This window comes from Brevibacillus sp. GCM10020057, assembly GCF_042683565.1.
Taxonomy (GTDB): domain Bacteria; phylum Bacillota; class Bacilli; order Brevibacillales; family Brevibacillaceae; genus Brevibacillus.
Genome location: NZ_JBHUJW010000028.1, coordinates 1 through 56,460, shown reverse-complemented (window position 1 = coordinate 56,460; position 56,460 = coordinate 1). Strand labels below are relative to the sequence as shown.

Below are 56,460 nucleotides of genomic sequence, written 5' to 3'. Positions count from 1 at the left end.
TGCCCTTGCGAGGCATTCTGTTGGCGTAGTCGATTTTATTCATTTGTCGTTCGCGGGCAATCGCCAGCGCATTGTCAGGAACATCCTGAGTGATCGTCGAACCCGCAGCCACGTAGGCATTCTGTCCAACGGTGACCGGAGCGACCAGATTGGTGTTGCAGCCGATGAACGCGCCGTCCTGCACCACCGTTTTGTGTTTCACAGCACCGTCGTAGTTGACGGTAATCGTTCCACAGCCGATATTGACGCCGTCGCCAATTTCGGCGTCCCCTACGTAGCTGAGGTGCGGAACTTTCGAGCCTTCGCCGATCTTCGTATTTTTCAGCTCCACGAAGTCGCCGATTTTTGCCCTTGGACCGATCACGCTGCCCGGACGCACATATGCAAACGGTCCCACCGTGCTCTCCTGCTCCACGCGCGCATCGGTCATGACGGTGTAGGTCAGGGTAACGCCGTCCCCTACCGTCACATCGGTCAGGTCAGCATGCGGTCCAATGACGCAATCCGCGCCAATGGTTGTCCGCCCGCGCAGGAAGGTGCCGGGATGGATCACCGTATCGGCTGCGATCTTCACGTCCGCCTCGATGTACGTGGAGGACGGGTCCACGATCGTCACGCCACTACGCATATGAGCCGTGGCAATGCGCCGTCTCATGTACGCTTCCGCTTCGGACAGCTGCACACGGTCATTGACGCCCATCGTTTCATCCGGATCGGCCGCTTCAAAAGCCGCCACTTTTTCACCTGCATCCCGCAGAATGCCGACGACATCTGTTACGTAGTATTCGCCTTGTGCATTGTCATTTTTCACTTGCGCCAATGCTTTCCAAAGTTTTTGGTTGTCATAGCAGTATATGCCCGTATTGATTTCCCGGATCGCCCGTTCCTCGGCAGCAGCGTCCTTGTGTTCCACGATTCGCAATACTTCGCCTGCCTCATCGCGCACGATGCGCCCGTAGCCAGTCGGGTCGGACAGCACGGCAGTCAACACGGTCGCAGCCGCTTGCTGCTCTTCGTGATAGGTCAACAATGCGGACAACGTCTCTGCAGACAAAAGAGGGACGTCTCCGTACAAAAGCAACGTAGTACCTTCTTTATCATGTAAAAATGGCGCTGCCTGCTGGACGGCATGCGCCGTTCCCAACTGTTCTTCTTGCAGTGCATATGCAACGCCCTCGCCCAGTGTGGCGCGGACTGCGTCTGCACCATGACCTACGACGACAACGATATCCTCCACCTGCATGGACGCCATCGTGTCCACGACATGTTGGACCATCGGCTTCCCGCATACAGGGTGCAGGACCTTGTACAGCTTCGATTTCATCCGTGTGCCCTGACCGGCAGCCAGAACCACGGCATGGATCTTAGACATGTTAACCCTCCATCGTAGAAGTTCCACAATGACTATATCTTAATCATATGTGGATTTCAAGACACATGGCGCAGGATTATCGCCGTTTTCCGGACATTGCCTGAAAGTCGGACAAACATCCGACAACATTTAATTTTCTGATTATCGTATGGTATATTGATGGACAATAGGGGGTTATCGCAAAGGAGGTCGAAACAAATGAGCTCACAGGTGTTCTTGCTGACCGGTTACCTCGGCAGCGGAAAAACCACTCTGTTGCAGAAACTGCTCACTCATCTGCGGACGCAGGAAGGGAAAGTCGTCGTCGTCATGAACGAAATGGGCGAGGAAGATATTGATGGGGAAATGCTGCAAGGGTTTGGCTTTCCGGTGAAAAAGCTGCTGGACGGATGCATCTGCTGCACCATTCAGGGCGAGATGACGGAGAGTCTGAAGGAAGTAATTTCCTCCCTCCATCCCGATAAAATCCTCATCGAAACGACAGGTGTCGCCGATCCCATCGACGTAGTCGACGGACTGACGCATCCGGAACTGTACGAGAAAATCGAATTGCGGGGAATCATCACGGTCGTGGACGCCTCCCGCTTTCTGGAGCTGAACTCGCGCTTCCAGTCTACAGGCCCTCTCGTGAAAACGATCCGCAACCAGGTCAAATATGCGGACATGCTGCTGGTGAACAAGGTAGACACGACACCTGCCGAAACGCTGGAAAAGGTCAAGCGAAAGCTGTCCGAGCTAAACCCGGCGGCTCCCGTCCACCTCACCGTCCAGAGCGACGTAGACCTGCACACCCTGCTGTCCGTCTCCCGCCTGCACGATATTGCCGCTGCAGCCCGGGAAGCCGGCCGCTCCGTACCCGTCCAAAAAACGATCGGCCGCATGTCCGCGATGGATCGGCTGAAGCAGTCCATCGGCTTGCGCACAAGCCAGCCGTCCTTGTACAACAGCATCGAGACGTTCTCCTACCCCTTTGCCGGACCAGTGGATGCCGAAAAGTTTGAAGACTTCCTGTACAGCCTGCCGAAAAACGTCTATCGGGCAAAAGGCTACGTCCTGTTTCACGGAAAAGACGAGCTGATTTCGTTTCAGCACACCGACAATCAGGTCCACCTGTTTCCGTTTGAGAATCACGGACCGAAAATGGTGGCCGTCTTTATCGGGGAAGGCATGGACCGGGACAAAATCATTGCCGATCTGGAAACATGCTATCGGTAATCAGACGTCAAAGCACCCTGCCAGAGGAGACAGGGTGCTTGTTTGTTTCGGCTACGCACCTGCTTCGATGGTGCTTTCTTCTTCTTGACCTACACGGTCGTATTCGGTCAAGACAGCCGCTTGAATTTTTTCGCGGGTAGTAGAGGAAATCGGATGCGCGATATCGCGGAATTCACCATCCGGTGTACGCTTGCTCGGCATGGCAACGAACATGCCATTGTTTCCGTCAATGACACGGATATCATGAACCACGAATTCATGGTCAATTGTAATGGACGCAATGGCTTTCATCCTACCATCCGTATTCACTCGGCGAAGTCTAACGTCTGTTACTTCCATCTAGTTCACTCCCTTTATCTATGAAAAGCGTTTAGGATTATTTCCACCCTCTGGGTAAATATTCCTGCTATCCGCATGCAAATTTTTTAAAAAATATATATATTTGCTCATATCGACAATATTCGTGCATTTTGCCAGGGGAAAAATGGCGAAAAAAAAACAGCCCCGCGCGAATTTTGCACGAGACTGTCTGCAAGCAGCTGATCTTACGCTTCCAGGTATGCTACGATCTCAATTTCCACTTTCACATCGCGCGGCAGGCGAGCTACTTCCACTGTAGAGCGAGCCGGCTTGTGATCGCCGAAATATTGTCCGTAAACTTCATTGAGCCGGGCGAAATCGTTCATGTCCTTGATGAAGACGGTCGCTTTCACGACGTTGGACAAGCTGCCGCCCGCTTCTGCCAGTACCGCCTGAATGTTGGCAAAAACCTGATGGGCCTGCTCGACGATGTCACCCTCCACGAGAGTGCCGTCCGGGCGCAGCGGAATTTGACCGGAAGCAAACAGGAACGGCCCCACCTTGGCAGCCTGACTGTAGGGTCCAATCGCTGCCGGAGCTTTGTCTGTGGATACAAAAGAGATTGCCATGCGAATCTACTCCTCTCTTTTTGAAAACCGGCTTTCGTCTGACTGTTTGGCGAAGCCGTCGCTCACATCCGAGAGACAAGAATGTCGCCCATTCTTATCGCTCAAAAAAACTGCCTAGCGCAATTTCAATTTGCTTGCCCTTGACGTCCACGTCTTGCAGCTTGGCGAGGGATACGTACTCGTCCACCAGACGCTCGGATACGTCCGCTGTCGTCTCGACCAATACACCGCAGCCGACGACCGTCGCGCGGAATTCCTGCAGCAGGTCGATCATCCCGCGGAGCGTTCCCCCCGCTTTCATGAAGTCGTCCACGATGAGGACGCGGGATTGCTCCGCCAAAGCGCGGCGGGCGAGGGACATCGTCTGGATGCGCTTGCTGGAGCCGGACACGTAGTTGATGCTCACGACAGAACCTTCCGTCACCTTGTTGTCACGACGCACGATCACCACAGGCACATTCAAAAACATCGCCGTGGCATACGCGAGCGGAATTCCTTTCGTCTCCACCGTCATGACCACGTCCACATTTTTATCCGCATACGCGGTAGCGAAAAGCTTGCCGATCTGCGCCATGGTGGCCGGATCTCCGAGCACGTCCGACATGTACAAATATCCGCCTGGCAAGAGCCGATCCGGATTTGCCAATTGACCGATCAGTTGTTGAATAAAGTCCAGTGCTTCATCCGTTTTGACCTGGGGAATGTACTTCACTCCGCCGGCAGCGCCTGCCACCGTTTTCAACAAGCCGACACCCTGGACCTCAAACGCTTCCTTGATGATGGACAAGTCTTCGCTAATGGACGATTTCGCCGCCCCGTATTGTTCGGCAAACAGAGTGAGCGGAATCAGCGTATGGGGATGGGCGAGCAAGTGCTGGGTCATATCGACCAATCGAGCACTTCTACGCAATTTCTTCATAGCTCTTCCTCCAAAACCGAATATTATGGTGCTAATGTATCATTTTTATACGGGTTCATGCAAGCATTTCCCCTTCTTGCGCACCTAACATTCGGGCAACAAATACATCTTTCACAAATCCGCGCAAGGCGTTGTAGATCCGATGCACCTTGGCTTCCTTTTGCACGAGGGCAAACACCGTAGGACCGCTTCCTGACATCAGCACGCCGTCTGCCCCGGATGCGATCATCAGCTCCTTGATCTGCCTCACCTGCGGATGAAGCGACAAGGTGACACTTTCGAGCACGTTGCCCAGCGCCTGGCACATCAGGGAGAAGTCCTGCTCCTGGATGGCCCGCAGCATTTGCCCCGTCAATGGATGAGCCGGGATCTCCTGCACGCGCAGGTTTCCATACACATCCGCCGTCGACACGCCGATCGGCGGCTTGGCGAGGATGACCCAGCACGGTGACGGTGCATTCAGACGCGTAATTTGCTCTCCGCGCCCTTTGGCAAGCGCTGTCCCCCCGTACACGCAAAAAGGAACGTCCGAACCGATCTCCGAGCCGACCTGTGCCAGCTCATCCAAAGTAAGCCCCAAATTCCACAGCTGATTCAACCCGCGCAGCGTGGCCGCAGCATCGCTGCTTCCTCCTGCGAGGCCCGCAGCTACAGGAATCTGCTTGTCGATATACAAATGTACGCCTTCGCGCACCCGATAGCGTTCTTTTAACAGAACTGCCGCTTTGTACGCGTGATTGCGAATATCATCGGGCACAAAGCTGGCAGAGCAATCCAGCGTAATCTCTCCATCTCCGCGCAGAGTCAGATCTACACGATCCGCCAGGTCCACGGTGGTCATCACCATTTCCACTTCGTGATAACCGTCCGGCCGCTTGGCGAGAACATCCAGAGTTAAATTGATTTTGGCCGGAGCTTTGACCGAGATACGCACGTTTTTCACCTCTAACTACGTTCTGTTTTTCCTAGTCTTCTATTGTAGCACAGGAATTCTCCCCCATGCCACTTGATCCGACAAAACGATTTGATGGAGAAGATTGTGACAGTTTGGAAAAAAACAGAAAAGACCGGGTCGCCCCGGCCCCGCCAACGAGTCATGTCGTATGCTGTTTGGCCAATGCTTCCTCGGCAATCTGAATGGCGCGCTTGACCAGGTTTCCCGCGTCACGCGTCGTGATGGCTCCCCAGCCCTCGGCTTTCACCTTATCGTAAAATCCAAGCTCCTTGGCGATCTCCATCTTGAACTGTTCAGACATAATGCCTCGTCTGCGGCTCATGACATCCTCCCTTTCTCGTTGGCATACATAGTGTGCGCAATCAGCAGGATTTCACTCGGCAAGAGATGGTCCGTGCAGCCACTGAATATTTGGCAAAAATAAAAACAGCAGAACCCAAAGGCTCTACTGTTGTACAAATGTGATGCGTATGTGCTGATTTTCACGGCACACAGTCAACTCTACTGTTTCCGTCAAGATGTCCGCATAGCTGTAAGAAACCCGCTCGAAAAGTTGATCGTCGTCAAGCTTTACTACAAATACTGATGGGTAAGTTTCTTCGAGGATGCCACTTCGTTCGACGGTTTTGCGGCGGCCTCCGTTTGCTTTCAGCAGGATGCGCTCACCGATGTGGCCGTCTAAACTGCGTTTAATGTCAAGTAATGCGTTTCTTGCCATTGTTCCATCCACCTCGCTTACAACTATTATAACAGCACACACTTATTTTGTCAAAGAAATAAAAAATTATAGCAACCAAGTCAAGTTTTTGTCAACGGGCTATTTTGCATGAATTACGTAGATATTTGTCAAGATGATATCGAAATAGAGCCGAACACACAAAAAACCCTCACTTTTGGCAAGATTAGCCCAAAAATGAGGGTTTCCCGCGGCTATTGCCCAATCAATCCGCGCCGCAAGCTTTCGTTGGCCAGGCGGGCAAACTCCGCGATGGTCAGCGTTTCGCCGCGGCGGGTCGGGTCGATCTGAATATCAGCAAGCATCTGTATTACTGCCTCTTTCTGCTCTTTGCGAAACAGACTGTTCATCAGGTTGTTCAAAAGGGTTTTCCGGCGCTGGGCGAACGAACCTCGCACGACGCGGAAGAACACATCCCGATCATCGACCTCCACCGGCGGACGGTCCCGCACCTTCAGGCGGATGACAGCGGAGTCCACGTTCGGACGCGGAATAAAGACGCTGGCAGGGACGATCATCGCTACTTCCGTCTCGGCATAGAACTGGGCCGCGACAGAGAGAGAGCCGTAGTCTTTCGTTCCCGGTTTGGCCGCGATTCGATCCGCTACCTCCTTCTGGATCATCACGACGATGTTCTCCAGCGGCAGGCGCTCCTCCAGCAGCTTCATCAGAATCGGCGTCGTCACATAATAGGGCAGATTCGCCACGACGCTGATCTTGTCCACGCCGGCCATTTTCTCCGCCAACAGCGCTTTCAAGTCCAGCTCCAGCACATCGCCATGCACGATCTCGATATTTTCATAGGGCGACAGTGTATCTGCCAAAATCGGCAGCAGACGTTGGTCAATTTCGATCGCCATCACTTTTTTGGCCGCACGCCCCAGTTGCTCGGTCAAGGCTCCGATGCCCGGGCCGATCTCGATGGCCCCCTTTTCCTTCGTCAGGTCGGCTTCGGCCACGATATTGTGCAGGATGTTGGTGTCGATGAGGAAGTTTTGCCCCAGGCTCTTTTTGAAGGAGAATCCGTACTTCTCCAGGACTTCCTTGGTACGTGTCGGTGTGGCAATGTCTTTGCCGGTCGTTTGCGTCATCGCTTACTCCCTCTCTTCGTCGATGGCTTTCATGGCTGCCTCGAATTCGTCCCGTTTGATCTGAAAGGCGTTGAGCCGCTGGAGCATCTGCTTGGCGTTGGCATACCCGATCCCGAGCTTCTCGCCGAGCGCGATCCGCCGCGACTTGGAGGCTCCGCCTGACGTGAGGCCGTGGGCCAGCAAATCTTCTGGCGTAATCTCGCCCCGGGAGTCGGCCATCTCCGTGCGCACTTCTGCCAGCGCCCGAATAATGACCTCGGGTGCGGCATTTTCCACTCCGATGTCGCCTTTTTTCGTCCCGTCCTCCTGGGTGATAAACGCATGTTTGCAGCCTGGCACCGCTTTGCTGATGATTTTGCGGATGCGCTCTCCCTGGTAGTCCGGGTCGGTAAAAATGATGACGCCGCGCTTTTGCTGCGCGAGGCGGATTTTTTCAATCGTCCAGGGATGGATGGCAGAACCGCCCGTCTCGATCGTGTCGGCGTTGACTGCCCGCTTGATCGCAGCGGTATCATCCCTGCCCTCAACCACGATAACTTCCTTGATTTTCATCTCGATGCTCCCACTTTCGTTCGTTGTCCGTATGGTACAAGTATGCCAAAAAAGAGCGCCCAAAAGCCTCCGACAGCCGAAACGGTGCAAGACCCCGGCGCGTCTAACATACAACCAGCTTATCACGGCATACAACCAAACAGAAGACAGGAGCATTTCGCTCCTGTCCTACGGCTTCTGCGGTCCTATTATATAGACAGTTTTGTTACGCTTGCGGCCAAAGCGGACCGCTTCCGATTCCGTGCTGACAAATACGTCAATCTTGCCGCCTGTCATCGCCCCGCCTGTATCTTCTGCACGGCGATAACCCACACCATCGATGTAGACCCACCATCCGTACGGTATCACGCGAGGGTCCACGGCAATCGTGTGCCCTGGCTGTGCTTTGACCCCTGTAGCCGTTCGCCCATAGCCAGGCGAGCTGGGGTGCTTCCCTCCGCCTGCCGGAGAATACGCGGTCAAAGTCACTCCGGTCAGTACCTTTTTCGGCCTGAATACTTTTCCACCGCGGGAGATCATCCCCGCTGACGCGACCAGAACCGGCTGCGAATGGCTATCCGTACGCATCGCCACTGCCGTTCCTACCGCTACGACCAAGTCTTTTTTCGGCGTGATGACATCTCTGCCAACGAGCTCGCGGGAGATTTCCTTGCCATCCTCCGTAATCACCTTGTAATGTGCAATTGCCTTACCTTCTTGTCCGGTTTGCAATACTTTTGTCTTTCCTTTTTCGAGAAGCGGATCGTTTTTGCGTATTTCCTGATAGGTGACCCGCTCTTCTTCCTGTACCATCTTTTCGACGATGCGCTTGACGGTGATGGAAGTATCTTTGCTGAGCGGTGCGGTCAATGCCGGTTCCACCCGGTCCATTTCGCCCAGCGCGATGCCGCCGTCCTTCAACGCGCCGGCTACATCGCGGCTTAAAGTCTGGATTACTTTGGTCTGCCCGTCAATCTGGACTGGAATGGACCAGACTTTATGTAAAGTTATAACCGTTCCATTTTTGAGCTTTGTCTGTGGTGTTGGTTGAAGGGAATCTTTTTCCGTCAGGGCGATGTGCCGCTCCGTCAAAAACTGCTCGACGGTCTCTGCTTCCGTAGCCACAATGTGACTTTCGCCATCCAACGAAAAAGTGACCTGTTTTGGCTGGGTAGCCTGGGCAGAGAAATACCCAATCATGGGAACGAGCACAAGCGCGAGACCCCCGAAAACAAAGAGTCCCCGTTTCTTGTACTTTTCCCATATCGTGCGTAACTCCATTTCCCACACTCCTTTTCCTAGAAAAGCACGAGGCTTTTTCGGTCTAGCCAGGTAAGGGGCGCTGTAATTGCACTAATATTCTGGAAGTGGCCGGTTCCAAACAAGATCGCATTTGATTGTATGTCACTTTTCCTCCTTTGTCAAACTTTCCCCTACCTTGGGCCGATGAGAAGATGGTACAAGCCTAGCAAAAAACGTCTGACGAATCATAGACGCTTGGTGTCGACCGCCCTTGTCGATGGGACAATAATCGTTCGACACATTGACCATGGTATGCGTCGTCAGTTGGACGTAGAACACGGAATCCTCGCATGAAAAAAGCGGAAAACCATCAGCAATGCCGTGGTTTTCCGCTTTTACCTTGCATGTTGGGCCTGTTACAGCCGAAACAGTCTGCGCGCATTTTCCGTTGTGATCCGCGCCATTTCTTCGTAAGACAATCCGCGAATGTTCGCCATTTCCTCGCAGACGTAACGGACGTAGCCGCTCTCGTTGCGCTTGCCGCGGAAAGGATGCGGCGTCAAGTACGGGCTGTCCGTCTCGATCAGGAGCCGGTCGAGCGGCACCTGGGCGGCCACTTCCTTGGGCTGTTTCGCGTTTTTGAATGTCAGCGGCCCCCCGAAGGAAATGTAGAAGTTCATGTCCAACGCCATTTTCGCCGTCTCCCAGCTGCCGGAGAAGCAGTGCATGATCCCGCCGACCTCTGCCGCCTTCTCCTCGCGCAGGATAGAAATGACGTCGTGGTGAGCGTCGCGGTTGTGAATGATGATCGGCATTCCGAGTTTACGGGCGAGCCGAATCTGCTTGCGGAACACCTCTGCCTGGACATCCTTGGGCGACGTGTCCCAGTAGTAGTCGAGACCCATTTCTCCCAATCCTACCACTTTCGGATGCTGTGCGAGCTCCTCGATCCACGCCAGATGCTCGTCCGTCATGTCTTTCGCATCCTGCGGGTGCCAGCCGACGACCGCGTAGATGAAGTCGTACTTCTCCGCCAGCTCGATGCAGGACGGGATCGTCTCGGCATTGAAGCCGATGTTGACGATCGTACTTACGCCGTTTTCCCGGGCGCGGGCGATGACTTCTTCGCGGTCCTCGTCAAATTCCTTGGCGTTCAGATGCGTATGTGTTTCAAATAGCACGGCTGTGTCCTTCCTTTCCTGCTGGATGCGCTCGTCCTACTTCACGATCGCGCCGTTCGGCATGCTCGGATCTACCGTCGCCAGTGTCAGCTGGTCTCCTGCAGAAGCAGCCAGAATCATCCCTTGGGACAGTTCGCCGCGCAGCTTCACCGGTTTCAGGTTGGCTACGAGGATGACCTTCTTCCCTACCATTTCTTCCGGCGTATAGTATTTCGCAATGCCAGACACGACCTGGCGTTTTTCATAGCCGAGATCCAGCTGGAGAATGAGCAGCTTGTCGGCATTCGGATGCTTCGCGCACTCGACGACCTGTGCCACGCGCAGTTCTACTTTGCCGAAGTCGTCGATGCCGATCTCCTCTTTGGCATCTGCCGGTTTTTCAGCGACAGTCTCGGTTGGATTCGTTGTCGTTTCGCTCACGGTTGTTTCTCCTTTCAGAGCATCTTGCTTTTTCTTGTTTTCTTCTGCCTGACGGCGCGCCTCTGCTGTCGACTCGTCGATGAAGGCCAGCTCTGCCTGCACATCGAGGCGAGGGAACAAAAGCTCCTTCCGGCTCACGCGGCTGCCTGCAGGCAATCCGCCCCATACGCCTGCCGACTCCCAGCTGGTCGCTTCTGCATTGCCGTCAATCCCGAGCTGATCCCAAATTTTTGCAGGTGCCTTGGTCAAGAACGGCTGGATCAGGACGGAGCAGATGCGAATGCTCTCTGCCAGGTTGTACATGACGGTCGCCAGGCGTCCCTTGGTTTCTTCGGACTTGGCCAGGTTCCACGGCATGGTCTCGTCAATGTACTTGTTGGTTCTGCCCACCAGCTCCCAGATGTGTGCGAGCGCGTTGCTGAAGCGCATGGCATCCATGTGCTCCTCGACCAGCCCTTTCGTTTTCACAGCGAGGCTGATCAGGCTGTCGTCCGGTTCGCCTGCGTCTTGCGGGGCAGGGACGACGCCGTCGAAATATTTCTCGATCATCGTGGCGGTGCGGCTCAGCAGGTTGCCGATGTCGTTGGCCAGATCGAAGTTCAGGCGTTGGATAAACGATTCCGGTGTGAAGATGCCGTCCTGTCCGAAGTTGATCTCGCGCAGCAGGAAGTAGCGCACGCCGTCAGAGCCGTAGCGGTCGATCAGCAGCTTCGGATCGATCACGTTGCCTTTGGACTTGGACATTTTGCCGTCTGGCATGAGCAGCCAGCCGTGTCCAAAGACTTGCTTCGGCAGCGGCACATCCAGGGCCATCAACAGAATCGGCCAGTAAATGGTGTGGAAGCGCAGGATGTCTTTGCCCACCATGTGCACATCGGCAGGCCAGTAGCGGCGGTATTTGCTGTCGTCGTCGCTCAAGTAGCCCAGTGCAGAAATGTAGTTGGTCAACGCATCGATCCAGACGTAGATGACGTGCTCCGGATCGCTCGGCACTTTAATGCCCCAGTCGAAGGTGCTCCGGGACACAGACAAATCCTGCAGGCCCGGCTTCAGGAAGTTGTTGATCATTTCGTTTTTGCGGCTCTCCGGCTGGATAAAGTCCGGGTTGGCCTCGATGTGCGCAAGCAGTCTGTCCTGGTATTTGGACATGCGGAAGAAGTAGTTTTTCTCCTTCACCTTTTTCACTTCGCGTCCGCAATCGGGACAAATGTAGCCTTTGTCTGTCTTGCACTGGGTCTCGGTCCAGAACGCCTCATCCGGCACACAGTAGTAGCCTTCGTACTCGCCCAGATATATGTCTCCCTGGTCGAGCAGGCGCTGGAATACTTTTTGCACGACTTCCTTGTGGCGCGGCTGGGTCGTACGGATGAAGTCATCGTAGGAGATGTCCAGTTTGTCCCACAGGTCGCGAATCCAGTCTACGATGGGATCGATAAACTCCAGCGGCTGTTTGCCATCCTCGGCCGCGCGCTCCTGCAGCTTTTGTCCATGCTCGTCCGTACCTGTCAGGTAAAAGACGTCGTAGCCGCGCAGCCGCTTGTAGCGAGCCAGCGCATCACAAGCAATCGTCGTGTAGGCGTTCCCGATGTGCAGCTTGTTGCTCGGATAGTAAATCGGCGTGGTGATGTAGTATGTCGGTTTCATGGCAACATAACCCCTCCAGCTTACGTTTGGAAATATGAAAAGCTCGCCCCAATTTTCGGGGCGAGCTTCTTGCTCGCGGTACCACCCAAAACATTCTGTCCCCTCACGGATGACAGACTTGGTGAGTCAAAAACTGACTCTGCCCGTAACGCGGGCCTGCGTCGCAGACTACTGAAGGCGGCATCATGCCGTCTCATGTTCATCGGCGAAACTCCGGGTCCATGTTCAGCGTGCTCGCTTATACCGGTTTTCAGCTGCCCCGGCTCTCTGGAATAAGGAGTGTCCGCTTACTCTTCCCATCATGGTCGTTTTGCTATGTTTTGCCTCTTTACACCATCTATTGTACACGACCAACCTGTTTTGTAAACCTCCTCATCCTCCATATTTATCCGTAGTCGATCCCGGCAAAAAAACAAGAAGGGCAGTGAAATTACGACGATTATGTCGAACCAGCCAACAAATAATTCGACATGAACCGACTTTGTTGAAGCAGATAAATCCCAGTAAATTTCATCCATATATTTTTCAAAATATTTCTACGCTATCAAAAAACACTTTAATTTCAATGTTTCCCTTTCAAAAAAACTTTTGTTTTCAAAGAATTGTAAATCCCATGTTGACACCTTTGGGAATCACTGGTATGATGTGATCAACAGAAAATGTCGAATATTGACGATTAATGAATTCGGTTGCACAATAGCATCGACATGTCTATAACTGGGAGGAGAATTCACAATGATGAAATCAACAGGAATAGTTCGTAAAGTGGACGAGTTGGGTCGCGTAGTCATTCCAATCGAATTGCGCCGCACGTTGGGAATCGCAGAAAAAGACGCTCTGGAAATTTACGTGGACGGCGAGCGCATCATTCTGAAAAAATACGAGCCTGCTTGCATTTTCTGTGGAAACGCAGACAAAGTATCTCACTTTAAGGGGAAAATTGTTTGCCAGGATTGCCTGTCTGAAATGCCGGTTGTCAAGCGCTAAACCTTTTGAACATACAAATGCAGCGAGCCTTTGCCGGGGACAAGCACCGGGGAGGCTCTTTTTGCCTTTCCAAATGAAAAAAGCTGACCTGTTACAGCCAGCTTCCATTCTTGTTCCCGCACCGCATTGGGCATGTCCGGCCAGCGCGGCACAGCTTACTCGCGGTGGTATTCGTTGTACACGTCGCGTCTGGACACGCCGCGGTCATCGGCTGCTTGCCTGATCGCTTCCTTTTTGCCCATGCCCTGCCCGCAGTATCGGTCGACGTGCTCGGCGACGCTAAGTTCCTGCCACCACGGCGCAGCTTCCTCCTCATCCAGAGGACCCGTATAGCCTTCGACGATCAGACAAAACTCGCCTCGGACTTCTCCCTCTCGCAGCCACTCGATCAGCTCGTCCAGTGTGCCGCGCACAAACTCCTCATATCGCTTGGTCAACTCTCTCGCCAGAACGGCACGGCGATTGCCCCACGCTTCCCGGATGGCTGCCAGCGTCTTGTCGATCCGATGGGGAGCCTCGTAAAAAATCAGCGTTTCGGGGTACTTTTTGAGCCGCTCCAACTCTTCCCGCCGCTCCTTGTTCTCCCGGTCGAGAAAGCCGCAAAACACGAACCTGTCCGTAGGCAGACCCGATGCGATCAACGCCGTCAGCGCCGCATTCGCTCCGGGAACGGGAATCACCGGAAAGCCTGCCGCCGCCGCATCCCGCGCCAGCTCCGCTCCCGGGTCGGAAATCGCCGGCAGTCCCGCATCGCTGACCAGTGCGATTCGCTTGCCTTCTGCCAGCCATTGCAAAAGTCCGTTTCCGCTCGCTTCCTTATTATGCTCGTGGTAGCTGACTGTCCGCTTGTCGATCTGAAAATGGTTGAGCAGCTTGCGCGTCTGCCGCGTATCCTCGCAGGCGATGACGTCGACGGAGCGCAGCGTCTCCAGACAGCGTACTGTCATGTCGTCCAGATTGCCGATCGGCGTCGCCACCAGATAGAGGGCGCCTGTCTGCTCGGACGAAAAACTACGTTGGACATTCACCATGGGGTCCCTCTCCAATCAGTTCTTCTTTTTTCAGGCGGGAAAGCCGCTTGATCCCTTCCTCCCGCCTCAGTCCCCAGGAGCGGTCCGTCCCTTCCTCCCAATACAGCAGCTCGACGGGACCGCGCCCACGGGTGTACTTCGCTCCTTTGCCTTCGTTGTGTGCGCGAAGACGCCGGAGCAGTTCGGTCGTATATCCGGTGTACAGGCTCCCGTCCGCACAGGCCAAAATGTACACGAAGTGGCTTTTATGCGAGGGAATCGCGTCTTCCGAAATAGATTTCCTGCAGTTCTTCACAGTATTCCTCTCCGTTTTCATAGACAATCAGCGGCGGCGCGATGCGCAGCTCCGGCTTGCCTCCCCGCATCCCTTCGATGAGCACCATGTTCGGCTCGGCATCGCGGCGCGGGTACACGAGACGCATCCGCTTTGGCTCGATTCCGTACTGCCGCATCAGGGAAATGATCTCGATCAGCCGTGTCGAACGATGGACCATCGCCAGCTTTCCGCCGTTTTTCAGCAGCTGGCTGGCGGTGCGGATCACATCTTCCAGCGAGAGCATGATTTCATGGCGCGCGATGGCAAAATGCTCGCTGATGTTCTTCTCCCCGCTGGTGGCAGGCATGTAGGGCGGATTGCACGTAATCACGTCAAACTTGGCGTGGCCGAAAAGTTCCACCGCTTCCTTCACGTCACCGTGATACATGGTAATGCGCCCTTCCAGCCCGTTCAGCGCTACGTTGCGGCTCGCCATGCTGTACAGCCGCTCCTGAATCTCGATGCCTTCAAAGGTAGCCTCCGGTGTCCTTGTCGTCATGATGAGCGGAATGGCGCCGTTGCCTGTACAAAAGTCGAGGATGCGTCCCCTTTTGGGCGCAGAGGCAAAGCGGGCCAGCAGAACGGCATCCATCGAGAAGCAAAAAACTTCATGGCTTTGAATGATTTTCATTTCGTGTGTCAGCAAATCGTCGATGCGCTCCGAATCGTAGAGCGGCACATTGTAGCCAGATTCCATCCGTCGCTTCCTACTCCTTTTCCTGTCGTCACATCGCCCGTGACTCTTCTATGCTTAAAAAGCGACCTGACACATGGCCCAGGTCGCTTTTTCATCCGGCTTTTGGTTCGCCATTTATTTTTGAGGTCCTCCGCTTAAAAACGACAAGCAGAAAAGACAATCCCCTTCTTTACGCAGGCTGCCGAAGTGCACATTGCAAATGTGAAACCCTTCAGCATAGAGCCGGGCCAGATTGTCGTAGCCTTCCCCGACGACAGTCTTCTTGGCCTTTTCCTGCGCGACAGGGCGCGTTCCCTTTTGCTTGGCCGCAGCGGTTGTCTTTTTTCTGTCCAGTCGGTTGCGAAGGTGCTGGTTTTCAACGAGTAATTGGGCATTTTCCTCCATCAAAACGACGATGACGTCCTTCAACTCACCAATCTCTTTGTAGAGGTCCCCAATTCGTTCTTCAATGCTCGCCATTTTGACGAAGATTTCCCGTTTGTCCACTCGCTCACCTCTCCCCTATTCCCGCCTTTACTCAAAGGTAGGAAGCCCTATCGCAATCTCATCTAGCCCAAACTCGGTGATCTTTTTATCGACGGAAAGCTCTACCTGCACCGATTGGTCAAGTACGTTGACGGAAACGACACGCCCGTTCCCCATAGGGGTAGTGACGATCTTCCCGATGTCAGGCAATTCATCGCGGGAGCTTTCATAGTTGTCGTTCTCGTATTTCAAACAGCACATCAATCTGCCGCAAAGTCCGGAGATTTTGGCTGGATTCAACGAAAGGTTCTGGTCCTTGGCCATTTTGATCGAGACCGGCTCAAAATCGCCGAGGAACGTGGAGCAGCAAAGCAACCGGCCGCAGGGGCCGATACCGCCCAGCATCTTGGCTTCATCGCGCACGCCAATCTGGCGCAGTTCGATGCGCGTACGGAATACAGAGGCCAGATCTTTGACGAGTTCACGGAAATCCACTCGTCCGTCTGCAGTGAAGTAAAAGATGATCTTGTTGCGGTCAAACGTGTATTCCACATCGACCAGCTTCATGTCCAGCTTGTGCTCGCGGATCTTGGTCTGACAAATGGCAAAGGCATTCTTGGCGGCCTGCTTGTTCTCCTCCACTTGCCTCGCGTCCTTGTCGTCCGCAATCCGGATCACTTTTTTCAGCGGCAACACGACATCGGAATCGGCTACCTGCTTCTTGCCGATGACAACCTTGCCATATTCGACCCCTCGTGCCGTCTCTACGATGACGGTACTGTCTTTTTCGATCGGCAGTCGGTCGGGATCGAAGTAATATATTTTGCCCGCCTTTTTAAAGCGGACACCAACAACCTCATACAAGGTTATCCCTCCTGGATTTGAAGAACCAACCGCTCAAGAGCCAACTGTGCGTTGGCATTTCGCTCTATCCGATTTTTCGTCTCCATGACCAAATCGATCCCGTGCAAGAGCTCAGCTTTTGTCCATACCAGTGCTTGTCCTTGCAGCACATCCTGTTGGTCGCTGTTGATGAGATGGGCATGCCTGCCTACTTGCACATACAGGATATCGCGCAGCCAAAGGATGAGCAAATCTAAAAAGAGGGGTAGTTCCTCTTTGATTTTGTCGCTCTTTTGCAACATATCATGGATCGTAAAAAGCGCAGACGAATTGCGTTGTTTGCACTCCTGAGTCAATTGTATCACTAGATTTCTCAGCAGTGCAAACGATTCTGATTGGCTAAGCGCCTTGGCCTCTTCCACATTTGTCGTAATGTGGGAAGCGACTTGTGCCACTCCGGGCAAAATGCCTTCTCTGCGCAGTTCTCCCGCGATCGCATCCGCAGAAAGCGGGGAAAACTGGACGATCTGGCAGCGCGACAAAATGGTGGGAAGAATGGCATGGCTGTGTTCAGTCAAAAGCAAAGCGAGGACGCCTTCGGGAGGCTCCTCCAGAAACTTGAGCAGGCTGTTGGCCGCCTGTGTCGTCATTTTATCGACGTGCTCGATGATATACACCTTGCGCGCAGACTCGACTGCCCGCATCGCCATTTCCTTTTGCAGGGCGCGAATCTGGTCGATTTTGATCGAAGCGCCGTCTGGGGTAATGAACAGCACATCGGGGTGGTTGCCGCCCTCGATGCGCCTGCACGAAAGACAGGCCCCGCAGGCGTCAGCCTCCCTCTCCGGGCAAAACAGGGATTTCGCCAGATGCAGGGCCATCTGCTTTTTGCCCGCGCCCTTGGGACCGGTCAGCAAATAGGCGTGTGCCAGCCGTCCGTTGCGCAGGCTATGGGACAGCAGCTCGGAGGCTCGCGGCTGCTGGGAAAATTGAGTCCATGTCATGGTTTGCTCCACACCTAACTAAAAGTACAGGTTGATCAGCATGCCGCGGATTTCGCCGATGCGGGCCAGCAGGTCGATCATCGGGGCCTGATCGCTGAGCAGCTCGTCTGTCAGCTTGAGCAATTCGGCATCGACCTCTTTGACGATCTTGTACAGCCGGCTGCGGCCGCGCCGGTTTATTCCCCGCCGGTCGTCCAGGGCGATGCCGTATTTCACGGCTTCCTCCATGAACTGCTTGACGAGGTTTTTATAAGAATAAAAGTCGCGCACGGAGCGGGAACGGGCCAAAATCTGCCCTTGCCTGTCGATATCGGCCAGCAGGCGGTTCAACCGCTCCTGGGACATGCGTTCATCTTCGCCTTGCATCATCGTGCCAAAATTCAGCTTTTCCAGCTGTGGACCTCTGCGCGTATCTGTCGTTTTCACCATGTCCAGTTTTGGCCGAAGACCATCGCTGATTTTCATTTCGCCACCTCCGCATCCGATCCGTATGGTTTTGTCCCCATGAAAATCAGTATATACGATGGAAGCGAAAAAAGAGAGCAGGAACTGTCGGAGTGTCAGCTAGAAAGAGTGGAATTCTCCTACGTCGAGTACGAATACGGCAGCCCCGCCTACCTGTACTTCCAGGGGATAGGGCATAAAGGAATCTACCGCATTGCTGAGTGGGGAGACAGGGGTGACCATCTGTTTGCGGGATTTGCAGTTATGCGCAATGATGTCGATTACTTCCGGCACGCTTTCGTCAGACGTACCAATCAGGAATGTTGTGTTGCCGGCGCGCAGAAAACTGCCAGTACTGGCAAGCTTGGTAGCGCGAAAGCCTTTTTTCACCAGCTGTTGAGACAGACGGCCACTATCTTTGTCCTGGACGACCGCAATGACCATTTTCATCGGCTATCACCCTTTCCGCAAAGGTATTTGGTGCTACATTGTATGAGCAACAGGTGGGCGTGGTACGATATTCTTCTTGTACATATTATACCGCATGTCTGTTACGAAACGGTACTGCCACCTTGCAGTCTGGCCGTCAAAGCTGCCAGCGCATCTTCGTAAACTTTCTCAAGCGGCTGGCCGGCGTCGATCACGACGAACCGCTCGGGGTCCCGCGCCATTGCCAATTGATAGCCTTCCCTCACCAGCTCGTGAAAACGCATGCCTTCGAGGTCGAGGCGATTGACCTCGCGCCCCCGCGCCGCATTGATCCGCGCCAGTCCCACCTCGGGCAAGATGTCAAATAACAGCGTCAGCTCCGGCATGCAATCCCCCACCGCGAATTTGTTGATGGCGTAGACCTCGTCGATCCCCAACCCCCGGGCATGTCCCTGGTAGGCGAGGCTGCTGTCGATGAAGCGGTCGCACAGCACTACCTTGCCGGCCTCGAGGGCAGGCAGCACCTTTTCCGCCATGTGCTGTCTCCGGGCCGCAGCGTAAAGCAGCGCCTCCGTCCGCTCGTCCATCTGCGTATGGGCCGGATTCAAAATGATTTCGCGAATCTGTTCGGCGATGTCGATGCCGCCCGGCTCTCTCGTCAGGAGCACGTCCATTCCGCGCGCCTGCAATTCCTCGCAGAGCCGCGCGATAATCGTGGATTTTCCCGCTCCCTCCCCGCCTTCTACGGTAATGAATCGACCTTTTCGTCCTGATGTCACAGCCTTGTTCCTCCTACACCTGTTGTATGGCCCCTGCTTGTTGATTGAAGTACCTGTATCGTCTGCAAACGGTCGTCCTGCACGCCGTGAAAACGGGTCTGCCCCCGGCGCAGTTCCAGCAGCATGGACAAGCCTTGCGCATCCATGCGCTCGCCTGGCACCAGCACGGGAATCCCTGGCGGATACGGAATGACCATCTCTGCCACGATCCTCCCCAGCGATTGCTCCAGGGCTATCGTCTCTCGCGGGGCGTCCACTGCCACGTCCATCGGCACCGCCTGCTCGCGCAAATAGTGCGAGGAAACGACGCCTGCTTCCAGGACGCGCTCTTCATCTGGCTCGACCTCGACAGCCAGCGACTCCAGCAGGCGGGCCAGCGACTCGAGATCGCGCGAGGACGTGCCTGCAGAGGCTGCCAGCAGCACATGCGAGGAGTCGGACAGCTCCGGATAGATGCCGTGCTTTTCCATGAGGTGCTGCAGGGAAAATCCGCTGATTGTCCCGGCGCGCAGGTGCAAAAACAGCTTGAGCGGGTCGAAGGTCGCGTACACGCTGCTCGCCCCCGCTTCCGGCCACTCCAGCCACGCCAGTTTGCCGGTACGCTCGCGCAGCTTGTCCAGCTGCGGCAACAGCCGATCCCATTCCTCGGCCGCTTCCGTCACCAGATGACGCCGCGCCAAATCGAGCGAAGCCATGAGCACATAGGAAGGGCTGGACGATTGCAGCATCGCCAAATACCGCCGCAGCCGCTCCCGGTCGATCCGCTTCCCCTGCACATGCAGCATGGAGGACATCGTCATCGCCGACACCATTTTGTGCGTCGACTGTACGGCTGCGTCCGCACCGGACTGCATGGCCGACAACGGGAATGCGGGGTGGAACCCGAAGTGCGCCCCGTGCGCCTCGTCAATCAGCAGGGGAATGCCGTGACGATGGACGACCGCCGCCATTTTCTCCAGATCGATCCCCATCCCGTAATAGGTAGGATTGGTCAAAAACACAGCTTTGGCATCCGGATGGGCTTGCAGGGCGCGCTCTACGTCCTCCCGCCGGACTCCAGCGGCGACACCGGTAGCCAAATCGACCGCCGGGACCAAAAAGACAGGCTGGGCCTTCGCCATGATGATTCCGTGATAGACCGACTTATGGCAGTTACGCTGGACGATGATTTTGTCGCCAGGGCGGCATACGGTCAGGATCAGCGCGAGATTGCCGACCGTGCTCCCGCCGATGAGAAACCGCGTCTCCTCTGCCCCGAACGCTTCCGCCGCCAGTTCCTGCGCCTCGGCGATCACGCCCTGCGGCTGGTGCAGATCGTCCGTGCCGCTGATCTCGGTGAGATCCAGCTCCAGGATGGCCTGAAACCGGTGCTTCCCTTCACGGTCAAAACTGTGTCCCATTTTATGTCCCGGAACATGAAAGGGGTGCGGACGGCGCTTGACGTGCCTCTCCAGCTGCTCATACAGGGGAGCACGCAACTGCCGCTCCCGAAAATCCGCGTTTTTTCCCAACACGTACCGCTCACGTCCTTGTCATCAAATGAATTACCCACTATTTTAGCATGATTTGGCACAAAAAAAGGCATCGGGTTTCATCCGTTGCCTTCTTTCGTTCATGCGTCCTTCAACCATATTCGCCTCATCCGGTGAATAAAGAACGGGTACTTTTCATCATGTACGTCGGTATTGACCATTTCCTGCTCGCACCTTTGACAAATAAACTGCTCACAGATGGCGATTCCGTCGCTGCGTTCCATTTCACAGACGATACATCGCTGAGCAACTTTTTCCATAGTCCGAACGCCTTCCCTTTTCCTCAATCTACCAATCATTATAACCCATTATAATCAGCATCATTCCCAAACGTTCGTCTTTTCGCCGACAGCTCGGTAGCCCTGCAGCAGGCTGCGCGCTTCCTGCACGGGAAAACAGGCGCAGGCATCGACGACGACCGTCTGCCTCATGCAGCGAACCAGCTCCTGCAGCGGCAGTTCGCAGATTCCCCCCTCCGCCTTGCCAATCACCAGCAAATCTGCGCCCTGCAAGGCTTTTTGCCAGCTGCTGCACGTTGTCCAGCCGGAAAAGATTGCGTTCGGAACAGGCTCCTCCTCCCCGGTCACCAGCCAGACCTCCTTGCCCTGCAGCCAGCTCGTCCCCATTTCTTGCCACAGGGAGGGCGGCCCCCACAAGGCGACGCGATGCCCGTTCGTTTTTTCCAGTGCAAGCCCTGCTTCCCGCTCGATCCAATCGCACAGGGGCTTGTGGTCTGTCCGCTCCGGAAAAAGCCAGGCCTGTCCGACCCTCACGTCCATCCCCATTGCACGCGCTACCGTCTGCAGAGAGACTCCTTCGCGATCGCACACCTCTCCCAGCTCCAGGTAAAAGCGCTCCTTCCACGCCAGAAAACGAGGCAGCTGGCGGACGGCCTCATCCACCTCGCGCATCCGGCAGACCAGCGATACCCGTCCTCTATCCGCAAGCAGGCGGCAAAGCGTGCGCACCCACCGCCCGTTTGGCTCGCCGCCGATCAGCGCCTTTTCCCCAGCCGATAATAGCGCCAGCCGGACGACTTCCCATTGCGCCTGCCCGACGCTTTGACTTGCGACCGTTGCCGACCAGCCGTAGGGAACGCCAGCGCCGTACAGCAGCAGCACGCCTGGGGAAGCAGCCAGCATGGGGACGGCCCGCTCCCACTCGTGTGGATCGGTCTGCTCCGTCAGCAGCAGACCGTCTACCCGTGCAATCCCCGCTCCTGCACGCTCCCCCGCCGAAAGCAGCCGGATACCGCACGCCGCAAGCTCGGTCCGGACCGCACAAGCCGGTTCCTCTGACAGCGCCAGCAAAGTCAAATGCCGATGGTCCAAAACAAGCACCCTCCTCTAACGCGCCAAAATCTGACTTTTTTATCCTGCCCATTCCCTGCCCAACCATAACGGGAGTGAGACGCCGGGCGGGAAAGCTGGACAAAGACACGGCTGCACGCCCTCCTTTTTTGAACGGCAAAAAAAGCCGCTGGACAAAGGGCCACCGGCTGCACGCTTTACGCTATAATAAAACCTGACAAGAGGCTTGTTTTGCATCTGCACTGGAAAAGGAAGTGACGTATGAAGGCACCGACCTCTCAAACCATCTACAGTTACAAGCTGCTCTACCGCTTTCGCTGGGGGCTGGCCGGCGCCCTGCTGCAGTGGCTGCTGATGGGCTTGTCCCTTCTTCTCAGCTCCCGGCTCCTGCACGTGCCGACAGCTCGCCTGATCGTGACGCTGGCGATCGTCCCGGCTATCGCAGTGTGCCATCTGATCGTCTTTCGCCTGTATGCACGCCTGCGCCAGCAGAAGCCCCAGACGACGGCAGACATGCTTGTCTCGCCGTGGTGGGGAAGCGGCTATCGGCTCCCCGTGACGCTCACGGTCTATCGCCGGGGAGAGTGCACCGTCCTGCTCGGCTGCCTCTTGCTCGCTGCCGCCGCCTACGTCTGGCTGCCTGTCGAGTACGGCCTGACTTTGCTCGGGGGGACGCTGGTTCTGTCCTTGCCCCGCTTGCTCGCCCTGCTCGTCTCTTTTCGCCAGCCAAAGAGCAGCCGCGTCAAATACGAAAACCGCAGCATCGCCTTCCTGCTCACGGACGGGTAACTTGCCGCCCTACATCACCCACAGCTTGATGATGACCAGCGCGGCCAGGCCCGGCAACCGCAAAAATCCGGCGAGCAGCGCCGTCACCGGATTGATCGGGATGTGAAAACTGGCCAATTCCCCGACCAGATTGGCAAAAAAGAGCAGGATCGCGCCGATGACCAGCTGCATAATCCCGAAACCGATCCAACGCACGGGCAGCGCCACCGATTTGCTGGCGGCAATGACAAGCAAAATTCCCGCGATAATCAGAGCAATAACCCATCCCGTTTCCATGAGCATCCTCCTTAGGCTTGCTTGCGATGATGCTCCCGCTTTGCCTGCGAGAGAAGATACATGTAGCGTTTCTCCGTCAGCTGCAAGTAGTAAATCGCATCATCCAGGCCGCCATCCGGCTCGCTGACCTCTACCAAATGGCGGGCGTGCTGCCAATCCTGTCGCGCCCGGTTGACCGCAGCGTCCAGCCCTACCGCCTCGATGTCGATTAACACCCTCGCCTTTTTCCCCCACCTGCTCACCTGTGTACCCCCTCATTGAAAGTAGTACAAAACGCCCGTCAGATTGTTGATAGCATGGAGCAATACCGCCCCCCAAATGGAGTCGTAGCGATGCCGGACAAAGCCCAGCCCCAGACCGATGGCGAAGAGCGGAACAAACAAGGCCAGATCGATGTGCAAGAGCGCAAACCAGAGACTGCTCACCACGATCCCGATGAAAGCTCCCATCCGCCGCACCAAATACGTCTGCACGACACCGCGAAACAGGATTTCCTCCGCAATCGGGACCAGTACCCCGATCACCAGGAAAGATGCAGCTGCCGCGACCATGTCCGTCTGCTTCGCCTGTACGATCTCGTTTTCAATCTGCTGTTCCCGCTCGGACGCAAGCGACAGGCCCATCCAGTCTGCGAGCGGATGCGTAATCACCGTATCGAGCACCCGGGCGATGAAGAAAAACAGGATCGCCAGCGTGACGAGCATCCACCCGAGACGTGCAGGACGGCGGACGCCGATCTCCGCCATGCGGCCGCGGAACCAGAAGGGAATCAGAATCAGGAGAAACATCTGAAACGCCGCCGATTCAAAAGCACCGCCGATCGTTCCCTCGGGAAAAAGAGTCCCGTCGAGGAGCAGTCCATACATAAGCAGCGTGCACGTCTGAAAGACATGCATCCATGCCACGATATGCAGCACGTCATGGCCGGTCAGATCGTCATTCCCCCACCAAAGCCACCGTGTCCGCCGCCGGTCCGCTCCCAGGGCGAAAAGAAAGCCGACTGCTATGACGACGCTCAGGATCGTTACGGCGAGCACTGTCAGCGAAAGCCACATCTGCGGCTGCTCCGCCGTGGAAGCCACCCACCGGCCGTCCTCTCCCCTGTGGAAACGAATGACGGAAAATTCTGCAGCAAACATCAGCCAATACCCGATAAACAGCATGATCGCCCACGGCGTAGACCGATGTCCCCTTGGCTCGATCCGCAGCGACATCGACGGTCCTGTCAGCATCTCTTCACGCTCCTGTTTTCACTGTATGTCTCGTCCAAGCAAAAAAGTCCGGATTTTCAGCGCCAGCCAATCCGTGCGCCTCTTGCCGTACGCTTGAAAGAAAAAAAGACAGGTTTCCCCGTCTTTCCTTCGCCGCTTCTATAGTTCACGCCGACCTTCCAACGCCTTGGTCAGCGTGACTTCATCCGCGTATTCGAGGTCTCCGCCCACCGGCAGTCCATGGGCGATGCGCGTCACGCGAATCCCGAACGGCTTGATCAGGCGGGAAATGTACATCGCCGTCGCCTCCCCTTCGATGTTCGGGTTGGTCGCCAGGATGACTTCTTTTACCTGCTCGTCCCCAAGCCGTTTCAACAAATCGGGAATGCGAATGTCTTCCGGTCCGATCCCGTCCATCGGCGAGATAGCACCGTGCAGCACGTGATAGTACCCCTCAAACTCCCTTGTTTTTTCCATGGCCACGACGTCCTTTGGCTCCTGCACCACGCAGATGACCGAGCCGTCACGCCGCTTGTCCCGGCAGATGTGGCACGGGTCGAGGTCCGTGATGTTGTTGCAGACGGAGCAGTAGTGCAGCTGGCGTTTGGCATTGACCAGCGCCTTGGCCAGATCCAGTACGTCGTCTTCTTTCATGTTGAGGACAAAAAAGGCAAGCCGCCCGGCCGTCTTCGGTCCGATGCCGGGCAGCTTCATGAAGCCTTCAATCAGTTTGGATACCGGTTCTGGATAGAACATCGCGTTTGCTCCTTCGACTTACGATTCTTAGAACAGACCCGGGATGTTCATGCCTCCGGTGAATTTGCCCATGTCCTTGGCCACCAGCTCATCCACCTTGCGCAGTGCGTCGTTGACTGCTGTCAGCACGAGGTCTTGCAGCATTTCCACGTCGTCCGGATCAATCACTTCCGGCTTGATGACGATTTCCCTTACTTGCTTGTGGCCGTCTGCCTTGACCAAAACGGCGCCGCCGCCAGCAGAGCCCTCCACGATTTTTTCCTTCAGAGCTTCCTGCGTTTTTTGCATTTCTTCCTGCATTTTTTTCACTTGCTTCATCATTTGTTGCATTTGCTGCATGTTTTTCATGTGAGGGTTCCTCCCTTAAATGTGGTTCCTTCAGTCTTTGACTTCGACAAGTCCTTCGCCTACGAGCTTGATCGCTTCGGTCAGGAACGGGTCCTGCTCTTCTTCGGCAGGGCCGTCTTTTTGCCCCACCTGCTGCTGCACCGCCTGCCACTCCTCCTCCATAATGGAGAGCAGCTGCAGCGGTCTGCCCAGCACGTTTTGCATGACCCGCTCTACCACACCCTTCAGCTCAGGTTCCATGGTTTTATCGCAGTGGATGGGGCTGGTAAAAGTGACGACCACCGCATCACTGCCTACAGCGACAGGCTGACCGTTGACCAGCCAGGCCTGGTACTGGATTTTCACTTTTTTCAGATCAGTCAAGATTTGGCTCCATTGGCCGCGCACCTGACGCGTCAGGGTTTCGTCCACGGTCCTCGCAGCTTCGCGCACCTTGTTCATCGGGGTACGGGAACTGCCGCCTGCAGCAGCTGCCCGCTTCGGTTCAGCCTTGCGCGGCTCCTCGACTCTCTTTGTCGGCAAGCTCACCTGACCTTGCATGACCTGCGCGAGGCGCTCTTCCAATGCACGAATGCGATTGGCCAAGCCCGCCAGCTCCTCGCTGCCCGCTTGCGGCGCTGACGTTGCCGCTGCGACCGTCTCCGGCTGCTGCGCCACTGGCTGGCACATCTTGACCAGCGTCAGTTCGACCAGCACTCTGGCGTACGTCGACCATTTCAACTGGGCCAGGGCCTGATTGCACGTCTCGATCACCGCGTACAATTCGGGGAAGTCGTACAGCTTCGCCACCTCGGCGAACTGGTCATCGACCATCGTCCGCTCCACGATTTCCTCCAGCCGGGGAGCCGTCTTCAGAAGCAGCATGTCCCGGTAGTAGTACAGAAAATCATGCAGGAACTGCTCGGGGTCCTTGCCCTGCACCATGATCTGATCGAACTGCTCCATCACCCGCGCCACATCGCGTTCGGCGATCGAGCGTGCGAGGACGGAAAAGTACGCCTGGGAGACAGTACCTGTAATCTGCATGATGTCGCTTGCCCGCACTTCATCCCGGCTGTAGCTGATCGCCTGGTCCAGCAGGCTCAAGGCGTCCCGCGCCCCGCCCTCGGCCATCTTCGCCACGAGCGTAAGCGCTTGTTCCTCGACGCGTACGCCCTGCGACTGGCAAATGCGCTGCAGCAGATCGACCATCACCTTCAGCGGAATCCGGTGAAAATCGAACCGCTGGCAGCGCGAGATGATCGTCGCCGGCAGCTTGTGCGGCTCTGTCGTCGCCAAAATGAAAATGACGTGCGAAGGCGGTTCCTCCAGCGTCTTCAAGAGCGCGTTAAACGCCTCCGTCGTCAGCATATGCACCTCGTCAATGATGTACACCTTGTACTTGACGTCACTGGGAGCAAATTTGACTTTGTCGCGAATGTCGCGAATCTCCTCGACCCCGCGGTTGGAAGCGGCGTCAATCTCCAGCACATCGGTGACCGAGCCGCTGGAAATGGCCCGGCACGATCCGCACTCGTTGCACGGTTCGCCGTCGATGGGCTGTTCACAGTTCACGGCTTTGGACATGATCTTCGCCGCGCTGGTCTTGCCCGTACCTCGGGGACCATTGAACAAATATGCATGGGAAAGCCTGCCTTCGCGCAATGCATTACGCAAGGTAATCGTCACATGTTCCTGCCCGACGACATCCCGAAACGTCTGTGGTCGGTATACGCGATACAACGCGGTATAAGCCATGCTCGAGCGACACTCCCCATCTGCACAATCCTCTTTTATATCCCGTTCATTATACACTATCAGCCTGCTTCCTTCAAAGAAAACGCCCCGGTCACATGGCTGTGCGGGACGCTTTGCTCCGCTGGCCGCATCTCCTGGAGACGGCCTCGGCAGCGTGTATTACAGATACGGCAGCATAATGTGAAAGGTCGTGCCGTAGCCTTTGGACGAAACGCGGATTTGTCCGCCAATGTCGTGAATGATCTTTTGGCAGACGGACAAGCCGAGCCCCGTCCCTTCTTCTTTGGTCGTGAAAAATGGGTCAAAAATTTTGTCGATAATGTACAGCGGAATGCCTGGTCCCGTATCGCGAATGTCAATGCTCACCTTGTCTTCATTCTGGTCGATGTGGTGGGAAATGTGCAGCGTCCCTTGCTCGCCCATGGCTTCAATGCCGTTTTTGCAAATGTTGATGAACACCTGCTTCAACAGCTCGGTATCCCCGACCACCATCGGCAGCTTGCCGTTGGACGTGAACTTTACTTCAATCCCGTACAGGAGCGCCTGCGATTCGACAATCGGCAAAATCTCCGCAAACACCGTGTTGAGATCGACCATCGAATACTGGACGTTGCGCGGTTTGCTGAGGAGGAGAAATTCGCTCACCAGGGAATTGATTCGATTGATCTCGGTGAGCATGATTTCCGTGTACGATTTTTCCCGGTCCATCCCGGTTTCCGTAAACGATTTCAGAAACATCTGCAAAAATCCTTTGATGGAAGTAAGCGGGTTGCGTATTTCGTGCGCCGTGCCTGCCGCGATCTGACCGATCATGGCGAGCCGTTCGTTTCGCTCCAGCTTTTGTTCATAGGAGCGCAGGTTGGTAATATCTTTGAAAAGGACGAAAGCGCCTACAGTCTTGCCCGAATCGTCCTGCAGCGTATTGGCATCCACGATCAGCTCGTAGCGCTGGTTGTCGTTCGTCCACGAGGTGGCGGTGTTGTGCAGCTTCACTCCCTCCAGCAGCTCTTTCTTGATGAGCCGATGCTGCTCGGGAATGCCTGCGAAAACGTGGTCAATATGCGTATTGATGACTTGCAGCCGGTCCTTGCCGAGCAGCTTGCAGGCCGCCTGGCTCGCTTCCACGATGCGTGCCTGATCATCCAAGACAAACAATCCGAGACTGGTATCGTGCGTCAGCTTTGCCAACAAACGTTGGGACAAGGCGTAATCCATTTCCTTCGACAACTGGAACAGATGAATCAAATACAAAGGTTGTTCCGCTTGCTGTACCCATATCATCGCCGGGGTTCTGCCGCATTTCCCCTGACGATCCCGCCATTCTACCTCTGCATGGACATCCAGCTGTTCTTCCTTTTGCAAATGCTCCTCGTACATCTGGACCACAGAGCCGTCAAAGGGAAGAATGGTCTGAAACGGCTGATTGACAAGTTGATCGCGTGAATATCCGGTGACGCGAAGCAGTTGTTCGTTGACCTCCACAATTCTGCCTTCCTGGTTGACCAGGAAAACAGCAGTAGGCAGCTGATTCATGTACTGCTGCAATCGTCTGGACGAGCCGACGAGGTGTAACGAAAATGATGCACTCACAGCTTGTCCCTCCTGACATATGGCGTACTTCGATGAGCAGGAAAGCGTATTGTTCTCCCTCTCTGAAAATTCGTGACAATTCGCTTAAACCCTCCCCTGTACGGCCGGATCACTTCTGGAAATATTTCGCTTTTTATCGTCAAAAAACAACAAAAAACGTTTTATGAGCCAGTTTCAGCTCACAAGCGTGCATGAACATGTGCCTTTCTTTTCGCCAAAAAAGACTCGCCTGCGGTAAAGGCGAGCCTTGCGGGGCCTGATTGCCGGTTGCTCCCGATCTATCTTGCAACTTGTCGCGTATAAATTTGTTTTCCTGTGTGCGTAAAGACACTGATCCATGTCTTATTGGCCTGCGTGTACTCTATAGCAACGGTTTCATTGGTGATGCTAAGCAGGCGATGCGGAAATGTAAATAATCCGCGATTATTGTCAACGCCAAGTATCTTTGTATCGTTGTAGAAGACTCTTCCCATATACGAAATCTTGCTAAAATCTTCTTTGCTATCTAACTTGATTGAAAATGGCAAGGTTTGCTTTCCCAATGCGTTTATTTTTGTCAGATAGTAACCATCGGGTTTTTGACTAACCGCCAAAAACTGGTTGTCATACGTAGGCTTTAGATACACATATTTGGCGGAAATCACTTTTCCCTTTTTGTTCATAAGCGCATAAAACTTCTTATTATTCGATAGCCCTGATACGACAAAGCTGCCGTTTTTTACCCGGTGTATTCCTTCCGAATAACCTAAATATTCGTCGAAGAAAGGCGGACATGTTGTTTTCCCGGTTAACTCTTTTAACCCCTTTTTGTTCGTTTTTCCATCAAGGAAAGGAATATGATGCGGATCAACCGTTACGTTCATCCATGCTAAATTATTTATTGTATCAGGGAAGCCGGGTTCAAAGCCTGGTATAACGGATTTTTTTGTCACCGCATTGTAAAAGCGAATCTTGCCATCATTGGGATCTGGATAATAAGCAAACCATTCCTTATCCAAGTGATAAAAATAAGTATCGTTAACTGGAATTTTCTGCATGTTTGCGTATCGGTCAAAAATCGCATACTCGGAATGGCCGTATGCACCATACGTGTTGATATATCCGTATCCGTTCTTAAAATTGGTGGTGATCGCTCCCCCAGAGAAGATATCGATTCCGCTGATGATTTTACCGGCTGGAGAAACCATGACAAATTTCAGATAAGGGGTAGGGTCTCCTTCAACTTTCGCGAGGTATGGAACAAGGAAAGGTTCGGTCAGTTCTTTTGGCGCATGCACTTCCGTTTCTTTCGGTTGCATACTCGATGCCGCATGACTCGGACTGTTTGCGGCAGATGCGAAAGGTGCTTTTATCAATCCGGTAAAAACAAGAAAAGAAGCCAGCAAACAAACGATCCAGCGATTTTTACGCAATACAATCCCCCACAGATCTCAATAATTTACCACTTCAAATTTTAGCTAAAAATGCCAATTTGTCTATTGAAAGAGTTTAATAGTATGGGGGAGTGAAGCGGATGGCAACTACAAGCCTCTGCAATACCTGGTTACTCGTCGTGCGCGACACAACAAAAACAGCATGCCTCCCGTGGCGGGAAACATGCTGTTTGACTGTCGATATGGGGTACCGTGCACCTATCTTCGATAATCCTCATCCGAGCGTTACTCATGGCAACAGCTCAGACCAGGCTACCCTGCGGCACACGCGATGATCCACTTATGGCTGCTTCCTTCCGGACCTGACCAGGTTCATGGGTTCGCGTTGCACAGGACCCGATCCTCAGCACCGCCGACATAAGGCAGCCTCACATGAGGAAACCTAGGATAGGAATTCAACCCTGCTATTGCGGATTGCAGGTTACAGGGCACCGCAACCTCCCCGTCTAGCACGGTACGATTAGAATACCAAAGATACGTCCCGTTCGCAAGGCGTAAACCCATCCAATGCAGGGAATCGTCTCCTCACCGCCGCTGTTCCCCTGCTGGCGGTGGCAATGGCAATGGCGTCTGCGATGGCTACTTGCCGTATTCCTTGGAGACGACGCTCCGTTCTTTGGCTTGCTCCATGCTCTGTTCCTTGCGCCGCTTCCACGCCCGGTAGCCGAACACGCCGACAGCTGATGCACAGCGCGTAGCTGCAGTACCTCTCCAACAGCGACTGCGCATGCGCCACGTACTTGTTCATCCCTTTTTTCCGCCCGATCCACTGCAGCGCAGGCGCCCCTACGGTCCTCCCCAGCACGTCGGTCGCGGTCAACACACCCGCGGAGAGGACGATCACTTCGTCCGGAATCGGCATCCCGACAATGCCGAGCCACAGGAGGAAGAACAGGGCGAAATAACCGAATTGACCTACAGAATCCGTCAACATTTCCACTACCATGCCAGAGCGTCCGCCCCCTGCTTGTCCACCTCTTTGCGACACACGTACACGAAGGCAGGCGGCACGTTAAACGGCACCAGCTTCACGGATACGTCCGAAAAGACGCTTTGCAGCTGCCTTTTCATTTGCAGCGAGTATTGGAACGCGACGAACACTCCGCCCGGCTTCAGGGCCGCGTACACCTGATCCATGATCTGATCGCGCAGCGCCTGGGGAAAGTTGGCAAAGGGCAGCCCGGAGATGATCGCGTCGGCCTTGTCCAACCCCGCTCCGTCGAGGACTCGCACCAGCTCCACCGCATCCTCGTGAAAGAGCACGCCCGGATAAAACAGCTCCAGACGATTGCGCATCTTGTCTTCTTTTTCAAAGGAGACGAGCTTCGCATCCGGTCTTTTCAACTCGTCGATCCACTTGGTAAATACCCCTGTACCGGCGCCCAGCTCCACGATCGTATCGGCTCTCGCCCAATCGATCGGCTCCATCATTTGCTTCGCGAGCGCACGCGAACTTGGCGTAATGCTCCCCACCTGGCCGGGGGCTTGCAGAAAATTATAGAAAAACATCAGCCGTTCCTTGCAACTGACGGGTTGATGGAAATCAATCATCATCGTAGTTTCGCTCCTTTATCGTGCACTTATCTGTCATCTTACCCGGTTTCTTTTTAGAATTACTTGTGAAAAAACAAAAGATTTTCTTAAAATTTACAGTAACCGATCTGCACGGAATTTTCCTCCGCCTTGGGTCGGAGCAGATAATCACGCTTTTGGAGGTTTTGACGTCTTTCATCGTACTATACAATAGGACCATAGATATTCGTCAAGTCAAGCAGACGAGGAGGACTTATTCATGGATTACAACGGGGTCAAGGCTATTACACATGCGAGCGCCTTTTTCGCGCCCTTCCTGGTGCCCTTGATCGTATGGCTGCTCATGCAGGATCGCGGTGCCAAAAATATGGCTTTGCAAGCTCTTTTGTTCCACGTCATCATGGGCGTGCTCATCGGCATTTCCTGGGCACTCTCCTTTATCGTGATCGGCATTCCGTTCCTGATCGTGTTCGGATTGATGGGCATCTACTATCCGATCAAAGGGATCTTGTACGCGCTGCAAGGCCGCCCGTTCCATTACCCGATCATCGGCGCGTTCGTGCGTTAAGCGAGCCGCTCACGCAAAAACGGCGAAACCAGTGTGCTCCCATTCAATATAGGAACACACTGGTTTTCCTGTACGCGCTTATCCTTTTGGTTTAACATCACTATCAACAATATCGGAAGGGACTTCATGAATGTCTTTGAAAAGGAAAAGGACGTGACCGGACTGATCGTTCACGACGATCAGGGTTTCCAGTACACGTCCTGCGATTGCCACGACATGCTGCCAAAGGTTGCTGCCCAAATCTGAGGAATCTATCCATTTTTTCAAAAACAGCACGCTCGTTGCCCTTCACGGCTTCAATCAGAATATCCGCCTGCCACCCGGTTCTTTCTTCTTCCGCGGGGCTTTGTCGTTACTTTTTCTTGATAGCCCCTTGCCATGTCATGATCCCGCCTTTTAAATGAGCCATGTTGGTAAAGCCGTGCTTGCTCAAAATTTTCGCCGCCTGCTTGCTCCGCATGCCGCTGCGGCAGTAGAGCAACACCTCGTTTTTGCTGGAGATTTCCTTGACGCGCTTGCCAAGCTGGGACAGGGGAATGTTGACGGCGGTAGGAATATACCCCCGCTTGTATTCATGCGGCTCTCGCACGTCGATCAGCACGACTCCGCTCTTTTGGTTGACCCGCTGCCTGAATTGTTCCGCAGTTAAATTTCGCAGCCCTTTCACCGGCATAAAGCGAGTGACCAAATACCAGGTCGTGACAGCATAGGCGATGATCAAGAGAATAGTCATGAAATCCATACAGACACCCTTTCCGTTGTCGAGTTGGCGGCTCCCTGCCAGCAGCTCCACCGCATCTTACGCTTACAAAATGCCGCTCCAGATTTTGATGGCAGTCGCACAGATCAGGATGAGCAGGCCGTAACGCAGGACGTTCACATTGATTCCGGCGCTGGCCCTGCTGCCCAGCGGCGCTCCGATCACGCTGCCGATCACGGTGAACAGCACCGGCCATATCGGTATATGACCCGCAGTCAATTTGCCCAGCACACCTCCAATGGCGGAGATGAATACGATAGCTAACGACGAGGCGATCGTGATCCGGGTCGGGATCTTCAACACCGTCAGCATGATCGGGATGAGGACAAACGATCCGCCCGCGCCGACGATCCCTGACATGATGCCGACGATAAAAGCGGACGGAATCGCGATGCTCCGGTTGTAGCTGACCTCGGCTGTTATTCTTTCGCTTCCACGGTTTTTGATAAGCATGAGCACGACGGCCGCGATCGCCAGAATGCCGTAGACGAAGTTGATGCTCTGCGCCGACAAAAATTTGGAGAAAATGCCGCCGAGCAGGCTCCCCGCCAGGATGCTGATGCCCATATCCTTGACGAGTCCCCGGTGAATGAGCGGCGAGTCTTTCCCGTTGCGCCTGCGGAAGGCCAGCACCCCGGACAGCGAGGCAAAAAACACCTGGAACATGGAGATCGCCGAGACCTCCTGCGGGCTGAAATGGGCCACCCCCAGCCAGTCCGGCACGAACAGCAGCATCGGATAATTGATGATCGCCCCGCCAATGCCGAGCAAGCCGGAAAAGAAGGAGCCGATCAATCCCAGCGTCAACATGAGTACAAACAGCAGAACGTCCATGCTTCCTCCCCCCATTCCCACCTGACGCTGACATAAAAATAGTTTGAATACTTTTCAAACGCAGACATCTCGGGTACAATAATTCCAAGTAATTTAATGTGAATAAGGTGATATAATGATCCGATTATTAAAATCGATCTTCCAACACCGCTGTCCGACCTGCAACGAACCGTTGCTTTCCCATAGCGATGAATGGCACTGTGAAAAAGCGTGCCCCCACGGCCATTACCGTGAAGAGACCCTTGCGCATCTGGGTGTGCGCATCGTCTATGAGGATGTGAAATAGAGCCATTCCGTGGCTGCGGCGGCACGTCCTTATACCGATTATACAAAGGATTTGGCAGTTCTCACACCCAATCTTCCGCTTTCCCTGCCGTTCCTTTTCCGGGAGCCACAACGCGAAAAAAAATAAATAAGAGGACATCCTGGCTTTCAGATGTCCTCTTATTGGTTCAAAGGAAGCGGAGAGAGTGGGATTCGAACCCACGCACGCCTCACGACGCCTAACGCATTTCGAGTGCGTCCCCTTATGACCACTTGGGTATCTCTCCATATGAAATTCCAATCAGAAACATTACTAACTATAGCAAATGAATGAGATAATTGCAAGGCCAAAATTACGTATTCCCCTTGATTTGCGCGCGGCATTGGGCCAAACTAATAACCATGCACCTGTTCTATTAGAAGAAAAGTGGGGAACATACATGAAACGTGAACGTTTGGATAAAGTGCTGGCCAATATGGGGCTCGGCACGCGCAAGGAAGTCAAGGCACTGGTCAAGCAAGGGCTGGTTGTCGTCGACGGTGTCGTCGCCACCGATCCCGGCATGCACGTCATCGGTGAAGAGCAGGAGATTGTCGTGGATGGAGAGCCGCTCAACTTCAAGCGCTGGGTATACGTCATGTTGAACAAGCCGCCAGGGGTCGTCTCCGCCACGGAGGACAACGTCCATGAGACTGTCGTGGATCTGCTGCCGTACGAGTGGGCGATCAAAGTGCACCCAGTCGGACGGCTCGACATCGACACGGAAGGTTTGCTCCTATTGACGAACGATGGTCAGCTTTCTCACAGCCTGCTGTCTCCAAAGAAGAAAGTGGACAAGGAGTATTTCGCCCGCATCGACGGCCGGGTAACGGAGCAGCACGTCCAGGAATTTGCCAAAGGCGTCGAACTGGAAGATTTCACGACGCTTCCGGCCAAGCTGGAAATCATCTCGTCTGGAGAGACGTCCGAGGTTCGCGTCACGATCATGGAAGGCAAGTTCCATCAGGTCAAGCGCATGTTTGCCGCCTTTGGCCTGTACGTCACCTACCTGCAGCGCATTCGCATGGGCTCTTTGCATCTGGACCCCGCGCTCAAGCCGGGGGAGTACCGCGAGCTGACCGAGGAAGAGCTGGACATGCTGCAAAACCACAGATAATGACAAACGAACTGCCCGGCAGGCAAAGAAGCTGCCGGGCGGTTTTCGTCTACTCCCCGGACGAAGAGCGACTCTTATCCCTGGACTGGCGCTTCTCGCGCAGTCCGCGAAAAAAGTCTTTCAGCATCTGGCCGCACTCATCGGCGAGGACACCCTCGACGACCGGGACCTGATGGTTGAAGCGCGGCTCCGCGAGCAGATTCATGAGCGTGCCGGCACATCCCGCCTTCGGATCAGACGCCCCGTACACGACCTGCTCGATCCGGCTCTGGACGATGGCTCCCGCGCACATCGGGCACGGCTCCAGCGTGACGTAGAGGGAGCAGCCGATCAGCCGCCACCCGCCCAGACGCTCGCTCGCCTCGCGGATAGCGATCATCTCGGCGTGCAGCGTAGGGTCTTTTTGCGTCTCCCGCAAATTGTATCCGCGCCCAACGATTTCCCCGTCGCGGACGATGACGGCGCCAATCGGCACTTCGCCGATTGCGGCAGCCTTTGCCGCTTCTTCCATGGCTGCCTTCATGAATGCTTCGTGCGTTTGCAGATCCGCTTCTATCACTGCGTAAGCCTCCTGCGTCGTTTTTTCATAGCAGAGCTATTGTCCATCATACCGTTATTGACCAATCATCGGCTACTTCTCTGGGACAATTATGATTTCTCAAATGATTTTCGCATGCAGACAAACTACTTTTCTCCCCAAAAGATACCTTCCGGCTTTCCTGAAGTCTCTATAAAACAGCCTGTGTCCCCGGGACAATGCCGGGTATTTCCGCCAATCACCGACTGTATCGTTTGCCTGACAAGTTTTTTGCCCTACTTGTTCACATACTCTCTGCGCGATTACATACATTAATAATGTACGCAGCATGTATGGATTCTACAGATTGCCTCTACCTGGAGGGATGTGAGTGGGCTTAACCTCTGCCAGTACCTTGTTCGATTGTTTCCACAGTCCGACCAGAGGGCTGCTTGCCAAGGCGGATGTATTCTCCCACATCGAGCAGACCATCTCGTCAATGACCGGTCCTTTTGAGATTATCGTCGGAGCCGATTCACAGCTCAAAAGCCGCGGTACATTCTTCGCCCTCGTCATCACGGTCATTCGCCCTGGTCACGGAGGCACCTTCTTTTATCACAAATTTCAGGAGCGGCGCTACTCTTCCCTGCAGCAGCGGATTTTTCAGGAGGCGATGTACGCAGTCGGCCTCGCTACCGAGTTGCGCCAATACTTGCGCGACCGACAGCTCGACACGCCGATCCGCCTGCACTTTGACATCGGCACGAACGGCCCTACCCGTAAATTTATCCAGTCGTTGCTTAGCTTGGCAGAGACAAACCATTTCCGGGCAGAAATCAAGCCGAACTCGTTCTGTGCCTCCACGATCGCAGACAAGTTCACGAAATGACCGGGCAAGCTGGCGGCCTGGCTTCAGCAGGGAAGACATAGCGGGAGATTGCCACGGTTTCAGGGTGATTGACAACCTGAAAAACGTAAGCTATGATAAAATCAATTGAAACGTTTTCACACAGGCGTGTTACTGGTCATGCAGGCATGAGCCGAGAAGATCTTTTTATGTACTAAAAAGGTTTTTTCGGCTCTTTTTTGTGGAAAGTAACCGTCTCTGGTCTAAAGGTGGTGGAATTGGTTGTCCCGCGAGCAGGAAAAAGTATATGCGATCACACGTGTATTGAACCACAACGTCGTCCTCGTCGAAGAGCCTGACTCCCGGCAGGAGATCGTGCTGTTCGGAAAAGGCATCGGCTTCGGCGCAAAGCCCGGGAACACCATCCCTGCCCATGATCCCCGTGTGGAGAAACGTTTTCGATTGGAAAGCGAAAGCCATCAAAAGCAGTATCAGACCATTCTTAGCCAGGTGGACCCCGCTGTCGTCGGGATTGCGGAGGAGATCATTGCGCTGGTAGCCAGCGAGATCACTCCGAAAATCAACGAGCACGTGCACGTCGCGTTGCCTGACCATATCCAGTTCGCGATCTATCGGCTGCGAAACGGCATGGAGATCGTCAATCCGTTCCTGTTTGAAGTGCAGACGCTGTACGCCAAAGAGTACGCGCTGGCCAAACGGGCCGCAGACATGATCAAAAAGGCGTTCGCACTGGACATTCCCGAGAGCGAGATCGGGTTTCTGGCTTTGCACATCCACTCGGCGATCAGCTATATGCCGGTCAGCAAGGCCGTCCGATTCGCCAACATCATCAGCGAATTGGTGTCCATCATCGAGCAGCGGACAGGCAAGACCATTGAGCGCAGTACCGTCGACTACGTCCGCCTGATTACGCACCTGCGTTTTGCTGTAGAGCGTATCCGCCAGCAGAAGTCCATTCGCAATCCCCTGCTGGACCGGGTGAAAACAACGATTCCGGAAGCCTATGAGTTGGCCTCTGAACTGGCCGAATACATTTCGACCCGTCTGGAAGTGACGGTGCCCGAGGATGAAATCGGCTACATGGCCGTGCATGTCTTTCGTTTGCTGGAACAATAAATCGAAGAATAGCCTGCGTGTTACTGGTTCGACTAGGCATGAGCGGCGTGAACATTCGGACATAGTAAGGATGTCCATTGTTTTCAGCCTGCTCATGCCTATTTTTCGTTCAACGCAGAAGGAGGAGCTTATGCTACGCAGTTTGTTTTCCCGTAAAAAACAGCAAGAAGTGACGTTTCTGGCCCCATTGACGGGTACGGTCGTGCCGCTGTCCGAAGTGCCTGATCCCGTCTTTTCCCAAAAGGTCGTCGGCGATGGCGCAGCGATCCAGCCATCGGAAGGGCTTTTGCTTTCCCCGATTGACGCGAGAGTGACGCACCTGTTTCCCACGCATCACGCAATCGGGCTGACCAGCGATACCGGCCTGGAGATACTCATACACATCGGGATCGACACCGTCAAATTGCAAGGAAAAGGCTTCACGCCGTTCGTATCCGTCGGCGATCAGGTCAAAGCCGGCGACAAGCTGATCCAGTTTGACCCGGCCGTCCTGCAGGAATCCGGCTGTCCGACCGTCACCCCGATTGTCATTACCAACGGCGATGTCGTCGCGGAAAAAAATGTGGTCGCCAAAACTACCGTGCAGGCAGGCCAGGAGCCGCTCATGACCGTCATTTTGAAATAATCAGGCTGGCTCTTCATGCAGGAATTCAGAAGCTGATTGGCAGCCGCAGGAGCGGACGGTGAGCCACCGCCATCGCAGACCCGCTCCTCTCCGCTTCTGTTGGTGAAGCCGCTGTGTTCCTGAACAACAAAGCAGACTAACTGTTTTGTTGTTTTTCCCGCCATCTTGTAAGCGATTTCAACCAATCCGATCAGAGTAGTCGTCCTTCGGGCATTCTTCTTGCTCTTATCCTCCGCATTTATCCGGAGAACGACTTGCTGATATACATCTCATTTCAAGGAGGTTTTCCTTATGCTCGCCTTTTTGCAAAAGATTGGGAAAGCACTGATGCTCCCAGTCGCCACGTTGCCGGCAGCCGCGCTGCTGCTCCGCTTCGGGGCCATCAACTACGAGACCGAGTTTCACCTTGGATCGGCTGTTGGCGGTTTCCTGAACCAGTACATCGCGCCTTTCCTGCTTGCCGGAGGATCTGCCATTTTTGATAACTTGCCGCTGATCTTCGCCGTCGGTGTCGCCATCGGCCTGGCCGGAGACGCCGTGGCCGCCCTCGCTGCCGTCATTGCCTACATGGTGCTGACTGCCGTGCTGGCCAAAGTCCCTGCTGCCATGCCGTTCATCGCGGACGATGCGAAGCTGAACATGGGCGTGCTCGGCGGGATTCTCGCCGGTGGCGTCGCCGCTTACTGCTACAACCGCTACCACAACATCAAGCTGCCAGAGTGGCTCGGCTTCTTTGGGGGCAAACGCTTCGTACCGATCATCACATCGCTTTGCATGGTCATCATCGGCCTGATTTTCGGAATCATCTGGGGTCCCATCCAGGACGCGCTGAACAGCGTGGGGAACTGGATCGTCGGTCTGGGTGCGCTCGGTGCCGGTCTGTTTGGCTTCTTTAACCGCTTGCTCATCCCGTTTGGTCTCCACCACGTGCTCAACGCCATCGCCTGGTTCCAGATCGGCGACTTTACCGATGCCGCAGGAAAAGTGGTCCACGGCGACCTGAACCGCTTCTTCGCCGGCGACAAGTCCGCTGGTATGTTTATGACCGGCTTCTTCCCGATCATGATGTTCGCGCTGCCTGCAGCCGCATTTGCCATCATTCACACGGCGAAGCCGGAAAAACGCAAGGCCATCGCATCCGTTTTCATCGGGGCGGCTCTCGCGTCGTTTTTGACCGGGATTACCGAGCCGCTTGAATTTGCTTTCATGTTCGCAGCGCCGATGCTGTACGTCATTCACGCCATTTTAACCGGGGTATCCGGCTTCATCGTGACCGCGATGGGCATCAAGCACGGCTTTGGCTTCTCCGCCGGCCTGATCGACTACGCGCTGAACTTCCCGCTTTCCACCAACGCATGGCTGATCATTCCGATCGGTCTGGTGTTCGCCGTCGTCTACTACTTCCTCTTCCGCATCCTGATCGTGAAGATGAACATCAAGACGCCGGGACGCGAAGACGACGATGTCAACGCCGGCACAACAGGAGGATCGAACACCATGCAGGATAAAGCCCAAAAGGTACTTGACCTCATCGGCGGCAAAGAAAACATCGTCACTGTCGATGCGTGCATCACACGTCTGCGCCTCGTGCTCAAGGATGACAAGATCGTCAATGAAAAAGGGCTGAAGGAACTCGGTGCAGCCGGTGTCATGAAGCTCGGCCAAGGCAGCGTGCAAGTGGTCTTTGGCACCCAGTCCGAACTGCTCAAAGACGAGATCAAAAAGCTGTAAGTCCTTCACAAAGCAGAATGGCCCGGTAACGGTGTAAGCCGTACCGGGCTATTTTTATTACAGTCGCAAAAACCAGCTGCGAGCTGCGGTATCGTTCGCTGTTTGTGGCAGGCGGCTTTTTCTTGTCGCATCATTCTGTCGCTGTTTTTGACTCCAGCTCGATCCATGTCTGAGACCAGGCTTCAATTCCTTTGAGTACAGGTTCCAGAGCCAACCCCATCTCCGTCAAGGAATACTCCACCCGCACCGGTGCACAGTCCGTGAACACTTGCCGATGCACAAGACCTTCCTTCTCGAGATCCTTCAACCGCTCCGAGAGAAGCCTCCCACTGACCGGCAGCGCTCCTTCCAGTGCACAAAATCGCTGCGGCCCCGCCAGCAGCTGATACAAGATAAGCCCTGTCCACCGTTTTCCCAGCAGTTGCATGCCTTTTTCAAACCTGGGACAGAGTGAGGACTGTTTCATCAAAATCACCTCGTTATCCATTTCAGTATAACTCTCTTTCTCCCATCCTTCAAAAAAGAATGCGCAAGTGCTGCCCTGCCCGTACAGTTTCTTGCGTCCGGGAATCGGCAGGAAGAAGACTATTGACTTCGATATATTGGGGGCTCCTGGCTGAACAGTCTGATACATTTTTCAGCCTGACATCCTGGCCGCAGGTTCCCCTTTTTCTCTACAGGCTCCCTTCTCTCGCATATGCGGATGAAGGGAGCTTTTTTGCATCATGGAAAAAGCCCCGCCATACTTCTGACTGAGCTTTGAAAACAGCGGCAAGACAATCCCGGTCGCCCAGTACCGGCTTTTCCGGGTCTTTTGCCTGCTACTTGAGCGCCACTTGCGATTCCAGCATGTAGTTCACGAACACATCGGCAAAAGCCTCTGCCGTATTGTAGCACTCCTCCAGCGTGTTGTTCGTGCCGCCAAACTCCAACAGCAGGCTGCCCTGGGATACGGACTGGTTGTACACACCGTTTCCTTCGTTGGTTCCCTTCAAAATGACTCCCCGCGACAATCCGGGATAAGCAGCCTCTAGCCGGGCGTGCAGGATTTCCGCCAGCTTCTTGTTTTCCTGATAAGTCGGGTTGGCTGTCCCGATGACGAACAAAATGCGTGAATACGTCTTGCCGTTCAAGGTGATTGCGACCTTGCTGCGCGGCTCATCGCTGTCCCGGTGAATATCGAAAATGTATTTCAGGTTCGGGCTGGCGGACGCTGCTGCCATGACTGCCTTGTACGATTCCGTATAGGACATGGCGTAGCTTTTCTTTTGCTCTGCCAGCTTCTGCGCGAAGTCATCCTGATTGACCATCGCCGCGATGCCTTTGCCGTTCAACAGTTCCCCCAGCCGCTTTCCGACCAGCGTTATGTTGATTTCCGGGTCATCTACGGAGCTGCCTTGGGTATTTCGCGCGACATTGCGCCAAGACTCCCGGTTATGCGTGTGGTAAATGTACACGGATTCGTTCCCGACCATGCCCTGGTTGTAGCCGATAGGGGCCGTTCCGGAGCCGTTCGGGGACAAGCCGCCTGTACTGCCCGTACTTCCCGCACTGCCCACTGGTGCGATCTTCTCCACAATCCATCCCGCGATGTAGGCAGTCGTATTGTCCGGCCTGCGGATCAAATACCAGTCGCCTTCCTCTTGCACGATGGGAAAGACTTGTCCAGGCTGAACGATCCCCACGACGGGATAGGTCGTGCCAGGGCCGCTCCGCAGATTCGTGTCGGCATTTTTCACGCGGATGGACGCTGCCGGGGATGCGGTGTCCAGAGTTGCAGTCTCTGGTGATACGTCCGGCTGCGGCGGCGCGGCGCTGTCAATGGTGGAGTTGTTCTGCTCGCTGCTGTCCTGCTGCACGTTCTCGATGGCGAAGTTTCCCTGCATGGCGTTCTCCTGCGCCACCGGATTGTACAGGTACGAATACGTTCCGTTGTAGTAGATGGAGTACCAGCCGTCTGCATACCCGTAATAGCTGACCGTCGTACCCGCGTCGAGCTGCCCGATGACTGTCGCCAGAAAGTCCGGTGCCGTGTATACTTCATGCCCTTCGGTTAAGACGATCGTTCCCGCACTGTGGCCATCGAAGGAGCCGTTTGGCCATTCGGGTGCTGCAGGGACTGGCGTGGGTGTTGGTGTCGATGATGTTGGTATGGCAGATGTGGACGCTGGCGTTGCTGCTGGCGTCGTCGGCACGGACGATGACGGCGTTGGCACCGGCGTGGCTGCCGGTTTTGGCGCAGGTGCGCTCGTCTCGGACAAGTACCGCGCATTCACCCAGCCGCTCGCTTTGTCAGACAGCTTGATTTGCGCCCAATCCCCTTGTTTTTTCAATTGCAGGAATACGCCGTTTTGATCGATGATCTGCAAGATTTGCGCAGTTGCGTTCGGTTCGGCCCGCACATTCAGCATGCCGACATTGCTTTTGACGTACTTGATCTGCGGAATGTCCAGCTTCTTGACGTATTTGTTATTGATCCAGCCAGCCGTGCCATTGGCGAGCTTCACTTGTGTCCAATCTTTTTGTTCCTGCACGATCGGCAGTCGCATCGACTTGGCAATCATCCCAACGATCTGGGTAGTTGCATCCGGACCGCTGCGGACATTCAGCTGATCGACCGCAACCTCCACATGGGTAGCCGCTTGGGCAAATGGCGGGGGCATCAGGAAAGGAGTCAACAAGCAAACAGCTAACAAGCCGGTTCTGATACGCATTCGCATGGCCCTCGTTCCCCTCGTTTTGTTTGTCTTCCCGATTTGGAAAAAGTAACTGATAAGTAGTTCTTGATGGTCCAACATTTTCCTCCGTACTGCGACATCTTTTCCTCGAGGCATGGAAAGGATTGTCGACCCGGCCCGTTTGCTTGCGTGCTTCGGCTCCGGCCGGTCCGGAAATAAAAATACACCCCAGGAATGTCCCTGTGGTGCCTGCTTCAATCGATCGCTCATCTACAAGTATCAGCCCGCCAATCAGCCGGAGCCTTGCGATTCGCCCGCTTTCATCCCGTCCCTTTTTACGGCTCCCTCTCCCATCAGACAGCCCTCAACGCTTGCCGGCAGTCATCTGCGGCCATTTCTCCACAGCATGTAAATATTCGCGAGCGAAGTCACGACCAGTATCCCCAATAAAACGTTCGTCACGACCAGCGTTTTCGTCAACGCGTAAATCGGCTCGTTGACCGTCGCCACGACCTGCAGCAGCTTGCCCGGAAGCCCGTTGATCGCGTCGATGATCCCTTGAAAATACTGCACTCCGGAAACCTCCCTATACCATTGCTAATCTACTCATGGAAGAGAATGAGCTCATTTTTGGATGGATCAAAATCCGTTAACCCAGTCCCTATCTTGTTTGAAGAGTTTTCTAACAAATTGTAATAAAAAATTTCACTAGTTCTAAATCTGTTGGTAATAACATACTTCAAGTTGCCCGTAATGATTCTTTCATCCGGTGAAGTAATAAAAATTGTTTTTTCACTCTCCAAGTCGAGTAGAACCTGTTTCCCCTCATGTTCATTCATGAGGAAGTAGCGTCCATCCGACTGTACTACTCTGTTTTCTACCCCTTTTACAGTATGCTTCCTGTGAATTTGTCCAGAAGCAATCTCCATGATTTCCGTGTTGTTATGGGCGAAATTGTATCTGCCATAAAAAATTCGACCATTAGCGTTCATCATAGAGAAGGCACTTTCGCTCTTACATGAATCCAGGATCGAGTCGATTCCGATTGGTATTTCCCTTTTTACCATACTAATGAACTTGTTTATTTCTATACAAATGATGCTCTCATTTCCATCCAGACTCTTATCAAGACTATTTTTATTACGCACCCGATAAGCTCTTCTTTTTTCTGATACAGTGCATCTTCCCGTTTTCAAATAGAGACAGGTTTCTCCGTTATATTTTTGGATATACAATTGATCCAACCTGCAAAACAAATCATTATTGCCCAATATATTCGGTATCTGATAAAGCCTCTTTTCGGCACTATCTAACAGTAATACTTGGGAAAAAATCGAAGCGTTAGAATCATCACTGACATTCGGCAACGCAACAATACAAAAGCGTTCATCAATACCATATAATTCAGTATTCGTTATATCTGAATCTCCAATATGTGACCCACTTTTGTCCTCCATATTTATTGAACAGACAAATGTGTTCTTAAATGTATCACAGTCGAAGTTATAAAATTCTATGTTAACTTCATGATTTTTCCATTCCGTTGAGGCATAGTACATCACATGCTTGCCACTATCGTGATTACTTACAATACCAACAGGTTTTGTAAAAGACCACTCAGCAAACTCATTGGAAAGTACATGGTATTTTACAATCTTATCGAAATGCATTTCTTCATTCTGCATGTTTTTGCGCACCAGAAAAACGATACGATCCTCTAAACTTAGCATCGACGGAACAATGCTATCGTTTTCAAATCCTCGTACATGAACCACTCGAATCATACATTCGCCTCCAAACTATAGGCTCGACACCACTTTACGCCGTCAACCCATCGCGCGCGTTGATAACAATACTATTAATACCATTTATTTGTAAACCACATTTTTTGCCTTGTAACTGGCGAACGAGAAATGTTGTCGACTGGTTGTTTCCGTGATAAACGAAAACACGGCTCTCTGGAAATCAGAGAACCGCGTCGTAGAAAGGTTTTGAAGCTGTATGGCGTCCCCGAGAGGATTCGAACCTCCGACCTACAGTTTAGGAAACCGTTGCTCTATCCTGCTGAGCTACGGGGACATAGGTATTGGGCTGGAAAGCGTTTTTCCGCTGCCTGCCTCCTTCATTATTATATTCAGTTCCCCCGCTTTTGGCAAACAGTCGTGCAACCCAATGCCTGCGCCCCTCACCTCCCCCGCTGTCCCGGCTCCCTTCTTTCCCCCTCCGTGTCCCAAGCCGTGCCCGCTTGCGGTCGCCACTCGCTTCCCTCCCAAAAAGGAACCGGAAGCGATTGCTCCCGGTCCTTGGTGTTGTCTTTATTAGTCTGATAAAGATTTACTGATGAGCGAACTGCTCTTCCTCGGTAGAGCCGGTCAGAGCTGTCGTGGAGGAAGTGCCGCCGGCGATGACCTGAGCGACTTCGTCGAAATAGCCGGTGCCTACCTCGCGCTGATGGCGGGTTGCCGTGTAGCCGTACTGCTCGCTCGCGAACTCTGCCTGCTGCAACTCGGAGTAGGCAGCCATGCCGCGGTCGCGGTAGCCTCTTGCCAGCTCGAACATGCCGTAGTTCAACGCGTGGAAGCCAGCCAGCGTGACGAATTGGAACTTGTAGCCCATCTCGCCCAGCTCTTCCTGGAAGCGCGCGATCGTTTCCTCGTCGAGCTTTTTCTTCCAGTTGAACGACGGGGAGCAGTTGTAGGCGAGCAGCTTGCCCGGAAACTTCGCGTGGATGGCTTCGGCAAAGCGGCGTGCTTCCTCTAGGTTCGGCTCGGACGTCTCGCACCAGATCAGGTCCGCATACGGCGCGTACGCAAGGCCGCGGGCGATGGCAGCATCCAGACCGCCGCGCAGGCGGAAGAATCCTTCTGGCGTGCGCTCGCCGGTGAGGAACGGCTGATCCTGCTCGTCGATGTCGCTGGTAATGAGGAAGGCGCCGTTCGCGTCGGTGCGGGCCACAATGATCGTCGGGACACCCATGACATCTGCCGCGAAACGGGCGGCAATCAGGTTGCGGACGGCTGCCTGCGTCGGGATGAGCACCTTGCCGCCCATATGGCCGCATTTTTTCTCGGAAGCGAGCTGGTCCTCGAAGTGCACCCCTGCCGCCCCCGCTTCAATCATGCTTTTCATCAGCTCAAATACGTTCAGCGGACCGCCAAAGCCGGCTTCTGCGTCAGCTACAATCGGCGCGAACCAATACGTATCGGTGCGGCCCTCCGACTGGTCGATCTGATCGGCGCGCTGCAACGCCTGGTTGATGCGCTTGACGACGTGGGGCACGCTGTTGGCCGGATAAAGACTTTGATCCGGGTACATTTGTCCGGAGAGATTGGCGTCCGCCGCAACCTGCCAGCCGCTCAAATAGATGGCCTTCAGTCCTGCCTTTACTTGCTGGATCGCCTGGTTCCCGGTCAGAGCACCTAATGCCTTGATGTGATGCTCGGTGTGCAGCAGATGCCACAGCCTTTCTGCCCCCAGCTTTGCGAGTGTATGCTCGATATGGACGGTGCCGCGCAGACGGACGACATCCTCTGCGGTATACGGACGGGTAATGCCTTGAAAACGCTCGGTTTCCCAGCTTTTCTCCACCTGTTGGATCGCTTCCTGTTTGTTTGCTTTGCTCATTTTCGTTTCCCCCACTCGTTTTTTTATATTGGAATTGAAATGAAACACGCACTCAGCAGCCCTCGACCGGGTCTCGTCCCTATGCTGTCCCTATGAGAGGTAGTGATAGCCGGGAACCGTCAAAAAGTCTTCAAATTCATCTGCGGTAACCAGCTGCAGGAACAGCTGCCCGGCGAGCGGAAACTTGCTGGTCCCGTATCGCTCTGCTCCCATTGCTGTTTTCAGTGCCTGCAGCTCTTCCGTCAGCCACTGCTTGACCAACGCTTCCGTCACTTTGCGTCCATCCTGCAGGATACCTTGGGGATGGCGAATCCACTGCCACACTTGGGCACGGGAAATTTCCGCAGTCGCCGCGTCCTCCATCAGGTTGTTGATGGGAACAGCACCGTAGCCGCGCAGCCAAGCCTCCATATACTGCAGACCGACGCTGATATTCGTGCGGACGCCTTCCTCTGTGATCTCACCCTCTGGTACAGCCAGCAGGTCTTCGGCCGTCACGTGAACGTCCTCCCGTTTGTACCAGATTTGATTCGGCTCTCTCATCAGGCGGTTAAACACTTCCATCGCCACCGGGACCAACGCAGGGTGCGCGACCCATGTGCCGTCGTGCCCGTCGTACGCTTCCCGCTCCTTGTCCGCGCGCACCTTGGCGATCGCCTCATCGTTTTTGGCCGGGTCGTTCTTGACCGGGATTTGCGCCGCCATGCCGCCGATGCACGGAGCCTGCCGTCTGTGACACGTTTTTACGGCCAGCGACGTGTACGCTCTCATGAAAGGAACCGTCATCGTCACCTGGGCGCGGTCCGGAGTAATGACATGCGGCTGATTGCGCAACTTTTTAATGTAGCTGAAGATGTAATCCCAACGCCCACAGTTCAGTCCGGCGCTGTGTTCGCGCAGTTCGTACAAGATTTCATCCATTTCAAAAGCAGCCAGGATTGTCTCGATCAGCACCGTCGCCCGAATCGTCCCCCGCGGAATGTTCAGCTCATCCTGGGCGAACACGAATACGTCGTTCCACAGACGCGCTTCCAGATGGCTTTCCAGCTTCGGGAGGTAAAAATAAGGGCCGGTTCCATTGGCGATGAGCGCATGGACGTTATGGTAAAAGTACAGCCCGAAGTCGAGCAGGCTGCCGGAGATCGGTCTGCTATCGAGCGTGATGTGCTTTTCGTCCAGATGCCAGCCGCGCGGACGCACAATCAGCACAGCCGTTTTCTCGGCCAGCGCGTACTTTTTGCCTTCCGGACTGGTGTAGGTGATGTTGCGGCGCACTGCGTCCTTCATGTTGATCTGTCCCTGTATCGTGTTTTCCCAAGTGGGGGAGTTCGCGTCCTCAAAGTCTGCCATGAACATTCGCGCCCCGGAGTTCAAAGCGTTGATGACCATTTTCCGATCGCCCGCAGGTCCTGTAATTTCCACCCGACGGTCCAGCAAGTCCGCAGGCAAAGGAGCGACCGTCCAGTCTCCTTCGCGGACCGCAGCTGTCTGGGGCAAAAAATCCGGCAGCTCGCCTGCATCGATTTTCAGCTGCCGCTCCTGACGCAACGCCAGCAATTGCTGCCGTCTGTCGCCAAACTTCTGTTCCAGCTTGAGGATAAACTGGATGGCTTCCGGTGTGAGAATGTCGCTAAAACCTTCCCGCATGTCTCCGGTAATGCTAAGTTCAAGCGGAGAGTGATTCGTAGGAATTGTACTCAAGATAGCTCCTCCTCCATCAGAAAACATTATTATGATACAGATTCAATTAATTGTTTGTATTATAGTACAGATAGAGCAAAAAAAATGGTTCTACTCCTGATACCCGCTCCCACTGCAATGGCTGCAGCTCACATGGCCATCGCCCAAGCAATAGTGGCAAGCCGCCCCATTTTCATCATGACCTACTCCCCCACATCTCGTGCACGTAAGTTCGCCGTTTCCCTCACAACGGTTGCAGTTCATTTCCATTCCCTCCACATCTGTATTAAAACAATTTTCTAAATATTTGCCTTTATTATATAACAGCAACTAATACAGTGCAACATATTTTTTAAATTTTCCCATTCTGTACTACAACACAAAAAAAAAAACAGCCCTTGTCCCGTAGGCACAAAGGCTGTCTGTTGAATCGGTTCTGTTATTTCGGAGCGATTTTGTCTACGCCGCCCATATACGGACGAAGCACTTCCGGAATGACGATCGTTCCGTCTGCTTCCTGATAGTTTTCCAAGATCGCGGCAACGGTACGGCCAATCGCAAGACCGGAGCCGTTTAGAGTATGCACGAATTCCGGCTTCGATTTGCTGTCGCGGCGGAAGCGAATATTCGCGCGGCGCGCCTGGAAGTCTTCAAAGTTCGAGCACGACGAGATTTCCCGGTACGTGTTGTTGCTCGGCATCCATACTTCGAGGTCGAACTTCTTGGCGGCAGTGAAGCCCAAATCGCCGGTGCACATGCTCAAGACGCGGTATGGCAAGCCCAGCAGCTGGAGTACCTTCTCCGCATTTTTCACCAGTTTGTCCAGTTCCTCATACGAATCTTCCGGTTTGGTGAATTTGACCAGCTCGACCTTGTTGAACTGGTGCTGGCGAATCAGCCCGCGCGTATCGCGGCCGGCCGAGCCCGCCTCCGAACGGAAACATGCGCTGTACGCCGCATAGTAGCGCGGCAAGTCTGCCGCATCCAGAATTTCATCACGGTGCATGTTGGTGACAGGAACTTCAGCCGTCGGGATCAGGAAGTAATCCGGACCATCCAGCTTGAATGCGTCCTCTTCAAACTTCGGCAGTTGCCCGGTCCCCGTCATGCTCGTGCGGTTGACGATGTACGGCGGAATCACTTCTTCGTAGCCGTGTTCGTTCGTATGCAGATCGAGCATGAAGTTCATCAGGGCGCGCTCCAGGCGGGCACCCAATCCTTTGTAAAACACAAACCGGCTCCCCGTCACCTTTGCCGCTGTTTCAAAATCGAGAATGCCTGCCTGGCTGGCCAGATCCCAATGCGGTTTCGGCTCAAAACCAAAGTTGCGCGGCTCTCCCCACGTCCATGCGACCACATTGTCGTCCTCGGACGTTCCGATCGGCGTGCTCTCGTGCGGCAGGTTTGGCAGACTCAGCAAAATTTGTTCCAGCTGCTCATCCAGCTGGCGCAGCTCTTCGTCGAGCACTTTGATGCGGTCATTTACTTCTTTCATTTCTGCAATCAGGTGATCCGCGTTTTCCTTGTTGCGCTTCAGCACCGCTACTTGCTCGGATACTGTATTGCGTTTGTTTTTCAACGCATCGGCTTCCTGAATCACCTGGCGTCTTTTTTCATCTACCTCGGCGAATTGGTCCAGCGCCGAAATATCTTCATTGCGATGTGCCAAGCGCCGTCTGACTTCCTCCAGATCCTGGCGCAATACTTTTACGTCCAACATGTCTGAATCCCTCCGAATCGAATGTGAAAAAAATAAAAAACACCCGTCCCCTGGTAAGGGACGAGTGTTGGATACCCGCGTTGCCACCCTCGTTGACACATGCGCCCAAACGGTTCGCATCTGTCCACTCTTCCGTCGTAACGGGACGGTGCCGGACAAAGTTTATCCTTTGCCACTCCGAGATGGATTCCTTCGCACACCGGTTCGGTTTGCACCCACCACCGACTCTCTAGGCCAGGCTCTTGCGAAGTACTTGTTCTCATCATTGCGTTCTGTCATTCACTCTTGCTTCTATTGTTAACTGTACTACAGGTTCTATACCTGTGTAAAGGGCGGCTGTCGCGATTGCAGCTTGTTTTCCTGCCGGGTACGCTTGCGGATGGATGCTTCCAAAGCAAAACGGCATCACAAAGGATGCCGTAGCGAGACTTGTTTTCGTTTGGCGGCAAAGCTTTTTGCCTGTACCGCCCCTAGCTGCGGTACTCTTTCACCATCTCGAGAAAGTATTGATGCAGGCGATGATCGTCCGTCAATTCCGGATGGAACGCTGCCGCTAAATAATGCCCTTCTCTTGCGGCCACGATCTTCTCTTCGTACTTCGCCAGCACTTGCCCATTTTCTCCGACTTCCATGATATAGGGGGCGCGGATGAAAACGGCGGGGTAATCAGCAGCGACACCCGCTACCGGCAAGTTGACCTCGAAGCTATCCTTTTGCCGGCCAAATGCGTTGCGTTCGACCTTGATGTCCATCAGGCCGAGGTGGCAATCGTCCTGTCCGTTGATCTGCTTCGCCAGGAGAATGGCTCCGGCGCATGTGCCGAAGATCGGCTTTTTCGCTTCGCCAAACTGGCGGATGGCTTCCATGAAGCCGTATTTGTGCATGAGCTTGCTGATCGTCGTACTCTCTCCGCCCGGGATGACCAGCCCGTCCAAATCGTCCAGCTCTTCCACTTTTTTGACGGCAACGGCTGTCGCTCCGGCCGCTTCCAGCATGCGTACATGTTCCGCTACCGCGCCTTGCAAGGCCAGTACACCGATTTTCATAGCGCTCACCTTACCAACCGCGCTCTTGCATGCGGTCTGCTTCGCGAATTTTGGAGATTTCGATGCCTGTCATGGCGCTGCCCAGTCCTTTGGAGACGCGGGCAATCAGCTCGTAATCGTCGTAGTGGGCCGTCGCTTCCACGATCGCGCGGGCGAATTTCTCCGGATTTTCCGATTTGAAAATACCGGAACCGACGAACACGCCATCGGAGCCGAGATGCATCATCAGGGCAGCATCCGCAGGAGTCGCTACGCCGCCTGCTGCAAAGTTCACGACTGGCAGCTTCCCGGTTTTGTGTACCTGCTCCAGCAGTTCGTACGGAGCGCCCAGGTTTTTCGCTTCCGCCATCAGCTCGTCGTAGGACATCGCCTGTACTTTGCGAATCTGCGCCATCATCGTGCGCATATGGCGAACGGCTTCCACGATGTTTCCGGTCCCTGGCTCCCCTTTTGTGCGAATCATCGACGCTCCTTCACCGATACGGCGCAGCGCTTCGCCAAGGTCGCGGGCGCCACATACGAACGGAACGGTGAATTCTTTTTTATTGATATGGTACAAGTCATCCGCAGGAGTCAACACTTCGCTCTCGTCGAGGTAATCGACACCCAAAGATTCCAGAACACGCGCTTCCACGAAATGACCGATACGCGCTTTTGCCATCACCGGAATGGACACAGCCTTGAGCACTTCTTCAACGATGCTAAGATCAGCCATCCGCGCTACCCCGCCGGCTGCACGAATGTCAGAAGGAACGCGCTCCAGTGCCATGACAGCAACCGCACCAGCCGCCTCAGCGATCTTCGCTTGCTCGGCATTCACAACGTCCATGATGACGCCGCCCTTTTGCATTTCAGCCATACCTTTTTTTACGCGGGATGTTCCTACCTGTACCATCTTGTTTCCCCCTATATCTAAAAGTATCTCCACAACTGTTCTGTGGTGTTATGGTTCATTGTTAAGGTCATTGTAAACGAAAGATACCGAGAAAAACAACCCCTTTTTCTCAACCCCAGAAAAAAGCAAAATCCCCGCCTCGCTAAGAGATGGGGATCAGCCTGTTTACTTTCCGGTTGCGCTGCTGAACAGGTTGCTGAAAAATTGAATGATGCTGCGGAAGAACAGACGAATCCAGCTGCCTTCTTCGACCTCCTGGCTCGCTACGAGATCGACGCCTGCTTTTTCGGCATCTTCCGGCTGCAGATAATCGCTGTCCTTGGTTCCTTCTTCTTTCAGAACGAGCTTACCAATCACCTGACCTTGCTTGATCGGCGCCGTCAGTTCCTGGAAGGTCACAGTCGGGGTGAACTTCGCTTCGGAACCAATCTTGGTTAGCATGTTTACCTGGTTGCCGGTAACAGCGCCGACTTCCAGTTCTACACCGTTTTTCACAGGTGCGGTCTCAAAACCTTTGACCGTCGCACCCTTGTCCAACTGCTTGGTCAGCTTGAAGTTGCTGAAGCCGTAGTCGAACAGCTTTTTCGTCTCCACAAAACGCTTCGTTTCACTTTCCGTACCCATGACGACGGAGATCAGGCGCATGTTGTCGCGCGTCGCCGTTCCGGTAAAGCAGTAGCCTGCTGCCTGGGTGTAGCCCGTTTTCAAGCCGTCGACGCCAGGGTAATAGTTGTTCAGGTCAGGCAGCATCCAGTTGTAGTTTGCTTTTTTCAATTGGTCCGGTTTTCCTTCGCGGAACGTCAGTCGGGGAATTTTCGATACCTCGAGCGCTTCCGGGAAATCGCGGATCAATGCACGGGCGAGAATGGCCGAGTCGCGGGCGGACATCAGGTTTTCTACCTGGTCTGTCTGCACGGAGTACGGACCGAGCTCATTGGCCGGCAAACCGGTGGAGGTCACAAAGGAGGTGTTGGTCATGCCCAGCTCTTTTGCCTTCTGATTCATCATCTGCACGAAGTTGGCCTCGCTGCCGGCTACTTTTTCTGCGAGCAAAACTGTCGCATCGTTGGCCGAAACGACAGCCATTGCCTTGTACAGCTCTCTGACCGTAAAAGACTCGCCTGCATTCAAATAAACACCGGACGCATCCGAGATTTTCGCCACGTAAAAGGCGTATTCACTGACCGGAACCTGCTCGTCCCAGCTGATTTTCTTTTGCTTGACCGCTTCTTGCACGAGATATTCGGACATCATTTTACTCATGCTGGCAGGAGGCAGTGGTACATCCGGATTGATGCTGTACAAAATTTTACCCGTTGATGCCTCTAAGAGAATGGCAGATTTGGCTGCCAGTTGTAGGTCGGCTGCAGGTGCTGCCTCGGCCTTTGACGCAGTTCCTCCCATTGCTGTAGCGAACACAGCGACAGAAAGGAACAGGCCCGTCAAGCGCTTCGTCCATGTCTTTCGTTTCATTAGATTCTCTCACTCTCCCGTTTCTGTCGATAGCTTTTCTCGTTACATGCACACACCAATTCCAGTTTACCATAGTTAGCGGGTGCGCTTGAAGTTTGTTTCCAGCTGTAATTGATAGCAAAGTGCAGAAAAAACCCCCTCAATCCAGAAGGAAAAAGGGGGTTAGGTCCAGAGAACTAAATGGTTTACTAGGAAATTGAGTAGTTTGGAGCCTCTTTGGTGATTTGGACGTCATGCGGATGGCTCTCACGAAGTCCCGCGCCCGTGATGCGTACAAACTGCGCGTTTTCGATCAGATCGTTAATCGTTTTCGCACCGCAATAGCCCATGCCGGCGCGCAGACCACCGATCATCTGGAACGTGACATCAGCCAATGGCCCTTTGTAAGGAACGCGGCCTTCGATCCCTTCCGGAACCAGCTTCTGTGCGTTTTCCTGGAAGTAGCGGTCTTTGCTTCCCGCTTTCATCGCCCCGATGGAGCCCATGCCGCGGTATACCTTGAAGCGACGGCCTTGGTAGATCTCGAATTCTCCCGGACTTTCTTCCGTTCCGGCAAACAGGCTTCCGATCATGATGGCAGAGGCGCCAGCGCCAATCGCTTTTGGCAAATCGCCGGAGTATTTAATGCCTCCGTCGGCAATAATTGGAATATTGTACTGCCGTGCCACGCGGGCGCAATCGTAAATCGCCGTAATTTGCGGCACCCCGATACCGGCTACGACGCGGGTAGTACAAATGGAACCCGGTCCAATCCCTACTTTTACCACAGATGCCCCTGCTTCAATCAGATCGCGGGTAGCCTCACCGGTAGCTACGTTTCCGGCCACGATCGTCAGGTCAGGATAGGCTTTGCGGATTTCTTTTACGGTCTCGATCACACCGCGGGAATGTCCGTGTGCCGTATCGACGACCAGTACGTCCACACCGGCTTTTACCAGAGCGGCAGCACGGTCAAATGTATCGCTGGAAACCCCCACCGCAGCACCGCACAGCAGGCGTCCTTGTGCGTCTTTGGCAGCATTCGGGTATTGGATGGCTTTTTCGATATCTTTGATCGTGATCAGACCCATCAGGACATTGTTCTCGTCCACCAACGGCAGTTTCTCGATCTTGTGCTTTTGCAGGATCGCTTCTGCCTGTTGCAGCGTCGTTCCCACTGGGGCAGTCACGAGGTTGTCCTTGGTCATGACTTCACGAATCGGTGTGGAGAAATCATGCACAAAGCGCAGGTCGCGGTTGGTCAAAATCCCGATCAAATGCTTGCCTTCATCCACGATCGGCACACCGGAAATCCGGTATTTGCCCATGAGCGCATCCGCATCCGCTACCGTATGATCTTGCGTCAGGGAAAACGGGTTGGTAATGACACCGCTCTCCGAACGTTTTACGCGGTCGACTTCACTTGCTTGCTGCTCGATGGACATATTCTTGTGGATAATCCCGATACCACCCTGACGTGCCATGGCGATGGCCATCGCAGATTCCGTTACCGTATCCATGCCGGCACTGATCAAGGGAATGTTCAAGGTAACCGAATCGCTCAACTTCGTTTTCAGGTCTACATCCCGCGGCAAAACTTCAGACTTCGCCGGTATGAGCAATACGTCGTCAAACGTTAATCCTTCTTTTACAAATTTATCTTCCCGCACTGCAGTAAGCTCCTCTCGGTGATAGTTTTAGACAGTTTAGCAAATGCCTTAATTTACTGTCAAGAATCGCATTCAACGTTCGTGTATAGAATGAATTATACAGATAAATCAAAAAATACCCTGTTCTAATTAACCGTTTTACGAAAATTACTGAAGGTGGATACTTATGCATAGCGCCTGGAAAACCCTTCGATTTTTGGAAACAGAACCTACTTCCCGAAAGTTTTTGGCTGCCTGCTACGAGAAAATGGGGCTGGAGCATTCTGACCGTCTGGCCTTTCAGCAAAGCACTCGCTTTCTTTATTTATGGAAGCAGGCCAGACATTTTTATGCGACGGCTGAAGCTGCCGAGCTATCCGTTCAACCGTTGCTGCTGTTTTATGGCTGTACACACCTGCTGAAAGGAATGCTGTTGACGCGTGACGCCGCCTATCCGCAAAACAGCCGTATGCTGCAGCATGGAGTCACTACGCGTAAGCTGAAGCGGAGCACGTATTCGCTGCTGGAGGATGAGATTCGGCCGCAAAAGGAGGGTTTTTTCGCCCACCTCGCCCATCTCTTCGATCTTTCCCCCCTGCAGGACCGGTACATTGTCCAAGACTTGTTTCTCTCCATACCAGCTATGAGCCACTCCACTGCCATGCTCACTGACACTTTGCCGCTTTGGATTTGCCTGCAGGGGAGAAACTTCGATCCGTCACGCTCTGATTCTGGCAAACTGACTGCGCACTGCGATCCGTGGCTTTCCGTCTCCTTTCCCGACAAGCCTGACGGTCCGTTGGCTTATTCGGCGGAGACCTTCGCACATTACGTTGACAGGAACGCTCCTCCCTCCTGGACAATGGCGCAGATTCGATGGAGAACCGCAACTGGAAAGGAACTGCTCCTCCCCCAGCCTGCCCTATCCTGCCTGGATCAGCATCCGCTGTTCCGGTTTTATGGCGATGAACTATTTTTCTGGAATGGCCCTTCCGAGTCGCTGCCTTTGCCAGAATGGGCCAGTCACTACCTCTTGCTGTATTTGCTCAGCATGCTCTGCCGATACGAAACAGAGTGGTGGGGTGAATTGACGCTGTCTCATGGCTTTGCCGAACGCTTTCTCGTCGAACGTTACCTGGAACAACATATTGAGAGCTTTCCCACTGTTATTATGAAGCAAATGGCACAAATTAACCCGGATGGCTGGCCTTCGTGAGTTTCCTTTCGATAATGGCTGGCGGGTCTTTTCCGATTGTAACAGCTCGCCGCCTTTTATCCACGGACTCTCTTTCACACACTCTCCTTCATGTCTTTCCATGCAAAAAAAAAAGCTGTATTCGCCATTACTTTCGCAAGTAATCAGGAATACAGCTTTATTCGTTCGTTCGCTGAAAACTAGATCTGCATGCTTGCCAAGCGTGTGTGGATAAGTCCTCGACCGATTAGTATTCGTCAGCTCCACGCGTTGCCGCGCTTCCACACCGAACCTATCAACCTCATCGTCTATGAGGGGTCTTACCAGCTTGACGCT

General features: G+C 54.1%; 58 protein-coding genes, 2 tRNA genes, 1 rRNA gene, 1 other RNA gene and 2 other annotated features (1 of these 64 only partly in view). Of the genes, 10 read left to right on the top strand and 52 right to left on the bottom strand.

Annotated elements, in window-relative coordinates; genetic code table 11:
* A protein-coding gene (glmU, locus tag ACFSO0_RS09345; RefSeq protein ID WP_376879254.1) for a bifunctional UDP-N-acetylglucosamine diphosphorylase/glucosamine-1-phosphate N-acetyltransferase GlmU crosses the window boundary here: on the bottom strand, positions 1-1,372 show its 5' portion. It extends 14 nt beyond the left edge of the window; only the first 1,372 of its 1,386 coding nucleotides appear in the window; the start codon lies at positions 1,370-1,372; its stop codon lies beyond the left edge, outside the window.
* A gap of 198 nt (positions 1,373-1,570) precedes the next feature.
* On the opposite strand from glmU, the gene ACFSO0_RS09340 reads away from it, so the two are divergent.
* Positions 1,571-2,587 carry a CobW family GTP-binding protein gene (locus tag ACFSO0_RS09340; RefSeq protein WP_376879252.1) on the top strand — a complete coding sequence of 339 codons (1,017 nt, stop codon included), beginning with the start codon at positions 1,571-1,573 and terminating at the stop codon, positions 2,585-2,587.
* 51 nt (positions 2,588-2,638) lie between these two features.
* Here ACFSO0_RS09340 and spoVG read toward each other — a convergent pair whose 3' ends face one another.
* The 11 genes from spoVG to metG all read right to left on the bottom strand — a co-directional run bounded on the left by spoVG (position 2,639) and on the right by metG (position 12,235).
* Positions 2,639-2,926 carry a septation regulator SpoVG gene (gene spoVG / locus ACFSO0_RS09335; protein WP_007719936.1) on the bottom strand — a complete coding sequence of 96 codons (288 nt, stop codon included), beginning with the start codon at positions 2,924-2,926 and terminating at the stop codon, positions 2,639-2,641.
* A 206-nt stretch (positions 2,927-3,132) separates the two neighbouring features.
* Positions 3,133-3,516, bottom strand: coding sequence for a RidA family protein (locus tag ACFSO0_RS09330; RefSeq protein ID WP_376879248.1), 384 nt, complete (start codon positions 3,514-3,516; stop codon positions 3,133-3,135).
* A 94-nt stretch (positions 3,517-3,610) separates the two neighbouring features.
* Positions 3,611-4,435, bottom strand: coding sequence for a pur operon repressor (purR, locus tag ACFSO0_RS09325; RefSeq protein WP_376879246.1), 825 nt, complete (start codon positions 4,433-4,435; stop codon positions 3,611-3,613).
* A 55-nt stretch (positions 4,436-4,490) separates the two neighbouring features.
* The gene (gene ispE / locus ACFSO0_RS09320; protein ID WP_376879243.1) at positions 4,491-5,369 is read right to left on the bottom strand and encodes a 4-(cytidine 5'-diphospho)-2-C-methyl-D-erythritol kinase; all 879 of its coding nucleotides are present in this window, start codon (positions 5,367-5,369) and stop codon (positions 4,491-4,493) included.
* Positions 5,370-5,529: 160 nt separating this feature from the next.
* A complete protein-coding gene (locus ACFSO0_RS09315; RefSeq protein ID WP_376879241.1) occupies positions 5,530-5,712 on the bottom strand; it encodes a small, acid-soluble spore protein, alpha/beta type in 183 nt (60 codons plus the stop codon).
* Positions 5,713-5,835: 123 nt separating this feature from the next.
* The gene (veg, locus tag ACFSO0_RS09310; RefSeq protein WP_055746088.1) at positions 5,836-6,108 is read right to left on the bottom strand and encodes a biofilm formation stimulator Veg; all 273 of its coding nucleotides are present in this window, start codon (positions 6,106-6,108) and stop codon (positions 5,836-5,838) included.
* Between the two features lie 212 nt (positions 6,109-6,320).
* A complete protein-coding gene (gene rsmA / locus ACFSO0_RS09305) occupies positions 6,321-7,217 on the bottom strand; it encodes a 16S rRNA (adenine(1518)-N(6)/adenine(1519)-N(6))-dimethyltransferase RsmA (RefSeq protein ID WP_376879237.1) in 897 nt (298 codons plus the stop codon).
* Positions 7,218-7,220: 3 nt separating this feature from the next.
* The gene (rnmV, locus tag ACFSO0_RS09300; RefSeq protein ID WP_376879235.1) at positions 7,221-7,769 is read right to left on the bottom strand and encodes a ribonuclease M5; all 549 of its coding nucleotides are present in this window, start codon (positions 7,767-7,769) and stop codon (positions 7,221-7,223) included.
* A gap of 168 nt (positions 7,770-7,937) precedes the next feature.
* The gene (locus ACFSO0_RS09295) at positions 7,938-9,029 is read right to left on the bottom strand and encodes a resuscitation-promoting factor (RefSeq protein ID WP_376879233.1); all 1,092 of its coding nucleotides are present in this window, start codon (positions 9,027-9,029) and stop codon (positions 7,938-7,940) included.
* A gap of 377 nt (positions 9,030-9,406) precedes the next feature.
* The gene (locus ACFSO0_RS09290) at positions 9,407-10,171 is read right to left on the bottom strand and encodes a TatD family hydrolase (RefSeq protein ID WP_376879231.1); all 765 of its coding nucleotides are present in this window, start codon (positions 10,169-10,171) and stop codon (positions 9,407-9,409) included.
* Positions 10,172-10,207: 36 nt separating this feature from the next.
* Positions 10,208-12,235: a methionine--tRNA ligase gene (metG, locus tag ACFSO0_RS09285; protein WP_376879229.1), complete on the bottom strand. Its 2,028-nt coding sequence runs from the start codon at positions 12,233-12,235 to the stop codon at positions 10,208-10,210.
* A gap of 53 nt (positions 12,236-12,288) precedes the next feature.
* Positions 12,289-12,547: a binding site (T-box leader), on the bottom strand.
* Positions 12,548-12,970: 423 nt separating this feature from the next.
* Here metG and ACFSO0_RS09280 point away from each other — a divergent pair.
* The gene (locus ACFSO0_RS09280) at positions 12,971-13,222 is read left to right on the top strand and encodes an AbrB/MazE/SpoVT family DNA-binding domain-containing protein (RefSeq protein ID WP_055746082.1); all 252 of its coding nucleotides are present in this window, start codon (positions 12,971-12,973) and stop codon (positions 13,220-13,222) included.
* A gap of 155 nt (positions 13,223-13,377) precedes the next feature.
* On the opposite strand, the gene rsmI is transcribed toward ACFSO0_RS09280, so the two are convergent.
* From rsmI to ACFSO0_RS09220, 12 genes are all read right to left on the bottom strand, one after another.
* Positions 13,378-14,250, bottom strand: a complete 873-nt coding sequence (rsmI, locus tag ACFSO0_RS09275) for a 16S rRNA (cytidine(1402)-2'-O)-methyltransferase (RefSeq protein ID WP_376879345.1) — start codon at positions 14,248-14,250, stop codon at positions 13,378-13,380.
* The gene (locus tag ACFSO0_RS09270; protein ID WP_376879226.1) at positions 14,234-14,569 is read right to left on the bottom strand and encodes a GIY-YIG nuclease family protein; all 336 of its coding nucleotides are present in this window, start codon (positions 14,567-14,569) and stop codon (positions 14,234-14,236) included. Before ACFSO0_RS09270 ends, rsmI begins: the two co-directional genes overlap by 17 nt.
* Positions 14,499-15,266, bottom strand: coding sequence for a tRNA1(Val) (adenine(37)-N6)-methyltransferase (locus tag ACFSO0_RS09265; RefSeq protein ID WP_376879223.1), 768 nt, complete (start codon positions 15,264-15,266; stop codon positions 14,499-14,501). Before ACFSO0_RS09265 ends, ACFSO0_RS09270 begins: the two co-directional genes overlap by 71 nt.
* Positions 15,267-15,380: 114 nt before the next feature.
* Positions 15,381-15,752 (bottom strand): DNA replication initiation control protein YabA, encoded by a 372-nt coding sequence (gene yabA, locus ACFSO0_RS09260; protein WP_376879221.1) that lies wholly within the window; start codon positions 15,750-15,752, stop codon positions 15,381-15,383.
* Between the two features lie 27 nt (positions 15,753-15,779).
* Complete coding sequence (locus ACFSO0_RS09255; protein ID WP_376879219.1) at positions 15,780-16,595, bottom strand: PSP1 domain-containing protein; 816 nt, start codon at positions 16,593-16,595, stop codon at positions 15,780-15,782.
* A gap of 2 nt (positions 16,596-16,597) precedes the next feature.
* A complete protein-coding gene (gene holB, locus ACFSO0_RS09250; protein WP_376879217.1) occupies positions 16,598-17,578 on the bottom strand; it encodes a DNA polymerase III subunit delta' in 981 nt (326 codons plus the stop codon).
* Between the two features lie 18 nt (positions 17,579-17,596).
* On the bottom strand, positions 17,597-18,043 hold the full coding sequence (locus ACFSO0_RS09245) for a YaaR family protein (protein ID WP_376879214.1): 447 nt from the start codon (positions 18,041-18,043) through the stop codon (positions 17,597-17,599).
* 99 nt (positions 18,044-18,142) lie between these two features.
* On the bottom strand, positions 18,143-18,472 hold the full coding sequence (locus tag ACFSO0_RS09240; RefSeq protein WP_376879211.1) for a cyclic-di-AMP receptor: 330 nt from the start codon (positions 18,470-18,472) through the stop codon (positions 18,143-18,145).
* A 101-nt stretch (positions 18,473-18,573) separates the two neighbouring features.
* Positions 18,574-19,230, bottom strand: coding sequence for a dTMP kinase (gene tmk, locus ACFSO0_RS09235; RefSeq protein WP_376879209.1), 657 nt, complete (start codon positions 19,228-19,230; stop codon positions 18,574-18,576).
* Positions 19,227-20,744 carry an aminotransferase class I/II-fold pyridoxal phosphate-dependent enzyme gene (locus ACFSO0_RS09230; RefSeq protein ID WP_376879207.1) on the bottom strand — a complete coding sequence of 506 codons (1,518 nt, stop codon included), beginning with the start codon at positions 20,742-20,744 and terminating at the stop codon, positions 19,227-19,229. Before ACFSO0_RS09230 ends, tmk begins: the two co-directional genes overlap by 4 nt.
* A gap of 98 nt (positions 20,745-20,842) precedes the next feature.
* On the bottom strand, positions 20,843-21,022 hold the full coding sequence (locus ACFSO0_RS09225) for a sigma factor G inhibitor Gin (RefSeq protein WP_376879205.1): 180 nt from the start codon (positions 21,020-21,022) through the stop codon (positions 20,843-20,845).
* 60 nt (positions 21,023-21,082) lie between these two features.
* Complete coding sequence (locus ACFSO0_RS09220; protein WP_376879203.1) at positions 21,083-22,102, bottom strand: hypothetical protein; 1,020 nt, start codon at positions 22,100-22,102, stop codon at positions 21,083-21,085.
* Positions 22,103-22,333: 231 nt separating this feature from the next.
* On the opposite strand from ACFSO0_RS09220, the gene ACFSO0_RS09215 reads away from it, so the two are divergent.
* Entirely contained in the window at positions 22,334-22,861 is a 528-nt protein-coding gene (locus ACFSO0_RS09215) for a hypothetical protein (RefSeq protein ID WP_376879201.1), read from the top strand.
* A 9-nt stretch (positions 22,862-22,870) separates the two neighbouring features.
* On the opposite strand, the gene ACFSO0_RS09210 is transcribed toward ACFSO0_RS09215, so the two are convergent.
* From ACFSO0_RS09210 to ACFSO0_RS09160, 11 genes are all read right to left on the bottom strand, one after another.
* The gene (locus tag ACFSO0_RS09210) at positions 22,871-23,137 is read right to left on the bottom strand and encodes a pro-sigmaK processing inhibitor BofA family protein (protein WP_376879199.1); all 267 of its coding nucleotides are present in this window, start codon (positions 23,135-23,137) and stop codon (positions 22,871-22,873) included.
* An 11-nt stretch (positions 23,138-23,148) separates the two neighbouring features.
* Positions 23,149-23,379 (bottom strand): DUF2508 family protein, encoded by a 231-nt coding sequence (locus ACFSO0_RS09205; protein WP_376879196.1) that lies wholly within the window; start codon positions 23,377-23,379, stop codon positions 23,149-23,151.
* A 12-nt stretch (positions 23,380-23,391) separates the two neighbouring features.
* On the bottom strand, positions 23,392-24,369 hold the full coding sequence (locus tag ACFSO0_RS09200; RefSeq protein WP_376879194.1) for a CPBP family intramembrane glutamic endopeptidase: 978 nt from the start codon (positions 24,367-24,369) through the stop codon (positions 23,392-23,394).
* A 138-nt stretch (positions 24,370-24,507) separates the two neighbouring features.
* Positions 24,508-25,104: a recombination mediator RecR gene (gene recR / locus ACFSO0_RS09195; RefSeq protein ID WP_122923860.1), complete on the bottom strand. Its 597-nt coding sequence runs from the start codon at positions 25,102-25,104 to the stop codon at positions 24,508-24,510.
* Between the two features lie 27 nt (positions 25,105-25,131).
* On the bottom strand, positions 25,132-25,443 hold the full coding sequence (locus ACFSO0_RS09190; RefSeq protein WP_376879343.1) for a YbaB/EbfC family nucleoid-associated protein: 312 nt from the start codon (positions 25,441-25,443) through the stop codon (positions 25,132-25,134).
* A 39-nt stretch (positions 25,444-25,482) separates the two neighbouring features.
* Positions 25,483-27,189: a DNA polymerase III subunit gamma/tau gene (gene dnaX, locus ACFSO0_RS09185; protein WP_376879192.1), complete on the bottom strand. Its 1,707-nt coding sequence runs from the start codon at positions 27,187-27,189 to the stop codon at positions 25,483-25,485.
* 159 nt (positions 27,190-27,348) lie between these two features.
* Positions 27,349-28,779 carry a PAS domain-containing sensor histidine kinase gene (locus tag ACFSO0_RS09180; protein ID WP_376879190.1) on the bottom strand — a complete coding sequence of 477 codons (1,431 nt, stop codon included), beginning with the start codon at positions 28,777-28,779 and terminating at the stop codon, positions 27,349-27,351.
* A gap of 278 nt (positions 28,780-29,057) precedes the next feature.
* Entirely contained in the window at positions 29,058-30,191 is a 1,134-nt protein-coding gene (locus ACFSO0_RS09175) for a hypothetical protein (protein WP_376879187.1), read from the bottom strand.
* Between the two features lie 211 nt (positions 30,192-30,402).
* Positions 30,403-30,667: signal recognition particle sRNA large type (gene ffs / locus ACFSO0_RS09170), an RNA gene on the bottom strand.
* A gap of 5 nt (positions 30,668-30,672) precedes the next feature.
* Positions 30,673-31,158: a DedA family protein gene (locus tag ACFSO0_RS09165; RefSeq protein WP_376879185.1), complete on the bottom strand. Its 486-nt coding sequence runs from the start codon at positions 31,156-31,158 to the stop codon at positions 30,673-30,675.
* Entirely contained in the window at positions 31,152-31,766 is a 615-nt protein-coding gene (locus tag ACFSO0_RS09160) for a class I SAM-dependent methyltransferase (protein WP_376879183.1), read from the bottom strand. The genes ACFSO0_RS09165 and ACFSO0_RS09160 overlap by 7 nt, the downstream gene beginning before the upstream one ends.
* A gap of 238 nt (positions 31,767-32,004) precedes the next feature.
* Between ACFSO0_RS09160 and ACFSO0_RS09155 the strand changes: the two genes are divergently transcribed.
* Positions 32,005-32,313 carry a magnetosome magnetite crystal formation protein family gene (locus ACFSO0_RS09155; RefSeq protein ID WP_376879180.1) on the top strand — a complete coding sequence of 103 codons (309 nt, stop codon included), beginning with the start codon at positions 32,005-32,007 and terminating at the stop codon, positions 32,311-32,313.
* A gap of 352 nt (positions 32,314-32,665) precedes the next feature.
* Here the strand turns inward: ACFSO0_RS09155 and ACFSO0_RS09150 are convergent, their stop codons facing one another.
* The 3 genes from ACFSO0_RS09150 to ACFSO0_RS09140 form a co-directional block, all read right to left on the bottom strand.
* The gene (locus tag ACFSO0_RS09150; RefSeq protein ID WP_376879178.1) at positions 32,666-33,055 is read right to left on the bottom strand and encodes a rhodanese-like domain-containing protein; all 390 of its coding nucleotides are present in this window, start codon (positions 33,053-33,055) and stop codon (positions 32,666-32,668) included.
* Positions 33,056-33,118: 63 nt separating this feature from the next.
* Positions 33,119-33,907: a sulfite exporter TauE/SafE family protein gene (locus tag ACFSO0_RS09145; protein ID WP_376879175.1), complete on the bottom strand. Its 789-nt coding sequence runs from the start codon at positions 33,905-33,907 to the stop codon at positions 33,119-33,121.
* Positions 33,908-34,369: 462 nt separating this feature from the next.
* Positions 34,370-34,458 (bottom strand) — tRNA-Ser (locus tag ACFSO0_RS09140).
* A 153-nt stretch (positions 34,459-34,611) separates the two neighbouring features.
* Between ACFSO0_RS09140 and ACFSO0_RS09135 the strand changes: the two genes are divergently transcribed.
* On the top strand, positions 34,612-35,328 hold the full coding sequence (locus ACFSO0_RS09135) for a pseudouridine synthase (RefSeq protein ID WP_376879172.1): 717 nt from the start codon (positions 34,612-34,614) through the stop codon (positions 35,326-35,328).
* 49 nt (positions 35,329-35,377) lie between these two features.
* Here ACFSO0_RS09135 and tadA read toward each other — a convergent pair whose 3' ends face one another.
* Complete coding sequence (tadA, locus tag ACFSO0_RS09130) at positions 35,378-35,884, bottom strand: tRNA adenosine(34) deaminase TadA (RefSeq protein ID WP_376879341.1); 507 nt, start codon at positions 35,882-35,884, stop codon at positions 35,378-35,380.
* Positions 35,885-36,236: 352 nt separating this feature from the next.
* Here tadA and ACFSO0_RS09125 point away from each other — a divergent pair, with 352 nt between their 5' ends.
* The 4 genes from ACFSO0_RS09125 to nagE all read left to right on the top strand — a co-directional run bounded on the left by ACFSO0_RS09125 (position 36,237) and on the right by nagE (position 40,185).
* Entirely contained in the window at positions 36,237-36,734 is a 498-nt protein-coding gene (locus ACFSO0_RS09125; protein ID WP_376879170.1) for a ribonuclease H-like YkuK family protein, read from the top strand.
* A 240-nt stretch (positions 36,735-36,974) separates the two neighbouring features.
* Positions 36,975-37,829 (top strand): glucose PTS transporter transcription antiterminator GlcT, encoded by an 855-nt coding sequence (gene glcT / locus ACFSO0_RS09120; RefSeq protein ID WP_376879168.1) that lies wholly within the window; start codon positions 36,975-36,977, stop codon positions 37,827-37,829.
* A 130-nt stretch (positions 37,830-37,959) separates the two neighbouring features.
* Positions 37,960-38,454, top strand: coding sequence for a PTS sugar transporter subunit IIA (locus ACFSO0_RS09115; protein WP_376879166.1), 495 nt, complete (start codon positions 37,960-37,962; stop codon positions 38,452-38,454).
* A 291-nt stretch (positions 38,455-38,745) separates the two neighbouring features.
* Positions 38,746-40,185 (top strand): N-acetylglucosamine-specific PTS transporter subunit IIBC, encoded by a 1,440-nt coding sequence (gene nagE, locus ACFSO0_RS09110; protein WP_376879164.1) that lies wholly within the window; start codon positions 38,746-38,748, stop codon positions 40,183-40,185.
* Positions 40,186-40,315: 130 nt separating this feature from the next.
* Here the strand turns inward: nagE and ACFSO0_RS09105 are convergent, their stop codons facing one another.
* The 12 genes from ACFSO0_RS09105 to guaB all read right to left on the bottom strand — a co-directional run bounded on the left by ACFSO0_RS09105 (position 40,316) and on the right by guaB (position 54,950).
* Entirely contained in the window at positions 40,316-40,651 is a 336-nt protein-coding gene (locus tag ACFSO0_RS09105; RefSeq protein ID WP_376879162.1) for a winged helix-turn-helix transcriptional regulator, read from the bottom strand.
* Between the two features lie 355 nt (positions 40,652-41,006).
* Positions 41,007-42,905, bottom strand: a complete 1,899-nt coding sequence (gene spoIIP / locus ACFSO0_RS09100; RefSeq protein WP_376879159.1) for a stage II sporulation protein P — start codon at positions 42,903-42,905, stop codon at positions 41,007-41,009.
* Positions 42,906-43,244: 339 nt separating this feature from the next.
* Complete coding sequence (locus ACFSO0_RS09095) at positions 43,245-43,436, bottom strand: hypothetical protein (protein ID WP_376879156.1); 192 nt, start codon at positions 43,434-43,436, stop codon at positions 43,245-43,247.
* A gap of 29 nt (positions 43,437-43,465) precedes the next feature.
* Positions 43,466-44,647, bottom strand: coding sequence for a hypothetical protein (locus ACFSO0_RS09090; protein WP_376879153.1), 1,182 nt, complete (start codon positions 44,645-44,647; stop codon positions 43,466-43,468).
* A 218-nt stretch (positions 44,648-44,865) separates the two neighbouring features.
* Positions 44,866-44,942, bottom strand: a tRNA-Arg gene (locus ACFSO0_RS09085).
* A gap of 255 nt (positions 44,943-45,197) precedes the next feature.
* Positions 45,198-46,487 carry an isocitrate lyase gene (gene aceA, locus ACFSO0_RS09080; protein WP_376879151.1) on the bottom strand — a complete coding sequence of 430 codons (1,290 nt, stop codon included), beginning with the start codon at positions 46,485-46,487 and terminating at the stop codon, positions 45,198-45,200.
* A 90-nt stretch (positions 46,488-46,577) separates the two neighbouring features.
* Positions 46,578-48,188 carry a malate synthase A gene (gene aceB, locus ACFSO0_RS09075; RefSeq protein WP_376879149.1) on the bottom strand — a complete coding sequence of 537 codons (1,611 nt, stop codon included), beginning with the start codon at positions 48,186-48,188 and terminating at the stop codon, positions 46,578-46,580.
* A 418-nt stretch (positions 48,189-48,606) separates the two neighbouring features.
* On the bottom strand, positions 48,607-49,887 hold the full coding sequence (serS, locus tag ACFSO0_RS09070; protein ID WP_376879147.1) for a serine--tRNA ligase: 1,281 nt from the start codon (positions 49,885-49,887) through the stop codon (positions 48,607-48,609).
* Positions 49,888-49,940: 53 nt separating this feature from the next.
* Positions 49,941-50,162, bottom strand: a binding site (T-box leader).
* 195 nt (positions 50,163-50,357) lie between these two features.
* Positions 50,358-50,933, bottom strand: coding sequence for a pyridoxal 5'-phosphate synthase glutaminase subunit PdxT (gene pdxT / locus ACFSO0_RS09065; protein ID WP_376879144.1), 576 nt, complete (start codon positions 50,931-50,933; stop codon positions 50,358-50,360).
* A 10-nt stretch (positions 50,934-50,943) separates the two neighbouring features.
* Complete coding sequence (gene pdxS / locus ACFSO0_RS09060; protein ID WP_376879142.1) at positions 50,944-51,828, bottom strand: pyridoxal 5'-phosphate synthase lyase subunit PdxS; 885 nt, start codon at positions 51,826-51,828, stop codon at positions 50,944-50,946.
* Positions 51,829-51,993: 165 nt separating this feature from the next.
* Complete coding sequence (locus tag ACFSO0_RS09055; protein ID WP_376879140.1) at positions 51,994-53,301, bottom strand: D-alanyl-D-alanine carboxypeptidase family protein; 1,308 nt, start codon at positions 53,299-53,301, stop codon at positions 51,994-51,996.
* A gap of 188 nt (positions 53,302-53,489) precedes the next feature.
* Positions 53,490-54,950: an IMP dehydrogenase gene (guaB, locus tag ACFSO0_RS09050; protein WP_376879138.1), complete on the bottom strand. Its 1,461-nt coding sequence runs from the start codon at positions 54,948-54,950 to the stop codon at positions 53,490-53,492.
* 166 nt (positions 54,951-55,116) lie between these two features.
* Between guaB and ACFSO0_RS09045 the strand changes: the two genes are divergently transcribed.
* Positions 55,117-56,145, top strand: a complete 1,029-nt coding sequence (locus tag ACFSO0_RS09045) for a YaaC family protein (RefSeq protein ID WP_376879136.1) — start codon at positions 55,117-55,119, stop codon at positions 56,143-56,145.
* 206 nt (positions 56,146-56,351) lie between these two features.
* Here ACFSO0_RS09045 and ACFSO0_RS09040 read toward each other — a convergent pair.
* A 23S ribosomal RNA gene (locus tag ACFSO0_RS09040) occupies positions 56,352-56,460 on the bottom strand; the annotation flags it as partial.

Coding starts and splice junctions, on each gene's coding strand:
- ACFSO0_RS09330 (WP_376879248.1), bottom strand. CDS start 3,516: ATGGCAATCTCTTTTGTATCCACAGACAAAGCTCCGGCAGCGATTGGA.
- ACFSO0_RS09055 (WP_376879140.1), bottom strand. CDS start 53,301: ATGAAACGAAAGACATGGACGAAGCGCTTGACGGGCCTGTTCCTTTCT.
- ACFSO0_RS09225 (WP_376879205.1), bottom strand. CDS start 21,022: ATGGAAAAAGTTGCTCAGCGATGTATCGTCTGTGAAATGGAACGCAGC.
- ACFSO0_RS09190 (WP_376879343.1), bottom strand. CDS start 25,443: ATGCAGCAAATGCAACAAATGATGAAGCAAGTGAAAAAAATGCAGGAA.
- pdxS (WP_376879142.1), bottom strand. CDS start 51,828: ATGGTACAGGTAGGAACATCCCGCGTAAAAAAAGGTATGGCTGAAATG.
- spoVG (WP_007719936.1), bottom strand. CDS start 2,926: ATGGAAGTAACAGACGTTAGACTTCGCCGAGTGAATACGGATGGTAGG.
- ACFSO0_RS09135 (WP_376879172.1), top strand. CDS start 34,612: ATGAAACGTGAACGTTTGGATAAAGTGCTGGCCAATATGGGGCTCGGC.
- metG (WP_376879229.1), bottom strand. CDS start 12,235: ATGAAACCGACATACTACATCACCACGCCGATTTACTATCCGAGCAAC.
- spoIIP (WP_376879159.1), bottom strand. CDS start 42,905: ATGCGAATGCGTATCAGAACCGGCTTGTTAGCTGTTTGCTTGTTGACT.
- ACFSO0_RS09045 (WP_376879136.1), top strand. CDS start 55,117: ATGCATAGCGCCTGGAAAACCCTTCGATTTTTGGAAACAGAACCTACT.
- holB (WP_376879217.1), bottom strand. CDS start 17,578: ATGACATGGACTCAATTTTCCCAGCAGCCGCGAGCCTCCGAGCTGCTG.
- ACFSO0_RS09270 (WP_376879226.1), bottom strand. CDS start 14,569: ATGAAAACGGAGAGGAATACTGTGAAGAACTGCAGGAAATCTATTTCG.
- ACFSO0_RS09115 (WP_376879166.1), top strand. CDS start 37,960: ATGCTACGCAGTTTGTTTTCCCGTAAAAAACAGCAAGAAGTGACGTTT.
- ACFSO0_RS09160 (WP_376879183.1), bottom strand. CDS start 31,766: ATGATGATTGATTTCCATCAACCCGTCAGTTGCAAGGAACGGCTGATG.
- ACFSO0_RS09265 (WP_376879223.1), bottom strand. CDS start 15,266: ATGGAATCTGGCTACAATGTGCCGCTCTACGATTCGGAGCGCATCGAC.
- purR (WP_376879246.1), bottom strand. CDS start 4,435: ATGAAGAAATTGCGTAGAAGTGCTCGATTGGTCGATATGACCCAGCAC.
- serS (WP_376879147.1), bottom strand. CDS start 49,887: ATGTTGGACGTAAAAGTATTGCGCCAGGATCTGGAGGAAGTCAGACGG.
- ACFSO0_RS09150 (WP_376879178.1), bottom strand. CDS start 33,055: ATGGATTTCATGACTATTCTCTTGATCATCGCCTATGCTGTCACGACC.
- ACFSO0_RS09155 (WP_376879180.1), top strand. CDS start 32,005: ATGGATTACAACGGGGTCAAGGCTATTACACATGCGAGCGCCTTTTTC.
- ACFSO0_RS09090 (WP_376879153.1), bottom strand. CDS start 44,647: ATGATTCGAGTGGTTCATGTACGAGGATTTGAAAACGATAGCATTGTT.
- aceA (WP_376879151.1), bottom strand. CDS start 46,487: ATGAGCAAAGCAAACAAACAGGAAGCGATCCAACAGGTGGAGAAAAGC.
- ACFSO0_RS09210 (WP_376879199.1), bottom strand. CDS start 23,137: ATGGAAACGGGATGGGTTATTGCTCTGATTATCGCGGGAATTTTGCTT.
- rnmV (WP_376879235.1), bottom strand. CDS start 7,769: ATGAAAATCAAGGAAGTTATCGTGGTTGAGGGCAGGGATGATACCGCT.
- ACFSO0_RS09280 (WP_055746082.1), top strand. CDS start 12,971: ATGATGAAATCAACAGGAATAGTTCGTAAAGTGGACGAGTTGGGTCGC.
- rsmA (WP_376879237.1), bottom strand. CDS start 7,217: ATGACGCAAACGACCGGCAAAGACATTGCCACACCGACACGTACCAAG.
- nagE (WP_376879164.1), top strand. CDS start 38,746: ATGCTCGCCTTTTTGCAAAAGATTGGGAAAGCACTGATGCTCCCAGTC.
- veg (WP_055746088.1), bottom strand. CDS start 6,108: ATGGCAAGAAACGCATTACTTGACATTAAACGCAGTTTAGACGGCCAC.
- dnaX (WP_376879192.1), bottom strand. CDS start 27,189: ATGGCTTATACCGCGTTGTATCGCGTATACCGACCACAGACGTTTCGG.
- recR (WP_122923860.1), bottom strand. CDS start 25,104: ATGTTCTATCCAGAACCGGTATCCAAACTGATTGAAGGCTTCATGAAG.
- ACFSO0_RS09340 (WP_376879252.1), top strand. CDS start 1,571: ATGAGCTCACAGGTGTTCTTGCTGACCGGTTACCTCGGCAGCGGAAAA.
- pdxT (WP_376879144.1), bottom strand. CDS start 50,933: ATGAAAATCGGTGTACTGGCCTTGCAAGGCGCGGTAGCGGAACATGTA.
- ACFSO0_RS09215 (WP_376879201.1), top strand. CDS start 22,334: ATGAAGGCACCGACCTCTCAAACCATCTACAGTTACAAGCTGCTCTAC.
- ACFSO0_RS09145 (WP_376879175.1), bottom strand. CDS start 33,907: ATGGACGTTCTGCTGTTTGTACTCATGTTGACGCTGGGATTGATCGGC.
- ACFSO0_RS09315 (WP_376879241.1), bottom strand. CDS start 5,712: ATGAGCCGCAGACGAGGCATTATGTCTGAACAGTTCAAGATGGAGATC.
- ACFSO0_RS09165 (WP_376879185.1), bottom strand. CDS start 31,158: ATGGTAGTGGAAATGTTGACGGATTCTGTAGGTCAATTCGGTTATTTC.
- ACFSO0_RS09295 (WP_376879233.1), bottom strand. CDS start 9,029: ATGGAGTTACGCACGATATGGGAAAAGTACAAGAAACGGGGACTCTTT.
- ACFSO0_RS09105 (WP_376879162.1), bottom strand. CDS start 40,651: ATGAAACAGTCCTCACTCTGTCCCAGGTTTGAAAAAGGCATGCAACTG.
- ACFSO0_RS09240 (WP_376879211.1), bottom strand. CDS start 18,472: ATGAAAATGGTCATTGCGGTCGTCCAGGACAAAGATAGTGGCCGTCTG.
- ACFSO0_RS09200 (WP_376879194.1), bottom strand. CDS start 24,369: ATGCTGACAGGACCGTCGATGTCGCTGCGGATCGAGCCAAGGGGACAT.
- ACFSO0_RS09245 (WP_376879214.1), bottom strand. CDS start 18,043: ATGAAAATCAGCGATGGTCTTCGGCCAAAACTGGACATGGTGAAAACG.